At 40.5% G+C, this 57,671-nt stretch carries 55 protein-coding genes and 2 tRNA genes (1 of these 57 cut by a window edge); 36 read left to right on the top strand and 21 right to left on the bottom strand.

Annotated elements, in window-relative coordinates; translation table 11 throughout:
* Window positions 1-75, bottom strand: partial view of a DUF1868 domain-containing protein gene (locus AC559H_RS00705; RefSeq protein WP_026793409.1) — the beginning only. It extends 705 nt beyond the left edge of the window; only the first 75 of its 780 coding nucleotides appear in the window; it begins with the start codon at window positions 73-75; its stop codon lies beyond the left edge, outside the window.
* 34 nt (window positions 76-109) lie between these two features.
* Here AC559H_RS00705 and holA point away from each other — a divergent pair, with 34 nt between their 5' ends.
* From holA to AC559H_RS00675, 6 genes are all read left to right on the top strand, one after another.
* The gene (gene holA / locus AC559H_RS00700; RefSeq protein ID WP_026793408.1) at window positions 110-1,111 is read left to right on the top strand and encodes a DNA polymerase III subunit delta; all 1,002 of its coding nucleotides are present in this window, start codon (window positions 110-112) and stop codon (window positions 1,109-1,111) included.
* An 83-nt stretch (window positions 1,112-1,194) separates the two neighbouring features.
* The gene (locus AC559H_RS00695; protein WP_036834154.1) at window positions 1,195-2,163 is read left to right on the top strand and encodes a hypothetical protein; all 969 of its coding nucleotides are present in this window, start codon (window positions 1,195-1,197) and stop codon (window positions 2,161-2,163) included.
* Between the two features lie 513 nt (window positions 2,164-2,676).
* On the top strand, window positions 2,677-3,627 hold the full coding sequence (locus tag AC559H_RS00690; protein ID WP_026793406.1) for a GAF domain-containing protein: 951 nt from the start codon (window positions 2,677-2,679) through the stop codon (window positions 3,625-3,627).
* Between the two features lie 2 nt (window positions 3,628-3,629).
* Window positions 3,630-5,921, top strand: a complete 2,292-nt coding sequence (locus AC559H_RS00685; RefSeq protein WP_051319867.1) for a diguanylate cyclase domain-containing protein — start codon at window positions 3,630-3,632, stop codon at window positions 5,919-5,921.
* A 30-nt stretch (window positions 5,922-5,951) separates the two neighbouring features.
* Complete coding sequence (locus AC559H_RS00680; RefSeq protein WP_026787533.1) at window positions 5,952-6,107, top strand: PCP reductase family protein; 156 nt, start codon at window positions 5,952-5,954, stop codon at window positions 6,105-6,107.
* Window positions 6,108-6,190: 83 nt separating this feature from the next.
* Window positions 6,191-6,943, top strand: a complete 753-nt coding sequence (locus AC559H_RS00675; RefSeq protein ID WP_026793405.1) for an HAD family hydrolase — start codon at window positions 6,191-6,193, stop codon at window positions 6,941-6,943.
* Between the two features lie 106 nt (window positions 6,944-7,049).
* Here AC559H_RS00675 and AC559H_RS00670 read toward each other — a convergent pair whose 3' ends face one another.
* Both AC559H_RS00670 and AC559H_RS00665 read right to left on the bottom strand, forming a co-directional pair.
* Window positions 7,050-8,075, bottom strand: coding sequence for a long-chain acyl-[acyl-carrier-protein] reductase (locus tag AC559H_RS00670; RefSeq protein WP_026793404.1), 1,026 nt, complete (start codon window positions 8,073-8,075; stop codon window positions 7,050-7,052).
* Window positions 8,076-8,179: 104 nt separating this feature from the next.
* Window positions 8,180-8,872: an aldehyde oxygenase (deformylating) gene (locus tag AC559H_RS00665; RefSeq protein ID WP_026787536.1), complete on the bottom strand. Its 693-nt coding sequence runs from the start codon at window positions 8,870-8,872 to the stop codon at window positions 8,180-8,182.
* Window positions 8,873-9,491: 619 nt separating this feature from the next.
* Between AC559H_RS00665 and AC559H_RS00660 the strand changes: the two genes are divergently transcribed.
* Together AC559H_RS00660 and AC559H_RS00655 are read left to right on the top strand one after the other, a co-directional pair.
* Window positions 9,492-9,653: a ribbon-helix-helix protein, CopG family gene (locus AC559H_RS00660; protein ID WP_141292963.1), complete on the top strand. Its 162-nt coding sequence runs from the start codon at window positions 9,492-9,494 to the stop codon at window positions 9,651-9,653.
* Window positions 9,654-9,736: 83 nt separating this feature from the next.
* Window positions 9,737-10,009: a hypothetical protein gene (locus AC559H_RS00655; RefSeq protein WP_036832970.1), complete on the top strand. Its 273-nt coding sequence runs from the start codon at window positions 9,737-9,739 to the stop codon at window positions 10,007-10,009.
* On the opposite strand, the gene AC559H_RS00650 is transcribed toward AC559H_RS00655, so the two are convergent.
* Both AC559H_RS00650 and eno read right to left on the bottom strand, forming a co-directional pair.
* Window positions 9,972-10,607, bottom strand: coding sequence for a hypothetical protein (locus tag AC559H_RS00650; RefSeq protein WP_199918695.1), 636 nt, complete (start codon window positions 10,605-10,607; stop codon window positions 9,972-9,974). The two genes, AC559H_RS00655 and AC559H_RS00650, sit on opposite strands and share 38 nt — an antisense overlap.
* Before the next feature lie 82 nt (window positions 10,608-10,689).
* Window positions 10,690-11,979: a phosphopyruvate hydratase gene (gene eno, locus AC559H_RS00645; protein ID WP_026787537.1), complete on the bottom strand. Its 1,290-nt coding sequence runs from the start codon at window positions 11,977-11,979 to the stop codon at window positions 10,690-10,692.
* A gap of 216 nt (window positions 11,980-12,195) precedes the next feature.
* Between eno and coaD the strand changes: the two genes are divergently transcribed.
* From coaD to AC559H_RS00605, 8 genes are all read left to right on the top strand, one after another.
* Window positions 12,196-12,687, top strand: a complete 492-nt coding sequence (gene coaD, locus AC559H_RS00640) for a pantetheine-phosphate adenylyltransferase (protein WP_026787538.1) — start codon at window positions 12,196-12,198, stop codon at window positions 12,685-12,687.
* A complete protein-coding gene (locus AC559H_RS00635; RefSeq protein WP_026793403.1) occupies window positions 12,657-13,301 on the top strand; it encodes an ATP synthase subunit B family protein in 645 nt (214 codons plus the stop codon). Before coaD ends, AC559H_RS00635 begins: the two co-directional genes overlap by 31 nt.
* A 123-nt stretch (window positions 13,302-13,424) precedes the next feature.
* Window positions 13,425-14,273, top strand: coding sequence for an ATP-grasp domain-containing protein (locus AC559H_RS00630; RefSeq protein WP_026793402.1), 849 nt, complete (start codon window positions 13,425-13,427; stop codon window positions 14,271-14,273).
* A gap of 147 nt (window positions 14,274-14,420) precedes the next feature.
* Window positions 14,421-15,824: a DUF2157 domain-containing protein gene (locus tag AC559H_RS00625; protein ID WP_026793401.1), complete on the top strand. Its 1,404-nt coding sequence runs from the start codon at window positions 14,421-14,423 to the stop codon at window positions 15,822-15,824.
* A 26-nt stretch (window positions 15,825-15,850) separates the two neighbouring features.
* A complete protein-coding gene (locus AC559H_RS00620) occupies window positions 15,851-16,501 on the top strand; it encodes a GDYXXLXY domain-containing protein (RefSeq protein ID WP_193372508.1) in 651 nt (216 codons plus the stop codon).
* Between the two features lie 122 nt (window positions 16,502-16,623).
* Window positions 16,624-17,769 (top strand): AAA family ATPase, encoded by a 1,146-nt coding sequence (locus AC559H_RS00615; RefSeq protein WP_026793399.1) that lies wholly within the window; start codon window positions 16,624-16,626, stop codon window positions 17,767-17,769.
* The gene (locus AC559H_RS00610) at window positions 17,766-18,194 is read left to right on the top strand and encodes a hypothetical protein (protein WP_051319663.1); all 429 of its coding nucleotides are present in this window, start codon (window positions 17,766-17,768) and stop codon (window positions 18,192-18,194) included. The genes AC559H_RS00615 and AC559H_RS00610 overlap by 4 nt, the downstream gene beginning before the upstream one ends.
* A gap of 290 nt (window positions 18,195-18,484) precedes the next feature.
* Window positions 18,485-19,249: a PHP domain-containing protein gene (locus AC559H_RS00605; RefSeq protein ID WP_026787544.1), complete on the top strand. Its 765-nt coding sequence runs from the start codon at window positions 18,485-18,487 to the stop codon at window positions 19,247-19,249.
* Window positions 19,250-19,337: 88 nt separating this feature from the next.
* Here AC559H_RS00605 and AC559H_RS00600 read toward each other — a convergent pair whose 3' ends face one another.
* Both AC559H_RS00600 and argH read right to left on the bottom strand, forming a co-directional pair.
* The gene (locus tag AC559H_RS00600) at window positions 19,338-20,075 is read right to left on the bottom strand and encodes a response regulator transcription factor (RefSeq protein WP_036832967.1); all 738 of its coding nucleotides are present in this window, start codon (window positions 20,073-20,075) and stop codon (window positions 19,338-19,340) included.
* A 254-nt stretch (window positions 20,076-20,329) separates the two neighbouring features.
* Window positions 20,330-21,718 carry an argininosuccinate lyase gene (argH, locus tag AC559H_RS00595; protein ID WP_026787546.1) on the bottom strand — a complete coding sequence of 463 codons (1,389 nt, stop codon included), beginning with the start codon at window positions 21,716-21,718 and terminating at the stop codon, window positions 20,330-20,332.
* A 353-nt stretch (window positions 21,719-22,071) separates the two neighbouring features.
* Between argH and AC559H_RS00590 the strand changes: the two genes are divergently transcribed.
* The 3 genes from AC559H_RS00590 (at window position 22,072) to AC559H_RS00580 (ending at window position 25,347) form a co-directional block, all read left to right on the top strand.
* Entirely contained in the window at window positions 22,072-23,502 is a 1,431-nt protein-coding gene (locus AC559H_RS00590; RefSeq protein ID WP_026787547.1) for a hypothetical protein, read from the top strand.
* 268 nt (window positions 23,503-23,770) lie between these two features.
* A complete protein-coding gene (locus AC559H_RS00585; RefSeq protein WP_026793398.1) occupies window positions 23,771-24,595 on the top strand; it encodes a SirB1 family protein in 825 nt (274 codons plus the stop codon).
* 110 nt (window positions 24,596-24,705) lie between these two features.
* Window positions 24,706-25,347, top strand: a complete 642-nt coding sequence (locus tag AC559H_RS00580; RefSeq protein WP_026787549.1) for an alpha/beta hydrolase — start codon at window positions 24,706-24,708, stop codon at window positions 25,345-25,347.
* Between the two features lie 223 nt (window positions 25,348-25,570).
* Here AC559H_RS00580 and AC559H_RS00575 read toward each other — a convergent pair whose 3' ends face one another.
* The gene (locus AC559H_RS00575; RefSeq protein WP_026793397.1) at window positions 25,571-26,014 is read right to left on the bottom strand and encodes an SRPBCC family protein; all 444 of its coding nucleotides are present in this window, start codon (window positions 26,012-26,014) and stop codon (window positions 25,571-25,573) included.
* Between the two features lie 199 nt (window positions 26,015-26,213).
* Here AC559H_RS00575 and AC559H_RS00570 point away from each other — a divergent pair, with 199 nt between their 5' ends.
* Together AC559H_RS00570 and AC559H_RS00565 are read left to right on the top strand one after the other, a co-directional pair.
* On the top strand, window positions 26,214-27,884 hold the full coding sequence (locus AC559H_RS00570) for a mechanosensitive ion channel (protein ID WP_026787551.1): 1,671 nt from the start codon (window positions 26,214-26,216) through the stop codon (window positions 27,882-27,884).
* 201 nt (window positions 27,885-28,085) lie between these two features.
* On the top strand, window positions 28,086-28,358 hold the full coding sequence (locus AC559H_RS00565; protein WP_026793396.1) for a hypothetical protein: 273 nt from the start codon (window positions 28,086-28,088) through the stop codon (window positions 28,356-28,358).
* On the opposite strand, the gene AC559H_RS00560 is transcribed toward AC559H_RS00565, so the two are convergent.
* Together AC559H_RS00560 and pap are read right to left on the bottom strand one after the other, a co-directional pair.
* Entirely contained in the window at window positions 28,355-29,341 is a 987-nt protein-coding gene (locus AC559H_RS00560; RefSeq protein ID WP_026793395.1) for a YdcF family protein, read from the bottom strand. The genes AC559H_RS00565 and AC559H_RS00560 overlap by 4 nt on opposite strands.
* A 25-nt stretch (window positions 29,342-29,366) precedes the next feature.
* The gene (pap, locus tag AC559H_RS00555) at window positions 29,367-30,854 is read right to left on the bottom strand and encodes a polyphosphate:AMP phosphotransferase (protein ID WP_026793394.1); all 1,488 of its coding nucleotides are present in this window, start codon (window positions 30,852-30,854) and stop codon (window positions 29,367-29,369) included.
* Between the two features lie 171 nt (window positions 30,855-31,025).
* Here pap and AC559H_RS00550 point away from each other — a divergent pair, with 171 nt between their 5' ends.
* The 3 genes from AC559H_RS00550 to AC559H_RS00540 all read left to right on the top strand — a co-directional run bounded on the left by AC559H_RS00550 (window position 31,026) and on the right by AC559H_RS00540 (window position 33,773).
* Window positions 31,026-31,697 (top strand): phosphatase PAP2 family protein, encoded by a 672-nt coding sequence (locus tag AC559H_RS00550; RefSeq protein ID WP_051319662.1) that lies wholly within the window; start codon window positions 31,026-31,028, stop codon window positions 31,695-31,697.
* On the top strand, window positions 31,694-33,517 hold the full coding sequence (locus AC559H_RS00545; RefSeq protein WP_026793392.1) for an ArnT family glycosyltransferase: 1,824 nt from the start codon (window positions 31,694-31,696) through the stop codon (window positions 33,515-33,517). The genes AC559H_RS00550 and AC559H_RS00545 overlap by 4 nt, the downstream gene beginning before the upstream one ends.
* 174 nt (window positions 33,518-33,691) lie before the next feature.
* Window positions 33,692-33,773 (top strand) — tRNA-Leu (locus tag AC559H_RS00540).
* A gap of 7 nt (window positions 33,774-33,780) precedes the next feature.
* Here the strand turns inward: AC559H_RS00540 and AC559H_RS00535 are convergent.
* Together AC559H_RS00535 and AC559H_RS00530 are read right to left on the bottom strand one after the other, a co-directional pair.
* Window positions 33,781-34,695, bottom strand: coding sequence for a DNA cytosine methyltransferase (locus AC559H_RS00535; protein ID WP_026787557.1), 915 nt, complete (start codon window positions 34,693-34,695; stop codon window positions 33,781-33,783).
* 12 nt (window positions 34,696-34,707) lie between these two features.
* Window positions 34,708-35,433, bottom strand: coding sequence for a hypothetical protein (locus tag AC559H_RS00530; RefSeq protein WP_026787558.1), 726 nt, complete (start codon window positions 35,431-35,433; stop codon window positions 34,708-34,710).
* A gap of 43 nt (window positions 35,434-35,476) precedes the next feature.
* Between AC559H_RS00530 and AC559H_RS00525 the strand changes: the two genes are divergently transcribed.
* The 8 genes from AC559H_RS00525 to AC559H_RS00490 all read left to right on the top strand — a co-directional run bounded on the left by AC559H_RS00525 (window position 35,477) and on the right by AC559H_RS00490 (window position 43,123).
* Window positions 35,477-36,058: a GNAT family N-acetyltransferase gene (locus AC559H_RS00525; RefSeq protein ID WP_422630654.1), complete on the top strand. Its 582-nt coding sequence runs from the start codon at window positions 35,477-35,479 to the stop codon at window positions 36,056-36,058.
* Window positions 36,059-36,210: 152 nt separating this feature from the next.
* Window positions 36,211-36,284, top strand: a tRNA-Pro gene (locus tag AC559H_RS00520).
* A 293-nt stretch (window positions 36,285-36,577) separates the two neighbouring features.
* Entirely contained in the window at window positions 36,578-37,384 is an 807-nt protein-coding gene (locus AC559H_RS00515) for a Tic22 family protein (protein WP_330942940.1), read from the top strand.
* Between the two features lie 24 nt (window positions 37,385-37,408).
* Complete coding sequence (prmC, locus tag AC559H_RS00510; RefSeq protein WP_071782737.1) at window positions 37,409-38,398, top strand: peptide chain release factor N(5)-glutamine methyltransferase; 990 nt, start codon at window positions 37,409-37,411, stop codon at window positions 38,396-38,398.
* A gap of 43 nt (window positions 38,399-38,441) precedes the next feature.
* Window positions 38,442-39,041, top strand: coding sequence for an L-threonylcarbamoyladenylate synthase (locus AC559H_RS00505; protein WP_026793391.1), 600 nt, complete (start codon window positions 38,442-38,444; stop codon window positions 39,039-39,041).
* 178 nt (window positions 39,042-39,219) lie between these two features.
* Window positions 39,220-40,137: a sensor histidine kinase gene (locus AC559H_RS00500; RefSeq protein ID WP_026793390.1), complete on the top strand. Its 918-nt coding sequence runs from the start codon at window positions 39,220-39,222 to the stop codon at window positions 40,135-40,137.
* Window positions 40,138-40,403: 266 nt separating this feature from the next.
* Window positions 40,404-41,555, top strand: a complete 1,152-nt coding sequence (locus tag AC559H_RS00495; protein WP_043937221.1) for a SpoIID/LytB domain-containing protein — start codon at window positions 40,404-40,406, stop codon at window positions 41,553-41,555.
* Window positions 41,556-41,842: 287 nt separating this feature from the next.
* Window positions 41,843-43,123, top strand: a complete 1,281-nt coding sequence (locus AC559H_RS00490) for an HhoA/HhoB/HtrA family serine endopeptidase (RefSeq protein ID WP_036832964.1) — start codon at window positions 41,843-41,845, stop codon at window positions 43,121-43,123.
* A gap of 34 nt (window positions 43,124-43,157) precedes the next feature.
* Here the strand turns inward: AC559H_RS00490 and ureA are convergent, their stop codons facing one another.
* From ureA to ureE, 5 genes are all read right to left on the bottom strand, one after another.
* Window positions 43,158-43,463: an urease subunit gamma gene (gene ureA, locus AC559H_RS00485; protein WP_026793389.1), complete on the bottom strand. Its 306-nt coding sequence runs from the start codon at window positions 43,461-43,463 to the stop codon at window positions 43,158-43,160.
* A 27-nt stretch (window positions 43,464-43,490) separates the two neighbouring features.
* The gene (locus tag AC559H_RS00480; RefSeq protein WP_026798406.1) at window positions 43,491-44,339 is read right to left on the bottom strand and encodes an urease accessory protein UreD; all 849 of its coding nucleotides are present in this window, start codon (window positions 44,337-44,339) and stop codon (window positions 43,491-43,493) included.
* A gap of 272 nt (window positions 44,340-44,611) precedes the next feature.
* Window positions 44,612-45,211: an urease accessory protein UreG gene (ureG, locus tag AC559H_RS00475; RefSeq protein ID WP_026787568.1), complete on the bottom strand. Its 600-nt coding sequence runs from the start codon at window positions 45,209-45,211 to the stop codon at window positions 44,612-44,614.
* Between the two features lie 54 nt (window positions 45,212-45,265).
* Entirely contained in the window at window positions 45,266-45,955 is a 690-nt protein-coding gene (locus tag AC559H_RS00470) for an urease accessory protein UreF (RefSeq protein ID WP_026793387.1), read from the bottom strand.
* A 110-nt stretch (window positions 45,956-46,065) separates the two neighbouring features.
* Window positions 46,066-46,503, bottom strand: coding sequence for an urease accessory protein UreE (gene ureE / locus AC559H_RS00465; RefSeq protein WP_026798405.1), 438 nt, complete (start codon window positions 46,501-46,503; stop codon window positions 46,066-46,068).
* A 233-nt stretch (window positions 46,504-46,736) separates the two neighbouring features.
* Here ureE and AC559H_RS00460 point away from each other — a divergent pair, with 233 nt between their 5' ends.
* The gene (locus AC559H_RS00460; RefSeq protein WP_026798404.1) at window positions 46,737-47,354 is read left to right on the top strand and encodes a hypothetical protein; all 618 of its coding nucleotides are present in this window, start codon (window positions 46,737-46,739) and stop codon (window positions 47,352-47,354) included.
* Window positions 47,355-47,443: 89 nt separating this feature from the next.
* Window positions 47,444-48,457 carry a (S)-8-amino-7-oxononanoate synthase BioU gene (gene bioU, locus AC559H_RS00455; RefSeq protein ID WP_202806316.1) on the top strand — a complete coding sequence of 338 codons (1,014 nt, stop codon included), beginning with the start codon at window positions 47,444-47,446 and terminating at the stop codon, window positions 48,455-48,457.
* A 338-nt stretch (window positions 48,458-48,795) separates the two neighbouring features.
* Here bioU and AC559H_RS00450 read toward each other — a convergent pair whose 3' ends face one another.
* The 4 genes from AC559H_RS00450 to AC559H_RS00435 all read right to left on the bottom strand — a co-directional run bounded on the left by AC559H_RS00450 (window position 48,796) and on the right by AC559H_RS00435 (window position 53,816).
* Window positions 48,796-49,569 (bottom strand): PEP-CTERM sorting domain-containing protein, encoded by a 774-nt coding sequence (locus AC559H_RS00450; RefSeq protein WP_026793383.1) that lies wholly within the window; start codon window positions 49,567-49,569, stop codon window positions 48,796-48,798.
* Between the two features lie 319 nt (window positions 49,570-49,888).
* Window positions 49,889-51,073 (bottom strand): class I SAM-dependent methyltransferase, encoded by a 1,185-nt coding sequence (locus tag AC559H_RS00445; protein ID WP_026798403.1) that lies wholly within the window; start codon window positions 51,071-51,073, stop codon window positions 49,889-49,891.
* 108 nt (window positions 51,074-51,181) lie between these two features.
* The gene (locus AC559H_RS00440) at window positions 51,182-52,369 is read right to left on the bottom strand and encodes an aspartate aminotransferase (RefSeq protein ID WP_026793382.1); all 1,188 of its coding nucleotides are present in this window, start codon (window positions 52,367-52,369) and stop codon (window positions 51,182-51,184) included.
* A gap of 259 nt (window positions 52,370-52,628) precedes the next feature.
* Window positions 52,629-53,816 carry an iron-containing alcohol dehydrogenase family protein gene (locus AC559H_RS00435; protein ID WP_051319661.1) on the bottom strand — a complete coding sequence of 396 codons (1,188 nt, stop codon included), beginning with the start codon at window positions 53,814-53,816 and terminating at the stop codon, window positions 52,629-52,631.
* Between the two features lie 130 nt (window positions 53,817-53,946).
* Between AC559H_RS00435 and AC559H_RS00430 the strand changes: the two genes are divergently transcribed.
* Together AC559H_RS00430 and AC559H_RS00425 are read left to right on the top strand one after the other, a co-directional pair.
* Window positions 53,947-54,417: a DUF29 domain-containing protein gene (locus tag AC559H_RS00430; RefSeq protein ID WP_026793381.1), complete on the top strand. Its 471-nt coding sequence runs from the start codon at window positions 53,947-53,949 to the stop codon at window positions 54,415-54,417.
* A gap of 202 nt (window positions 54,418-54,619) precedes the next feature.
* A partial coding sequence (locus AC559H_RS00425) for an nSTAND1 domain-containing NTPase (protein WP_237746344.1) occupies window positions 54,620-57,671 on the top strand: 3,052 nt, incomplete at its 3' end.

The raw sequence follows: 57,671 nt of genomic DNA, 5'->3' as shown, positions 1-57,671 counted from the left end.
CAACTGAGAATGATAGGATTCTGGTAGCGTTAACCGCGCCACCCGATTCACATAAACTTGATAAGTATCGTCCAATTTTAATCGCCTCTTTTGAAAAAATTAAGTTATTATGCCAATCTACCTGTACTGGGGAGACGATGACTTTTCCTTATTGCAAGCGGTCGAACGATTGCGATCGGCCGTCGTTGATCCCAGTTGGGATAGTTTCAATTCTGACAGAATTGTGTCCGATCAAGCAAATTCTATCGTAATGGGACTCAATCAAGCCATGACTCCCCCGTTTGGGTTAGGTGGACGCTTTGTTTGGTTAGCCGATACCCCCCTGATGCAGCAATGTTCAACGGAGGTTTATCAGGAGTTAGAACGAACCCTGCCCGCGATCCCCGATACTACCACCTTACTATTAACCAGTGCCAACAAACCTGATAAACGGCTTAAATCTACTAAATTCTTAGAAGACCAGATTCGGAAATCCAAAGGAGAATTACGGGAATTTTCTCGAATCAAACCTTGGGAAACCGATAAGTTACAACAGCAAGTTAGAACCCTGGCCAGCGAACGCGGGGTAAAACTGACCCCGAATGGTATCGACCTCCTGGCGGAGTTAGTTGGAAATGATATCCGACAACTTTATAACGAATTGGAAAAACTACAACTTTTTAGTGTAAATACTCGTCAACCCTTGAGTGTGGAGGACATTTCCCGATTAGTTCAGTCCAATACTCAAAATAGCCTAAAACTTGCCAGTTGTATTAAGGCCGGACAAACCAGCGAAGCCCTAGAGTTGATAGCAGATCTGCTCCTACATAATGAACCCGCCCTGAAAATTGTGGCAACTTTAGTTAGTCAGTTTCGGACTTGGTTATGGATTAAATTAATGATGGAAACCGGAGTTAGGGATAAAGTCGAAATTGCTAAAACCGCCGAAATTGGCAACCCCAACCGAGTATTTTTCTTGCAAAAAGAGGTACAAACTTCCACACTCAAACAATTTCAACAGAGTTTACCCCTATTGCTGCAACTAGAAGCCCATCTTAAACGCGGTGGGGAAGAACTCTCTACCCTACAAACCCATATTATTGAACTGTGTAGTCTATTTCAAAGGCGGTAAAAATGCTAATTTTTAGAAAATAGTTGCACAGCAATTAATGAGTGATAGTATCATTGTCATGGACAGGTGAAATCATTTTAGCTATGTCATCACAAGATCAAAGCTCACGAGAACTGGCTAAACAGGGCGATCCCAAGGTAATCGCAGACGCGATTAACCGTTCCCTCAAATCCAAAGGAATTAACGCAGATGTCGTGCGGGAGAACGGCTGTCTCCATGTCATGATGGAGGGGGATCAGGTTCCCCACTATCAAAAAGACTTAGTGAAATTAGTCCGCAATGGCATGGATCGCCTCGGTGTTGAAACGATCTACACCGTTAAGGTTTATGGGCGTCAGTTCGGAGATGATTTACCCGTTTGGGAAGAAGAAATTATTCTGAGAACTCCGCCAGAACCCGTCATCAGTCCAATTGATGATGCCCTTTTGGATGAATCTTCTGTCCCTTTGGTGGATGATGAAGATGAAGACTACAATATTGACGACGAAATCATTGATGATGACGACATGATTGATGATGATGAATATTTACCCTCCAACAATAGTAATGTAGCACCAGCCTACAATCCCGAGGAGGATGATGATCCCGATGATGAGATTGAGGAAACCACCCGACAGGTTGAACCTAAAAAGCCAAAAAGCCAGGTTTTGCCATTGATTTTGTTAGGGGTTTTGGCTGTTTTGGCTATCTTAGGGGGATTGCATTTTGCCGGAATTTTCCGCTTACCCTTCCTCCCCACAGGTTCCTCCTCTCCAGAGTCCCCCTCTACTCCTTCAACTTCCACTTCTCCTCAACCGCCTGTATCTCCAGCCACACCTGCTGACCCATTTTCTGAAGCAGTTAAAACCGCAATCACTACCGCAAACTTAGCGCAGAAAGCCCAAACCAAGGCGGAATGGACAAAAGTGGCAACGGAATGGAAACGGGCCAGTGAGTTGATGAAAAAGGTTCCTAATTCCCATCCTAAGTTTACGCTGGCTAAAGATAGGGCGGTTCTATATGCTAATAATCAAAAAATAGCGGAACGAAAAGCTGCTACTGCTCCCAATTAAAATACAGTTGATCGTTGCTCTTTTAATTGTATTTTAATTTAGGGATTTCATCAAAATTTTTGTTCTGGTTAAGGTTATTTATCTGAGTTGGGCGCCAAGAGGGTTGGGAGACCCAACCCCTACAGGAATTAGTATATATACCTAATTCAAGATTGATCCGGTGTGTTATAGCAGGGAACAGGGAACAGCCCCCCCAAACCCCCCGTGCACGGGGGGCTAGGGGGGGAGGGAACAGGGAAAAAAATACTTCACTGTCTGGGTTACAAGATCCGTCTGGTGTCCTAACTGCCTTGGCGGTTGCTATATTAGGCCCTGGAGCAATTGTAAATTTTTAATACAGTGCAGACCCCTTTTCATCAAGTTTTGATCAAATTTTTATGAAGTTTTAAACATAATCAATGCGGGGGAAGGAAAAGTAGTTAATAATACAAATAGAAGTTTTCTACTGTCGCCATGTCTTCAGGCCATATATTGGCATATCAACTTGTTTCGGAGCAAACCCTGAATCAAATCATGAGACTTACGCAACAAATTCACCAACAGCTTGAATTAGGTGAGGTTTTAGGCGTAACGGTCAAAGGAATTAGGGAAATCCTGGGTTGCGATCGGGCCGTCGTCTATCGTTTCTTAGCTGATGGCGATGGGGTGATCGTAGAAGAATCCGTCAGTCCTGAATGGATGCCAATTTTAGGTAAACTAATCCATGATCCCTGCTTTCAGGCGGAATGGGTAGACCTCTATCGCCGAGGAGAGATTAGCTTAATTGAGGATGTAAAGACTAAGCCGCTGCAAGCTTGTTACAAACAGCTTTTACAACGATTGCAAATCCGTGCCAATCTGGTTGTCCCAATTTTAATTACCAGATCTCCATCGTCTCAAATTTCTCCAACCTTACCCGATCTTTGGGGTTTATTGATTGTTCATCAATGTCAAAGTTCCCGTCAGTGGAAAACCCTAGATATTCAATTTCTGCAACAAATTGCGATGCAATTAGGAATTGCTATTCAATATAGAGAAGCCGATCAATATCCCCGGCAATTATGTCAACAAAAACCGCAAGAAATATTACTACCTATCCAAGAAATAAACACCGCCCAGGATTGCCAATGTTGTCATCTTGGTGATGAATATTTAACTAAAAAATCTAATAATGCTATATCAATTAATGAATTAAACGGGCTAGATATACTCCAAACCCCAATCTGGATTTTTGATATTGAGAATTTACAAATGTGGTGGGCTAACCAGGCGGCACTTCATATCTGGAATGCCCCCAATCGAGAGGAATTAATTAAACGAAATTTTAAGGATATTTCCGAAGCAACTCGGATTCGTTTAAACGCTTATTTACAACAATTTAAACATAAAAAAATATCACCGAAACCTGGACATTTTACCCTCAAGGTCAACCGATTTCAGTTCGTTGTACTTGTTCAGGAATTCCAATTGAAACAGGTCGGATAGCGATGTTAGTAGAAGGGATTACAGAAGTTGCTAATCAAAGCTCTCCTGAAACCCTGCGGGCGATTGAAATCCTGAATCATACAACCGTGATGATTTCCCTGTACACCCTCGATGGTGTCCCCTTAATGCAAAATCCTTCCGCTCTTGAGTGTTATGGCGATACCCTCTATCCTAGTCTAAATAGCGATAATGCCTTTGTCCGCCATTTTGTTGATCCTCAGATTGGAGAAACCGCCATCGTAACCGCCCAATCTGGGGCAGTTTTTAGTATTGAGACTCAGGTTTATACTTTAAATGGGATTCGTTGGCATGGTTTAGATGTGCGTTGTACCCGTGATCCAGTAACGGGAAATGCCATACTTCTTGTTAATGAAAAAGATATTACAGAACAGCAAACTGCCCTGATTGAACATCTGCATACTGAACAGGAATTGCGATGGAAAGAAGCCTTATTACGTTCGATGACGGATACGTCTAACTTGGCATTTTTTGTTGTTGATAATCGCACGGATAATATTATCTATTTTAATCATCGTTTTTGTAAAATTTGGGGAGTTGAACACTTAGAAATTCAGATGTTAGCAGGAGTTTTAAAAAATAATGATATTATTCCCGATTGTATTACTTTAATTGCTGATGTTCCTGCCTTTGCCGAGTCCTGTAAACCCTTGCAATCAGAGGAAAATCGGGCGGTAATTGAGGATAAAATTGCCTTTTCTGATGGGCGCACTATTCGCCGTTTTTCTAGTCAAATTCGAGATCAAAGCGATCACTATTTTGGACGCTTATATATTTTTGAGGATATTAGCGATCGCCAACAGGTAGAAATCAATCTTAGGGAAAGTGAAGAACGTTATCGCTCTGTAATTGCAGCCATGGCTGAAGGCATTGTCCTCCAGCAAGCCGATGGTCAGATCACCGCCTGTAATCAAAGTGCAGAAGATATTTTAGGGTTAACGGCCGACCAGATGATGGGCTTAACTTCCATTGACCCCCGATGGCGAGCCATTCAAGAGGATGGTTCGAATTTTCCAGGGGAAAACCATCCGACAATGGTAACTTTAAAGACGGGAAAACCTCAATTTAATGTAATTATGGGAGTATATAAACCCGATGGAAATTTAACCTGGATTTCGATTAATTCCCAACCTTTATTTCATCCCAACCCACCCGAACCCTATGCAGTGGTAGCTTCTTTTACCAATATTACAGCCCGTAAACAAGTAGAAGAAACCTTAAAACAACAGGTTGAAGGGGAACGGATAATTTATACCATCACCCAACGCATTCGTCAGTCTTTGGATTTAGATGAAATTCTGCAAACCACAGTCGCGGAGGTGCGTCAGTTCCTACAGACAGATCGGGTGATGATTTACCGTTTCAATTCCGATTGGAGTGGTCTGGTGGTTAAGGAATCTGTGAGTCCTGGGACAAAAGCTATTCTGAAGATGGAAATTACCGATAGCTATTTTGTGGAAAATCATGGACAATACTATCAGCAAAACACGATTAAAGCGACCCCTGATATTTATACCGCCGGGCTTACTCCCTGTCATTTTGAATTATTAGAAAAGTTACAAGTACGAGCAAAATTAGTGGTTCCGATTATTTTACAAACCCAGGGTTTATGGGGGATATTAATCGCCCATGATTGCACTAAGCCGAGGGAATGGCAAAACCTAGAAATTGAACTGATGCAGCAATTAGCAATTCAATTAGCGATCGCCATTCACCAATCAGAACTCCATCAACAATTACAACTAGCTAATCAACAATTACAAAATTTAGCCATGGTTGATAAACTCACCCAAATTGCTAATCGTCGTTGTTTTGATGAGATCTTACATCAAGAATGGCATCGTTTAGTCCGAGAAAAACGCCCCCTTTCATTATTGCTTTGTGATATTGATTATTTTAAACAATATAATGATACCTACGGACATTCTCAAGGAGATATCTGTTTACAACAGGTGGCTCAAGCACTCCAGCAAGGTGTTCAACGTTCTATTGATTTAGTTGCTCGTTATGGGGGGGAGGAATTTGTTGTTATTTTACCCCATACGGATCAAGAAGGCGCTTTGCAAGTGGCTAAGAAAATTCAAGATGTCCTTGAACAGTTTAACCTACCCCATCGTCGTTCTGCCGTTGCTGACCGGGTAACAATGAGTATTGGGATTTGTACCCTAATTCCCACGGTTAAGCGGTTTCCTTTGGATTTAATTAATGCGGCGGATCATTCTCTCTATCAAGCGAAAACCCAAGGACGAAATCGAGCCGTTGGCAGTATATTATAAACTAAGATAATTTTTGTATTTTTTAATTCTATGGAATGGACAGCAGAAGCTGAAACTCGTTTGAAGGAAATTCCCTTTTTCGTGCGTCCGGCGGCGCGGAAAAAAATTGAAAAGTTTGCTCAGGAATTAGGTGTTACTCAAATTACCGTTGAGGTTTATGAGCAGGCTAAACAAAAGTTTAATTAATAGGGAATAGGTAATAGGTAATAGCCCCCCCAAACCCCCGTGCACGGGGGGCTAGGGGGGGAGAGAATAGGGAATTTAAAAGTATGGGAAATTTAAAAGCTTTGATTTTTGATGTGGATGGTACTTTAGCGGATACGGAACGGGATGGCCATAGAATTGCGTTTAATCAAGCCTTTTTTCAGGTGGGTTTATCTTGGAATTGGTCTGTAGATTTGTATGGTGAATTATTGGCAATTGGTGGAGGAAAAGAGCGGATTCGTTATTATATTGAAAAATATGAACCGGATTTTTTATTAACAGAAAAATTAGATGATTTAATTAGGGATCTACATCAGTTAAAAAATGAATATTATCGAAAATTATTAGATCAGGGTTCAATTCCTTTGCGTCCTGGGATACAACGATTAATTCAAGAAGCAAAGGAGCACCGAATTAGGTTAGCGATCGCAACTACTAGCGCCTTACCAAATGTTTTAGCTTTACTAGAAAATACAGCAATTCATCCAGACTGGTTTGAAATTATTGCCGCCGGGGATATTGTTTCAGCCAAAAAACCTGCCCCGGATATTTATTTTTATGTCTTAGAAAAATTGGGATTAAATGCAGCAGATTGTTTAGTATTTGAAGACTCCTATCATGGATTTTCAGCCTCTAAACAAGCTGGATTAAAAACAATTATTACTGTCAACGATTATACAAAAAATCAAGATTTTACCGATGCTTTATTAGTAGTAAATCATCTGGGCGAACCGAATAAACCGTTTACGGTATTAGAGGGGAATATTCCCGAAAAATGCTATTTAGATTTAGCCTTAATATCCTCTTACTTCTGTTGAAAGAAAAATTGGACTAACAGGAATCATAACTGACGACTCCTAAACTGATAACTCTTAAACTGATAACTCTTAAACTGATAACTGATAACTGATGACTGATAACTGATTACAAGGGTAAAGCTAAAGGTTTAAAGCCATGTTTCACAGAAACCCTTCCAATTTGTTCCATTTTTTCAACAGTAATTTGATTGCGACCCCAGGAAAAATTAGTATAAATTTTCTCAAATTCCAGTAACATTGATTCCGCAAAACAGGCAAATAGTTGACGTCCGGGTAACTTCATATTGACAATTTTCATAATTTTCCAGTCAATATCAAGGGCGTGTTCCACAATTCCGCCGTCTAGGACATAAATTTCAGGATGTTGAATTTTTGTGGCTAAATTCTTAGGATAACCACCATCAATTAGCAGACAGGGTTTTTTCAAGGTATAGGGATTAATTTCGACTCCTCGGGGCATACTCGCCACCCAAACGATAATATCTGCTTGGGGTACGGCTTCTTCTAATCCCATAATTTTTCCCCGTCCCAACTCCTCCTGTAAAGCATTGAGACGTTCCTTATCCCGGGCAATTAATAACAATTCTCCGGCCTCTGTGTGGCTGTTGAGCCAACGACAAACCGCACTACCAATATCCCCTGTGGCTCCACAAATGGCAATGGTAGCCTTAGTTAAATCAATGCCTAACCGAGCCGCTGCATTTTCTACCTGACGACAGATAATATAAGCGGTGTGAGTATTTCCGGTGGTAAACCGTTCAAACTCTAACTTAATATTACGAACCTGTTGAATTTGTTCTAAGTTAAAATTTTCAAAAATAATCGAGGAAAATCCCCCTAAAGCTGTGATATTAATGCCATTTTTTTGAGCATGAGCCATCGCATTGATAATTTTGCGAGTGGCCGCTTTGATGCGACGACTGGCTAACATTTCTGGCAAAAAACAAGACTCTACATATTTGCCTTCAATAGTTTGACCTGTAATACTCGTGACTTTAATATCATCAACGATTTGAGGCGGGGCGCTGCACCAAAAATCTAACCCTTGGTCAGCATATTCAGGATATCCTAAATCTCTGGCAACGGCTTGGGCGTGTTCTAAACTGGTAAGATGACCGATTAAACCAAACATGATTCAACTATAGATTTTAAGATGGATTTTAGAGTTTAACGTCTAAAGTAGAGACGTTCCATGGAACGTCTCTACTCGATTTGATCTAAAATCCAAAGGGTATTTTAGGCGGCGATGAGACCGTAGGCGGACATTCGCATAATATCGCGGGTCGAAAACCCGATATTGCTTAGAGCTTCCCCATAAGCAATCATAAAATCCTCGACTAATGCTTCCTTTTCCATTCCTAGAATATGAGCATCATCGGCGACTTGGTTAAGCATTCTCCAAATAATCGGCAGGTTTTGGCGGTTAGCCGTTTCGAGTTCGGTTTTGGAGGCTTCAAAGTTCGCTTTTAGCCATTCTTCCCCAAAATTGAGGTGCATATACTCGTCTTTGACCACCCTTTCGGTAATTTTGCGAGCAAAATCATCGGCTACGGGAATGTAAATGTTGTAAGCGGCGATCGCAAAACATTCGATAATTAAAGATTGAATCAACAAGCAGGTGACAACTTTGCCTTCAGTCGCGGCATCCTTAAAATTTTGGTGTAAGGAAGAAAAGAATTCCTGGGCAAATTCCATATCCGGTGTGACGGTTAAATTCCGACCACAGGACTGAAACCCCCTTTTATGGCTCATTTCCATTTTGGCTAAACCTGCCAAATTCTCTTGCTGCTCAGGTAACATTGCACCCAGCTTGATGTAATTGTCGTAGGCTTCCTGTTCTCCTTCAATCACAATGGCGTTAATTCGGCTGTAGGCATCTTTATAGGTTTCAGATTGGAAGTCAATCGTAATAGCTTCAACCTGTGGCATAGATTTACAATCTCCTCATCACAAATAAGTTATTATTGCTGATTTACACCCCCCTTCCCCCTTTGGGGTATCCTTAAAGATCGGGTCGGAGAGTTGATGTTTTCACCAAACTACTTAATTAATTAAGCTTATAGCGATTCTCGCACAAAACCCACGTCTTTTCCGCGTGGGATGAACTTGGACATTGAATTGAATCCACCTTGAGGGAAGACCGGATGCAATATCATAACTTTTTGTTAACCCAAACAAGATAGCAAGCATTTGTTACTTATGTTGACACTCCCACGGGTGAACCGCGTGGGATTCTCCTGTCTAGCCCCGATTGCTCGGTATTCATGGAGTTGCCCCCTACTGTTTCCAGAATTGCTTCACAGCAATATTAGAGGAGAGTACGAGACTCTGAGGAATGCCAAGTACCTCGTCCCAATTGACGGCACACGACTATTACAGTCTTTGGCTCTGCCAAGATTTTTCGGAGCTTTCTGTAGTCAACAGGGATAATCACAGTGGTTGCCTTTTTCTCGCCATTGACAACTTGTTTTTAAGGAGGTCAGAACATCTGACCAGATAAGCGAGGAACATCCTTGCTATACTCTGATAATAGAGTCTTAAATAGAGTATGTCAAGGGAAAAGAAAATTCAGTTTAATGTTAACGAGAAAGAATATGAACGTCTCAAAAGTCATGCTGAATCAGAAGGATTATCAATGGCTGAAGTTCTTAGGGATTACATTAAAACCCTCACACCCCCTAAAGGGGGTCGCACTACATCCCACGACTGAAGTGCGTGGGCTTTGTGCGAGGTTGTTGTAATGGATAATGGGTTTTTAGGTTCATTTTTTATAGTAAATGCGCCCTTAATTGTTTGCAATTAAATGCGTATTTAGAAGAACAAGAAACTCTACCCATTACCGATTACCCATTACCCATTACCGATTACCGATTACCCATTACCGATTACCCATTACCGATTACCCATTACCCATTACCAATTACCCATTACCAATTACCAATTACCCATTACCAATTACCAATTACCCATTACCAATTACCAATTACCCATTACCCATTACCCATTACCTATTTCTTTGCCAATTGTATTAACGAACCATCACCACATCAGACACCCTATTATTGACAAAAATCACATCAATAACTCCATTGGGGTTATTACGACTCCATCGCTCAATGATACGGCGATTAGTATGTTCCATCGTTTGATTAAAGACGAAATTGTTTCTTGTCAGCCAACGTCTGGCTTGATTTTCATTAGAACCAATTAAATTTTTCCGGGCGTTAGTAAACCAGTCAGAGGAGTTTCCCATCGAGTTACCCGAGGAGAGACCACAATTTCCGGTGCTGGTGCCCCATTCTTCCGCCGTAACCGATATTTGTGAACCCGGTCGCACATTACCACGAGAAAGATCAACTAAAGTTACCATTGTGGCTGCCATAATTGACCCTGTATAAACAGGTTGTCTGGCGTTATTGGTGGATTGAAAACTTAGGTTAGAAACGATGGGGGGCTGTCCTGAACGTTCCCAACGAATTTCTGTGAAACGACCGTTAAGAAACTGGGCTGAATAAGTCCAACCATTATTCATTCGTCCATTACAAAATAACTGTTGAGCAGCGCTGGCTGAAGAAAATACCGCTTCTCCTAAAACTAAACCGACCGTTGCTAATCCCGTTAAGAAAAGCATTGCACCCTTCTGAATATTTTTGTTTCTGTTCATGTCTAGTTTGATTTTTTGTGATTTTTCCAAATAATATTAATAAAACAGCCCAAGGCTGGACTGTTTTATTGGTGTTTCCGAGTTATTTCGAGAAACGGGGGCCTAGACCAACGGCTCCAGCATAAACCGCTTGGGCACCGAGTTCGTCTTCAATCCGTAATAAACGGTTATATTTGGCGACCCGTTCACTCCGACACAGAGAACCCGTTTTAATTTGTCCGGCTCGGGTAGCAACGGCCAGGTCTGCAATCGTGGTATCTTCAGTTTCCCCGGAACGGTGACTAATTATGGAAGTATAACCATTGCGGGTTGCTAGGTCAACGGTTTCTAAGGTTTCCGACAGAGAACCAATTTGGTTGAGTTTCACCAAAATAGAATTCGCTATTTTCTCCTCAAGACCTCTTTTTAAACGGGTTGGGTTAGTCACAAATAGGTCATCGCCCACCAGTTGCACTTTACTACCGAGTTTTTCCGTTAGGGATTTCCAGTGAACCCAGTCATCCTCGTGGAGACCGTCTTCGATGGAAATAATCGGGTACTGACTGGTTAATTTACTCAGGTATTCAGTCAGTTGCTCCCCACTATTCGGTTGACCGTCGTAGGTATAGATACCATCTTTATAGAATTCACTCGCGGCCACATCCAGAGCCAGTGCGACCTGTTCACCGGGTTTATAACCCGCGATTTCAATAGCTTGGATGAGAATATCTAGGGCTTCTTGATTAGAACCCAAATTAGGAGCAAAACCGCCTTCATCTCCCACGCCACCCAGGAGGCCTTTACCTTTCAAGACGTCACTCAGGGATGCAAACACCTCCGCACCCCAACGCAGGGCTTCTTTGAAGGTGGGAGCCCCAATGGGAACGATCATAAATTCCTGAATATCCACGTTATTCGCGGCGTGGGAACCTCCGTTAATCACGTTCATCAAGGGGACGGGGAGGAGGTTGGCAATGGGGCCGCCTAAGTAACGATAGAGGGGTAAACCCAGGGTTTCGGCGGCCGCTTTAGCGACGGCTAGGGAGACGCCTAGGATGGCATTAGCTCCCAGGTTGCTTTTATTGGGAGTGCCATCGAGGTCGAGCATGATTTGGTCGATGACGGTTTGTTCTAGGGCGCTAACTCCGTTCAGGGCTGGGGCGATGACTTCGTTGACGTTTTTAACCGCCGTTAGAACTCCTTTACCCCCATAACGGCTTTTATCTCCATCTCGGAGTTCATGGGCTTCAAAGCTTCCGGTGGAGGCTCCACTGGGAACTTGAGCGTGTCCATAAGCTCCGTTATCGAGGTAGACTTCGGCTTCGAGGGTTGGGCGTCCGCGAGAGTCGAGGATTTCACGGGCAATAATAGTAAGAATTCCACTGTCTGACATATCTATATCTATCCTTTATTAGTCCGTTAAGAGGTGTCCCAGGCTTCAAAGAGTTGAGACAAGAGATCACGTTAACAGGTTATGGGTTGATCTAGTCGCAGTCCTTGAAACATTTTAAGGTTTTGTTTGGGTTAGATTTACGACATAACTGTGTTTTAAGGCTCCGTTCCCCCTTCGCTCTATAATCTGGTAATAATATTCATCTTGCCATGACGAGTGATTGCCCTTTATCCTGGTAGCTTTGATCCGGTTACGTTAGGACATTTAGATGTCATTGAGCGAGGTTGTAAACTATTTGAACAGGTGATTGTGGCGGTATTGGGAAATCCTAATAAAAAGCCTTTATTTAGCGTAGGGGAAAGGATGGAACAAATCAGCTACAGTACCCAACATCTGAACAATCTGGAAGTAGCCAGTTTTGACGGTCTAACGGTAGACTATGCAAAACTACGGAATGCTCAAGTGTTAATTCGAGGGCTGCGAGTTCTTTCTGATTTTGAGTTAGAACTGCAAATGGCTCATATCAATAAAACTCTATCAACAGAAATTGAAACGGTATTTTTGGCAACCTCAAAGGAATATAGTTTCCTCTCTAGTAGTGTTGTTAAAGAAATTGCCCGATTTGGAGGTTCTGTTGATCATCTTGTTCCTAATCACGTTGCTAAAGAATTATATAAATGTTACGCCAGGAATCAACCCCAAGACTAGAACCGGAACAAAATGGACTCCGTGTAGAACCGGAAACTACTGTCAGTAATTCCCCTGGAATTGATATTCAACGGGAACTTAACCGACTGGAGGAGATGATTCTCGATAGTCCTAGAATTCCATTAACTCGACGAACTTTAGTCGATGAAGAACAATTACTGGATCAATTAGATTTGATTCGATTGAATTTACCTAGTGCATTTCAAGAGTCAGATATTATTGTCCGTCATAAGGATGAAATTCTCCAAGAAGCGGAAGAATATGCTCAGGAAATTGTCACTATGGCTGAACAAAGAGCCGCTCGAATATTAAATGAAATGGGTTTGATTCAACAAGCAAAATCTGAAGCTGATCAATTGCGTCAACAGGTTCAAAATGAATGTGACACACTTCAGCAACAAACCTTGTCTGAAATTGAACAAATTCGTTATCGTCTTCAACAGGAATTAGAGGAAATGCGATCGCGGACTATGGCTGAATGCGAAGAAATTCAAAACGGCGCCGATGACTATGCAGATCACGTCCTAGGAAGCATCGAACAACAGTTAAATGAAATGATGCGAGTGATTCGTAATGGTCGCCAACAAGTACAGGGAAATAATCTCACTCGGTAACTCTATGATAATGGAATTAGGAGATAGCCTAGGTGTTATTTAAAGCGTCCTTTCAGCCGTCTCCGATTTCCCTGTTCCCTGTTCTCGTTCGACAAGCTCACGACGCAGCCTGTTCCCTGCTATATGTTAAATAATATTCGACTATTACTACAAGCTTGCCAGAATCTCAATATTGATTATGAAATTATTCATTCTGATCAAAATTTAGTTAAAATCAAGCTAGGAAAAAATTATTACTTCTGTAATTATAGCACGCCTTTCGTGGATCAATCAATTTTTAACATCCTTAAAGATAAAGACTATACCTACTCAATTTTACACAAAAAAATTAGAACCCCAAAAACCCAGGGTTTTCTTTCTCCATATTGTGATCAAAAATATCAACATTACTTAAAGTTTAAAACTATTCCCGATATTGCTACTGAAATTGAGAGAGTTTTGGGATTTCCCGTCATTGTTAAACGTAATTCTGGTTCCAGTGGACACAATGTTTTTTTATGCCATAATCTTGAGGATATTCAAACGGCTTTAACTAAGATTTTTAATATTGATTATAAGGATTATGACTATGTAGCGATCGCTCAACAATATATTTTAATTCAACGGGAATATCGAGCCGTTTTTTTAAATCAAGAATTAATTTTACTCTATGAAAAAGATATTACTCAAGCAACCTTTACCGGAAATTTAAGCCCTTTACATTGGCAAGGAGCGCGAGCCAAATATATTAATAATCCCCAAATTATATCAGAAATAGAAACATTTTGTCAACCTATTTTTCAAGAAATAAATTTAGACTATACAGGGTTAGATATTGTGATAGATCAAGATAATCAATATTGGTTTATTGAGGCTAATTCCCATCCCAATTATGATATCTTTACTAGAGATAATGATCCAGAACTAGCCGTCCAAGTATTTGAAAAAATGCTAAGTTTTTTAGCCTCTAAATCAAGAAAAAAGCCGTTGTAGGATTTTGAGCATTTTTTCCTTGTGCAAGTTAAATATCTGTCACAGGTCTTAATCATTAAAACCAGAATTGTAGTTTGCTAATATTTAGGTTAGAACTAAAATATAGTCAGTTTAAATGGACTGTACAATTGTTTCATATTACTGCAAATGATCAACGAAAAATTCCGGCGCCAACTTCGTCACGAAGCCAAACTCTGGCAGGAAGAACAAATAATTGATGATTCTGTCTATCAACAGTTAGCTACTCGCTATCAATTTAATCATCTCGAAACCGCCGCCAGTAGTCGGTTTGTGATGATTTTAATAGGTTTAGGAAGCATTCTATTAGGTTTAGGTGTCATTACCTTTGTGGCAGCTAATTGGCAGGACTGGTCAAAAGAATTAAAAGTTATTCTACTTCTGAGTTTATTTATAGGAGTCAATACAACTGGCTTTTATTTATGGAAACAACCATCAGACACCTTAGAAGTGGGAAGAAAACAACGCTTAGGTCAAGGATTATTAATTTTTGGAGCATTAATTTTAGGGGCAAATATTGCCTTGATGGGACAAATTTTTCATCAAAGTGGTTCCGCTTACGAACTATTTTTAGTATGGGGAATTGGAGTATTAGTAATGTCCTATAGTCTGCAATTGACTTCTTTAGGATTTTTAGGACTACTATTATATGGCATTGGATATTGGACAGGAACATTTAATTTATTCTCCCTTCAACCCTTTTCTATCTTACATTTAATCCTAGAACATACTCCTTTAATTGCTGGATTTATATTCATTCCCCTTGCCTATCGGTGTCAGTCCCGTGTCCTATTTATTATGACTTTACTGATTCTGATTCCGGCTTTACAAATCAGTATCTTTCCCCTGTTTAATTCCGATTTACCACTAGGGTTACTTTTTGCTATTTCATCAATCTTTACTCCCGCTTTACTCTGGAGTTATGATGATACCTTGTGGCCGACAATTGATAGTAGACTCTTTCAACGTTCAGCCCAAACCCTATCTATTATTTTATTAGCAGGTTTGTTTTTTAGTTTATCTTTTAACGGAGTTTGGAATGATATTTTTGGGGACAATTCAGACAATTCAATGTTGATTAGCAACTTCATTTTGATTGATTTTGTAATATTTTTGGGAATCCTATTTTTACAATGGTTTCAATTAATTAAACCCGGTGCTATTCATCCGAATAGATGGGGATTTGATTCGGTTACTAGCGTAATTGCCGGATTCTTGGGTTTAACAGGATTTATCTTTTTCTGGCATTTACAAATCAATTCAATTCCTGAAATAGCCACATTTTTATTCAATGTGCAGATGTTTATATTAGCAACGGGATTAATTAGAATTGGACTCGCCCAAACTCAACGATTTGCCTTTTGGGGAGGGATGATTTTATTAGTTACCCAAATCATGAGTCGCACCTTTGAATATAACACCGAACTGATTCTAAAAGCCTTTGTATTTACCTTATGTGGTGTCGGAGTAATTCTGGCTGGGCTATGGTTTGAACGCCATTTATTAGCTGCTGCTAGAACTCAAAATCGTTAATTCATCAATTTTTAGGAGTCAAAATCATGAATTCTTCTAACTCGAATGATACTCAATCTTCTGTTATTTTAACTCCGTCTCCTGTTGTTAAAAAACAGATTCCAGCTTGGAAATTTTTGTTTCCGTTATTATTTCAATTAATCCTAATTTTAGCGGTTCCTTCCCAAGCGTTTTATACTCAGGTAACGGGAAAAACTGTGGTATTACAAACCGCCCCCGTTGATCCCTATGATTTTTTCCGAGGATATTATCAAACCCTGAGTTATAATATTTCCAGTGCTGATACTCTCAGAGCACTTCCCGGTTGGAAAGAAGTTGCTCAAGGCGCGGAATATTTACCCCAGGGAACCCTAATTTATGTGATCTTAGAAAAACCCAAAGATGCGTCTAAATCTCCACATCCCTCAGCTTGGAAACCGATAAAAGTCAGTGCAGAATACCCTAATAATTTATCTAATAATCAAATAGCTTTACAGGGAAAATCAACGGGATGGAATATTGAATACGGTTTAGAACGGTATTATATGCCAGAAAACCAACGTGATCAAATTAATAATACCATTACAGAAGCACAAAGTAATAATCAACAATCTTTTGTTGTGGAAGTGAAAATTAATGCTCAAGGAAAAGCAATTCCAGTTAGTTTGTGGGTGCGCGATCGCAATTACAAATTTTAATTCTCCAAAACCCAGTTTCTGGTTGTGATACAATTTCCCAAATATGCTACAATTAAGAAACTGGGTTTTAATATTAATTTAAAATCAATCTCATTTATTCTTTACAATCAATAGATAAAAGCATGAAGCAACTTAACCTTACTAATTTAGGACAAATTAAAAAAGCAGACATAGAATTTGGCGATTTAACTTTATTCATTGGCGCTCAAGCTACTGGAAAAAGTATTTTATTGCAATTAATAAAACTCTTACTTGATAGTGGAGATATTGTGAATACGATCAAAAAAAATGGCTATGACTGGGAAGGAGATATCAATAATTTAATCGAGCTTTATTTCGGAGAGGGAATGCGGAATATCTGGAGTAAAAACACAGAAATATATAGGAATGACAAAAGTATAGATTTAGACCGATTATTGAATGAAAATAGCCGAAAAAAAGAGCAGCTTTTCTTTATGCCAGCCCAGCGTGTACTAACCATCGAGAATGGATGGCCTCGATTGTTTCGGAGCTTTAATGGAGCTCCCTATGTCGTTCGCAATTTTAGCGAGCAATTATTGCTACTAATGCAACAAGGTTTGGGTAATAAAGGCAGTCCAATCTTTCCCCAGAAAGGTCGCCTTAAACAAGAACTTCGTGATTCACTAGATCATAGTATTTTTCACGGTGCTCAGGTAGAACTTAACACCACTGGAATGAGTAAAAGCATCCAAATTAATATGAATGGAAATCGCTTATCCTTCATGTCTTGGTCTGCTGGACAACGAGAATTTATGCCTTTACTTCTAGGTCTTTATTGGCTAATGCCGATATCAAAAGCATCTAAAAAGTCTGATATAGATTGGGTCGTAATTGAAGAACCAGAAATGGGATTGCATCCTCAAGCAATTTTATCAGTAATTTTGATGTGTTTGGAACTTTTGCATCGAGGATATCGCTTACTGATTTCAACTCACTCTCCTGTGCTTTTAGAAGCGGTTTGGGCTATTCGTTTCTTACGAGAACAGAATACTGATATCAAATATCTTTATAAACTTTTTGCTCTGAAGTCGTCTGCCCCAACTACAAAATTATTTGAGAATATTCTCAATCATAAGACTTTTTCGACCTACTATTTCGACCAAAAAGAAGACGGTGTTTATGTGCGTGATATTTCATCTTTAGATCCATTTGATCCTGACCCTGCGATCGCTAACTGGGGGGGATTAACTAGCTTTAGTAGTCAGGCATCGGATGTTGTTTCCCAAGCGATTCAGGAGAAGGAATGAGTTTTAAGAAAGCGATCGAGAATACCCCTTTATTAGAGAATGCTTTTGAAAAGGGATTAAAAGCTCTAGGTTCAAATCGTAGCAAAGTAAAACCTCTTGATCCCAGTAAATGTGAAGGGAGTGTTGATATTGATACAGCAGTTAAATCAATATATCCTAATGCTTCACGTTGGGACTATGCAGTTGGATATGATGGTAAAACTTATTTTATCGAAGTACATACTGCTAAAACAGATGAAGTAAAGTCTGTTCTGAATAAGCTTCAGTGGTTAAAAGATTTTCTTATCAATGATGCCCCTGAATTGAATAAAGAGCCAAAGTCTTTTCATTGGATTGCCTCTAATGGAATTCACTTAAAAGGTGATAATAAATTCCGTAAGTTAGCTCAAAGAGGAATCACGGTAAATAGAGAACTAAGGTTGTAATTTACAACTTATTTGTGATTGCAATTACAAAATTTATCGACCCAAATAATAGTAGGGGGTGAGGACAAGTCTTACCCCAGGGTTTCGAGTTTTAGGTGTTCAGCAATTATAGTATCTTTAATCACTTACCGTGAATACCGTTAACCCATAACACCCTATTACCTATTGCCCATTTCCTTATATAAGAATTTTAAATCTAAAATTGGTCAATTTTAACCCTATCTGGTAGCAACTGCCCAATAAATTCGATACAGTAGATTATAGTAACAGTTTATTAAGATGAAGACGGTATGAGTGTTAATCTAACCTCAGATTTTGAATCGTTATCAAGGTGGTTTCACATCCAGACAGGATTTGTGAAATCATCATTATTGACACCCCCAGCCCAAGATCGGTCTTCACTGCAACAGGTCTTTCAAACCTTGAATGCGAGAAGCTGCCCCAAGTCCTATAACTTTCACCTCCATACTCGACGTTCAGATGGGCAGTTAGAACCCTATGAAGTCATGGAACAGGCGATTGAAATTGGTTTAAAAGGACTGACCATTACCGATCATCATAGTACCCAAGGCTACAAAGAAGCTCAAAAGTGGTTAGATAACTGGAAACATAAGTATCCTAAACGGGTGAATCAGGCTCCTCGGTTATGGACGGGAGTAGAAATTAATGCCCGGTTATTGGCTGTGGATGTCCATATTCTCGGTTATGCTTTTGATCCCGACGCTTCTAGTTTGCAACCCTATCTACAAGGCTGCACCACCGAGGGAACAGATGCCTATTCTGCTAAAAACGTGATTATTGCGATTCAACAGGCGGGAGGATTGGCTGTTTTAGCTCATCCAGCCCGTTATCGTTATCCGGTGCCGGAATTAATTACGGAAGCGGCTCATTTAGGGATTGATGGGATTGAAGTCTATTATGCCTATCGTCATACAAACCCTTGGCTACCGACCGCTAAAATTACCAACCAAGTTAAACAGTTAACAGATGGCTATGGTTTGCTCAACACCTGTGGTACAGATACTCATGGTCGTAACTTGTTACTGCGGCTTTAAAGTCCAGAAGCTAATCAAAGCCTTAATGATATCCGTTCCCCTAAGATTAAAACATGGAAGGATTTCTCCTTCCCATCTTCACTATTCTTTACTGAGTTAATCCATGTTCGAGGGCATAACGGACTAATTCTGTCCGACTATTGGTTCCGGTTTTTGTAAACAGACGACTGACATATTTTTCCACATTCCGCACACTGGTTTCTAAATCCCGCGCTATTTCTTTGTTCATTAATCCTTTAGCGACTAAATCTAAAACACTCTGTTCTCGAGGGGTTAAATCAATTTTAATTGGGGGTGGGGTTTGATGAATTCCACTTTTGCCTTTTAACATATTTTCAATCCGGGCAATTTGACCTGCTAAGGTGGCAATATCGGGGTTGCCATCACCACTACTATTACGAAGGGCGGCTTGTCTGGCTAATAAATTTTTAACAATTACTACCAATTCTTCAGGATCAAAAGGTTTAGATAAATAAGCATCACATCCGGCTTGATACCCTTGGATACGATCGCTTTTCATCCCTTTAGCAGTTAGGAAAACAACGGGTAAGGCTTTAAAACGGGGGTCTTCCCGCATCTGTTGTAAAAATTGATAACCGTCAACTTCCGGCATCATTACATCAGTAATCACTAAATCGGGTAAACTTTGCTGTAATATTTCCCACCCTTGTTTGGCATTACTGGCCGTATCAACACTAAAATTACTATCTTCTAAATAAGCTTGTACAGCTTCTCGCAGTCCGGGTTCATCATCTACTAATAATAATCTAGCAGGAACTTGAGAAACAACCACTTCAGATTCAGGAGGATTAATCGGACTAGACATTATATTGACCTAAATTTAATCTTTTTTCCCACTTTAGCGAAATTTAATATTGAATTATATTGATTTAATGGACGGTTTTTACTACATAAGCCGAACTTGACAAAAATATTGCTTTATGTATTTTAGGAAGCGATCGCTCCTTCGTGGTCTGATCAAGAATATAGCAATCTGGGACGGATTTAAGAGGATTACGCAGATTAAAATCCGTGAAATCCGTGAAATCCTCTTAAATCCGTGATCCTTATTCCTAACAATTATTCAACCCGTTGACGGGCATTTTGTAAGGCTTGTTTGACCTGATCAAATCCGGTTCCCCCATAGCTATTTCGAGCCGAAACCACTTGACGAGGAGTGATCGCTTCGTATATATCGGCTTCAAATTGAGGATGTAATTGTTTCCATTCTTCTAGGGTTAAATCTTTAAGTAATTTCCCCGCTTCTAAACAAGTTCTAACCACTTTTCCCACTAAACCATAGGCTTCACGAAAGGGAATTCCTCGCGCGGCTAAATAATCAGCCACATCTGTTGCATTAGAGAAATCTTCCGCCACCGCTTCAGCTAAACGACTAGAGCGAAATTCTATGCCTTCTGCGATTAAAATGGTCATACATTCTAAACTGCCTTTAACGGTTTTGACCGCATCAAATAATGCCTCTTTATCCTCTTGTAAGTCTTTATTATAGGCTAAAGGTAATCCCTTCATCACCACTAATAATCCTTGTAAATGCCCAAATACTCGCCCGGTTTTTCCCCGCACTAATTCAGGAATATCGGGGTTTTTCTTTTGAGGCATAATACTCGAACCCGTGGAACAGCTATCGGTCAAAGTCACAAAACTAAATTCTTGAGAAGCCCAGAGAGTAATTTCTTCAGCAAGGCGGCTTAAATGTACCATAATTAAACTCGCCGCGCTCAAAAATTCAATCGCCCAATCTCGATCACTGACTCCATCTAAACTATTAGCATAAACTCGACCAAATCCTAATAATTCAGCACTATAATGGCGATCAATCGGAAAAGTTGTTCCAGCTAATGCTCCACTCCCTAAAGGACAAATATCAACCCGTTTATAGACATCTCCTAAACGTTCCCAATCTCGGTTTAACATTTCCGTATAGGCTAATAAATGATGGGCTAAACTAATCGGTTGCGCCCGTTGTAAATGGGTATAACCTGGAATTAAAGTTTCCACATTGGTTTCAGCTAGATCTAATAATACCTTTTGAAAATCAACTAATTGTTGTCGAATTTGTTGAATTTGATCTCGTAAATATAAACGGGTATCAGTTCCGACTTGATCATTGCGAGATCTAGCGGTATGGAGTTTTTTACCCACATCTCCCACTAATTCAGTTAAGCGACGTTCAACGGCAAAATGAATATCCTCGGCATCAACACCAGGATTAAAATTTCCCTCTCGATATTCTTGACGAATTTGTTCTAAACCCAAAACCAATTTTTCGGCTTCTTCGTGACTAATAATACCAGTTTTTGCTAACATTTTAGCATGGGCAACTGATCCGGTCAAATCATATTCAATCAGTTGGATATCAAAACTAATACTGGCGTTAAACTCTGCAATCGCAGGATGCAGAGATTTCTCAAACCGTTGGCTCCAAGTTTTTGAGTTCGTTGTTGTCATAATTTGGCTTTTTTTTATTCTGGTGTCAACAGTACACAGTCAAGCGTCTTATGGGAACCCTAAAAAGTTCATGGTGGACACAAAAGACGGTCGGGAGGGTCGCCAGGGTGGTTTGATCTGGGGGAACAATCCTGCTCAAGTTGAATATTCCGCTTTCATAATAAACCCACTGCATAAACATTAACCGGGACAATACAATATTAATAGAAACATTAATGATTAGTTAATAACAATACATTGCTAATTAAAATAATCCTGGCAACTTGACTTAATTCTCAATTTCCCTTATTATCAGTAACAATACATTTCACCATGTATCAAGAATTAAAATAACAAACCCAATAAATAAAGCTATGTCTGAAGCCGATCTCCCCATTCCTGAATCGTTTGATCAGCCTACTGAAGCACCTTTATCCCCACCCTTTCCCCCATCGGAGGAGTCCGTTAGTCCGGTTGTGACTCCGGATCAGGATTGGGAGACGGTGAACTTTCCCAATGCTATCCCCCTGGAGGAATTATTGACCCAGTTCGTTGCCGAGTTAGAACAAGCAGAAACGGAGTCTAATAGTGGAGATTTGGTAGTTCCAGAGGAGATATTTGTTGAGGGTTCTCAGGGGAATGAAATGGCGATTGCTTCGCTGATGTCAGTGGAAGCAGAAACCCAAGAAAATCCGGTAAAAGTGGTGCAAATTCTCCATGAATGTAACCGAGATTTAATTAATCGGGTGACTGAATTAGAAGCAGAATTAGATGAAAGTCGGCAAAATCAACAGGATCAAAAAACACAATTATTGCAACATACCCAGGAATTAGGGGCGACACAGGATCAAGTTAAACGACTATTTAAAAAGTTGGAAATTGCCAATCAAGTGATTCGACAGCAACAGGTTTTAGTCGAAACCTTAACCCAACAATGGGAAGTTACCCAAAACCGACTCGCGCAGATGGAAAGGGATACGGCCTTAACTCAACAACGCTATAATGAACAGTTCCATGAGTTAGTTCAATCTCAAAATAGTAACCGAGAATTGCGATCGCGTCTCCATCGTCAACAGCGCCAAACCCTCCAATTTAAAGTCGCTTTAGAACGGTGTTTGAACAATCAAATCCAGTTTGAAACCGGAAAACAAAACCTAGAAACCCTATCGGTAATTACGGAAGAACAATCCCTATCCTCATCTTCCACTTTATTAGTCCCAAAAGCACCCCCTGTTAAACCTTGGTCAGACGCTTTAAACCCGAATCATAACCCGATGAATTTGATGGAGGATGCAGTTAATTCATCCAAGGATTTAGATCCAATATCTTCAGAATTAGAACAGGAGATTCCTCTTAATCATGGGTTAGAATCCTTAACATCGGAACTGAATTCTCAACCAGGTTTTAAACCTCCCGTAGAGTTGACAACTTCAATTAACAATATTCCTGTGGAAGAATTACCTAAACCTCGATTTTTAGAAGGAGAATTAGAGCGAATTCGCCTAGAATATGCCTCTTTCATTTCAGAAGATACTGATCTATTTTCATTAAAAGTAACATCAGAAGATACAGCTATTCAACCACAATCGACTAAATCGATGGGGGGTCAGTCTTTTAATTTAGGAGAAACAAAATTCAAAACTGCGGGCTCTATAGCCGTGCAGGAACCCAATCAAAAAGAAAATAGTGCTAATTGGCCAGCCCCTTTAGTTTATCCGCAACGACGAAAAAAATTAGAGTCTTTAGCATCAATTAATTTGCCCAGTTTTCCCACAGAAAATCCTTTTTTATCGGAGGAATTTTAAGTTAATCAATGCCCTTTTTAGTGGGTAATTTAAGCCAAATAAATTAATTTATCCATGGATTATGATCTACCTAAATTTCCCAGGAAGCAGGGAAAATTAGGTTGTCTGACCCGCAGATTTTTGTGTCTAAAAGGGATTCGGTGTCTAAGCGCAAAGCGCAGGCTGCGCCAACGCGGTTGCTATATCTAAAGATAGAGATTTGTTTTGGATTAATAACCTTAACAGATGAAATTAAACACTAATTAATTTTAAAAAAAATTAATAAAAAATGAATTTTTTACCAGCTAGACAACGGTTTATTCAAGAAATTCAGCAACCGGAAACACAGATTAATTTAGCAAAAACTGCTCTTTATATTGCCCAGGAACAATATCCTGAGATAGAACCCGAAGAATATCTTAATGCCTTAGATACCATGGCTTCGGAAGTTTTAGAACGATTACCCCAGCAACGGTATCCCTTGCGAGTTATTCAAACCATTAATCATTATTTATATGAAGATTTAGGGTTCAGGGGAAATCAAAATCACTATTATGATCCTAAAAATAGCTACTTTAATGAAGTGATTGATCGGCGGACAGGTATCCCTATAACCCTTTCTCTGGTTTATTTGGAGTTATCTAAACGGATTGATTTTCCGATGGTGGGGATTGGAATGCCAGGACATTTTTTAATCCGTCCTGAATTTGAAGAGGCGGGAATTTATGTCGATGCTTTTAATCAAGGAGAGATTTTATTTGTTGAAGATTGTGTTACTCGATTAACGGAAATTTATCAAAAACCAATGCAAATGCAACCGGAATTTTTAGTAACTGTTACCCCCTATCAATTCCTGGGTCGAATGTTAATGAATTTAAAAGTTATTTATTTTAATCAAGGCAAAATAGAACTCGCATTGGGGGTAATAGAACGGATTTTACTACTGTTTCCAGATTCACCCCATGAAAGACGAGATCGCGGGATTATGTACTACCATCTTCAGCGATGGAGAGAAGCACAGCAAGATTTAGAGAATTATTTAGAAATTCTACCGACGGCTCAGGATACTGCTATAATTCGGCAAATACTGGATCAGATGAGCCAGAATATCTAACAGTTTGAGAAGTCTCTATCTAAAGGAACCTAAATAGGGTTAAAACAGACCTATAGTATGGGACAACAACAGAACTGTGTTACTCAATTTAACTTGTGAGGAAGGAACAAATGAACTTAAATTCAGGACGTTGGTTTCGGGGTATTCGTAACCCCTATCAATTTTTTACGCAGGGTCTATCTAAATATATATCCCTGGGGTTAGCTATAGTATTGGGATTAACAATTAGTTTGGGAATATTTGCTCAACCGTCCCCGGCTATTGATGAATTAAGATTGATCTATGGCCCAGCAAATATATCCTTAGCCACTGCTGATTTACAAACCTTTGCTCAAACGGGAGAACAGTCTAATCAACTTCGTTCTATGATTACTTTAGCAAAACTGACTCCCGATCAGGTTGAGCAATTCCAGAAAGCACTGAATTTCTCTGTCAAAATTCCTAATAATGTTGTTAATGATCTACTAGATTCTACCTATGGCAGATTATTGGTAGGAGCTTTTAATCAATTTGTTTCTTCGGGAAGCACCGTTGATATCGCGGTTGATAAAGTGATTACTGCTTTACGTGAATCCGCCGGGGATGGTCAACTTTCAATTTTGGAATTACTTCTAAGTTACCGAGGAATTACCGCAATTACGGTTAACGTTCAAAATCTGATCAATCTCTACAATGATGTTTATGCTTTAGGCGATCAGGCGATCGCTTTCCTAAAAGCTCAACCGGCTGTTCAAATGCGGCTTTGCAAATAATTGAACCTTTAATTTTTTAAACAGTAAAAAGGGGTTTTGACTATGAAGTTAAAAACTCCTTTTTATTTTAAGGGAACAGGGATCGCGGATTTAAGAGGATTTCACGGATTTCACAGATTTTAATCTGTGTTAATCTGCGTAATCCTTTTAAATCCGTGATCGGTAATGGGTAATAAACTGTTAACTGATGACTGTTAACTGATGACTGATGACTGATGACTGATTAAAGATTTTCTGCTACTTGTTTTAATCGTTTTAATTGGGCTTCCATGTCTGCTTTTGTTAGAGCAGCAGCAAAGAGATTAAAACCGAATTTAATTAGAGGATTAGGGATTTCAAATTCAAATCTATTTAAAAGTTTAGTCCCTGGGATTTCCGGTACACATTCCCAGCGATCGCATCCTTTAAAATAGCCTTCAAATCCCCAAACAATTAACCCCGGTTCCCGTTCTAAAACCACTGTTTTTAAACTCGGTTGAAATAGGGGAAGTTGAATCAAAAATCGGCATTTCCCCCCCACATTTGTATCCCATACATCAATCGGTTCACAGCGTAACATCGGATTCAACCATTGGTGCATCAGTTCCAAATCTGTAAAACACCGTTCCACAACCCCAGAATTGGCCGAAATTAAAATAGATTGTTCAAAAACTTGACGATATGGCATCATAACCTTCAAGCTATAGGCAGATTAATTTCATGGAAAACATGAAAGAATCTTAGTATAAACGAGGGGCGCATCAGAAAACAAAAAAAACCTTAAATTTTAGCGGTTTTTTCTGCCATTTTAACCAGACTTAAGATGCACTCTCGTTCAAACCACAGCGCACGAGTATCAAAACATCGAATAAGTTACTGGAACAATTATGAATAGAATCGATCAATTAATACCCTTTTGGGGAACGGACTTATCCTCCCTATCCCCCCTTTATTTTGCCCAGGATAACCCCTTGGCTATCCCTACCAATATTAATGACATAAAGCTTGGTCAAGCCTCCGTGGTGGATATTGCCTTAGCTTGTGCGATTCTACTGGTTGGTTATCTGATTGCCTTATTTGCTCAATCTTTAGTTAAAAGCTTGTTTAAAAAAACAGGCTTAGACAACCAAATTGCCAGTTGGGTTTCAGGTTCAACAGCACCAGAAGACAAACTTCCGGTAGAATCTTGGGCGGGAACCGTCGCCTTCTGGATTGTTTTTATCTTTGCGGTGGTTGCGTTTCTGGATAAGCTTCAGTTGACCGCAGCATCGACACCCCTAACCAATTTACTCAACCAAGTCACCAGTTATTTACCCCGAATTTTTGGGGCAACGATTTTAATTGCGGTGGCTTGGATTTTAGCCACTATTGCCCGAACTTTATTAATTCGATTGTTCCGAACACTTCGTCTGGATGAACGTTTAAATCAACAAGTTAGTGATAATGAGGTTGTCTCTCCCGACCAATTTTCCCTGAGTGAAACCCTAGGGAATGCCCTGTATTGGTTTGTGGTGCTGTTATTTTTACCAGCAATTCTCAGTACCCTTCAGTTACAAGGATTATTAGAGCCTGTTCAAAATATGCTCTATCAGATCCTGGCAGTTCTGCCGAATATTGTGGCGGCATTAGTAATTGCAGGTGCGGGTTGGCTGGTGGCTCAAGTGGTGAGTCGAATTGTTACTAACCTTTTAGCTGCTGTCGGAATTGATCAATTCGGAACTCGTTTCGGCTTAAATCAGGTCGCGGGGAATCAAAAAGCATCTTCCATTATTGGATTGATTGTTTACGTTTTAATTTTGATCCCTACTGCGATTTCTGCCTTAGAAGCCCTGCAAGTTAAGGCAATTTCTGAGCCAGCTATTTTAATGCTGACGGAAATTTTTAACGCCTTACCCCAAGTATTTTTAGCAATTTTAGTTTTAATTGCTGCCTATTTTATTGGCCGTTTTATCGCCAATTTGGTCACGAATATTCTGACCAGTGTGGGGTTTGATAATGTGTTTCGCTGGTTGGGGATTCATACTCCCGTATCTCCAATTGTTGAGGAGTATATTCCCACGGAAACCCCCGAAACCAATGAGTATACAGTCCCTCCTGTTTCTGCCCAATTAACCCAACGTACTCCTTCTGAGTTAATCGGAATTGTGGTGTTAGTCGGTATTATGTTATTTGCGGCGGTTACGGCAACGGATATTTTGGGATTAGCTGCTTTAACTGTAATTATCAATCAAATCATTGCGATCTCGGGTCAAGTTTTGATTGGCGTGATTGTGTTTGGGATTGGGTTATATTTTGCTAATTTAGCCCATGATTTAATTGTCAGTTCTGGGACTCGTCAATCGAGTCTGTTAGCCCAGGCGGCTCGGATTGCCATTATTATCTTTGTCGGTGCCATGGCCTTACAACAAATGGGCATTGCCAGTGATATTGTCAATTTAGCCTTTGGTTTGTTATTAGGAGCCGTGGCGGTGGCGATCGCCATTGCCTTCGGTTTAGGTGGACGAGATGTGGCGGGGGAACAACTTCGCAATTTTCTCTCTAAATTCGGCAATGATTAATTAGGGTTAAATAGGAGTGCAAGTTTCCTCCCTTGCTTCTATTTAGCTTAATTTTCTCAAACAATTTGTCATCTTTGACTGTAGGGCTTTGGTCTCCAAATCTCTACAGATTTTTTTTGCTTAGGATTTGATCCAGAATCGTCTTTAACCCTGGTGTAGTTAATTAGCGAATTGATAAAAGACTTACATTGTGGGAGCATCATGTCAAATAAAGATAATATCCCGGATCAAATTACCTGTAAAAGTATTAAACTAGCTGGCCCAATCCAGGGTAAAAAGATAGAAATTCAAGTTGATGTTAAACCGATTAAACAGGAGGCAAAACCCAATTCCGATTGGCAAATACTAGGATTTTTATTTCTAATTCTGTTTTCTTTGATTGTAATTGTGGGAAGTTCTGGCGAAGTAGATTCATTTTCAAATCCCTGCTTATCAGATCCTTCTCATCGCAATTCTCAAAATCCTAGATGTTAAATAGTTGGTGCTAACCAACCTCGGATAAAATAATAGAAGGTTAAAAAGTATTCATTCAAAACTCTTGTAGTTAGTAATAATGCTTCAGCACTGGGCGCGAAATCAGCCCCGGTAATGTGACGCAGATATTTTGTCTGATGAACAAATGTATAAAAATTTGTTGGAGCCGGAATTACTTTAAACCCAATTCGAGCAAAAGCGAGACTAGCTCGACGCATTTCTAGGGCGGAAGTCACTAGAATAATAGTTCTACCTAAATTGTGATTTTGCATAATTCGATAAATTTCAACGGCATTATTATGGGTGGTTCCGCCGTGAGTTTCTAAGATAATTCTATCAGGAGGAATCCCCATATAAACTAAAAGTTGTTTAACATCATTAGCTTCAACTAAGGGATTAACTAATTGATTACGGGGGCCAGCACTAACAATAATAAACGGGCCTCGATCCTGTCTAAATAGTTGGGCGGAGTAGGGAATGCGATCGCCTGTATCGGTTAATTGAATTTGTTTCCGATAAGGTAATTTCGGTTCGGTGGTTCCCCGTCCTAATAATACAATAGCTCCCGCCCTTTCTCCACAACATAAATCCGTTTGTACGGTTTTTAAAGCCACCTTTTCCACCTGTTGGGCTAACCAGTTAGCAAATACGGGGGTACTAGCTACAATTAAAATTAATAATGCTATTAAAATTAAACCCGGCCCAGGTTTATCAATTTTACCATTTTTAATAAAAATAGAAGCAATTAATAATAGCAAAATTGAAAAGCCAAGAGGTCTAAAAAGAATTGATAAAATTCCTAATACCACTGACCCAACTTGGCTATCTGGGAAAAATAAAGCGACAAGAATTAAAACTAAAACCAGGATAAATAATAAGCGATTAATTAAGCCATTATTCTTACTACCCAAAATTTCCCAGGCTTTAAATATAATGGCAGAAACTAGCAACAGAAATAAAATTCGAGTTAGAATAACAAACATTGGATTAGATAAATCTGGCCGGGAATTAATGATGTTTTAAATGATGGCGAATTGCATCAACAACGGTTTCAACAACTTTAACCCGAGCATAATATTTATCATTAGCTTCTACCAATGTCCAGGGCGCATTAGGGGTATGAGTCCGTTGAATCATTTGATTGGCGGCGACTTCATACAACGGCCATTTTTCCCGGTTTCGCCAATCTTCCTCCGTGAGTTTATGGAGTTTATAGGGGTTTTCTTTTCGCTCCTCAAACCGTTTTAACTGTTCTTCTTGGTCAATATGTAACCAAAATTTAACTAATACATAGCCCGCACTGGTTAACTGTTCTTCAAATTCATTAATTTCTTGATAGGCCCGCCGCCATTCTAATTCTGTAGCAAAACCTTCAACTCGTTCTACCAAAACCCGACCATACCAACTGCGGTCAAATATCCCCAATTTACCCGCCGGAGGTAAGCGTCGCCAAAACCGCCATAAATAATGACGGGCTTTTTCCTCATCTGTGGGAGCGGCAAAGGTGTTCACTTCATAACTCCGAGGATCTAAAATATCGGTTAATCGTTTAATCGCCCCGCCTTTGCCCGCCGCATCCCAACCTTCAAATAAAGCTAAAACTGGAATTTGTTTTTGATAGAGAATTTGTTGCAGTTGACCTAAATTGGCCTGTTGATGACGCAGTTGGTTTTTGTAGTCTTCTGGAGATAAAGTAACTTTCAGATTTACCGCCGCTAGGGGGTGGGGTTCCGTGGGTTCTAAATGGGTTTGGGAGGGTGTAAATACGGGGGGTAACTGAATATTTAAACGGTCTAAGGCTTCTTTAATTGATGCCACTACCGTTGATAATACCTTCACCCTGGCCCAGCGTTTACAATCTCCCTCTACCAATGTCCAGGGGGCGGAACCTGTCCCGGTATGAATTACCATTTCTTCCGCTAGACTTCTATAGGTATCATAATTTTTGGCCTGTTGCCAATCTTCAGGACGCACCCGCCAAGCTTCTAACTCGTCTTCTGAGGCTTTTTTCAGGCGTTGTTTAATTTCTTTTTTGCTCAAATGTATCCAAAATTTCACCATCACCGCCCCATCGTCCGCCAGTTGACGTTCAAAGGCGTTAATTTGTCGCATCGCCATTGGGACTTCCTGTTTTTCCAGGCGTCCAAATAAACGATCCTCTAAAACATAGGTATACCAACTATGGTAAAAAATACCAATACTGCCCTGGGGGGGTAATTTCTGCCAAAACCGCCAGAGAAATGGATAGCGGGATTCTTCATTGGTTGATGGCCAAATGGGATGGACGGCAAATCCTCTCGGGTCCATATATCCGACCATTTTCTTCACCAGTCCCCCTTTTCCGGCGGAGGCCCAACCTTCTAAAACAATAATAATTGGTAATTTTTTTTCTCGACAGGTATGCTGAAGCGATCGCAACTCCTTCATTAAAGCCTCTATTTGGCTTTTGTAGCTTTCTTTGTCCATTGATAAGGTTAGATCTAGGGTATCTAGCATAGACTCTCCCATCCTCATGAAGTTCTGATTAGATATTCTAGTTCTTTTTCTCCCATACATTGAAAACCTAAACAACTTTTTTAACTTCTGTTTTTTCAGCATTAACCCAGTATCTCAACTTATTGTATAATCAAAAGTTGCTTAACTGCTGATCTGTAAACGTAAAAAATAATGCGTTTAACCTTAACTCATCAATTAATTGCGTTTAAAAAAGCAATTCCTCAACGGCAACTCTGGATTTGTTTAGCTATTTTATGTGCATTTATTTTACTGTCGATTCGAGTCTCGGTTAATGAGAATTTAGCTTTAGACCAAATTTTAATTCAAGTTCCCCATCAGATTTTTCCCCGGAGTTGGGATGATTTTTTTAGATTTCTTTATTTGTTAACTGGGGTAAAAGGAACGGCGGTAATTGTGGCTTTGACTTTGGTTTTTTTGGCTTGGAAACGGTATTGGATTGAAGCCAAAGTTTTAGCCTTTTCTACTTTGGGAATTTTAATTTTAGTCGATAGAATTCTCAAGCCAATGATTGAGCGTAGTCGCCCTTTGGATCGACTCGTAAAATCCGTCGGGAGAAGTTTTCCTAGTGGTCATGCGACGGGGAATATTTTGTTTTATTTTCTTATAGCTTATCTTCTTGCAGAACGTTATCCAAAATCGACTCCCTATATTTATGGATTTGCGACAATCTGGTTATTAATTATTGGGTTTAGTAGTGTTTATTTAAGATGTCATTGGCCGAGCGATATCCTCGCAGGTTATGGTTTGGGTTATATCTGTTTAACGATTAGTTTGGCTTGGTTAAAAGTTTCCCGTGAAAATAAAAAATTGAGAGAATCATGAATAGTAAAAAATCAGAATTTAATTCATCTTTTAAAACATTCTGGAAATCTTGGGAAAACCGCCCTAAGCTGACTTGGGGCATTTCTATTTTAGGATTATTTTTGTTAAGTGCGATCGCATTTTTAAGTCATTTAGGCGATATTGGTTTAATTGATAAAACTGAACCGATGTTTGTCGAAGCCGCCCGACAAATGCACCTAACAGGAGATTGGATTACCCCCTATTGGAATGGGGAAACTCGCTTTGATAAACCGCCCTTAATTTATTGGTTAATAGTAATAGCGTTTAAAACCGTCGGGGTAAATGAATGGGGGGCGCGATTACCTTCAGCCATAACCGCAATATTATCTACTTTTTTAGTATTTTATACCCTGCGTTATTTCGGTGGGTTGATATCTTTAGAAACGGAATCTGCTCGCACCTGCTCCCCCTTCAATTCCACCCGTCTACGGGGGGATATAGGGGGGGGAGCGTGGTGGGGAATGGCAATGATGACCTTAAATCCGGCTTGGATTGCTTGGGGACGGGCGGGGGTTTCTGATATGCTTCTGGCTAGTTCTATCACTATTTCATTATTAGCATTTTTCTTGGGTTATGCTCAACCAAAAACTCGCCAACAAAAGGGCTGGTATTTTATATTTTATAGTTTTGCAGCTTTAGCAGTTTTAGCTAAAGGGCCGATTGGAATTGTCTTACCAATTTTGATTATTGGAGGATTTCTAATTTATACGAAACAATGGCAAAAAGTTATCTGGGAAATGCAGTTAATCAAGGGAAGTTTGGTATTTTTAATTATTGCTGTCCCCTGGTTTATTCTAGTTACTATGGCTAATGGTCAAGCCTATTTAAACACATTTTTTGGACATCATAATTTTGCACGCTTTACCAGTGTTGTCAGTAATCATCCTGGCCCTTGGTTTTATTATTTTCCAGTAATTTTAGTGGCTTTATTACCTTGGTCGGTGTATTTACCTGTAGCAATTTATCAGGTTAAATTTTGGCAAATCCAAGATTGGCGATCGCAAGATCGGTCACAACATTTAGGCTTATTTGCTCTATTTTGGTTGGTGATTATCTTTGTATTTTTTAGTCTTTCCGCGACGAAATTACCCAGTTATATCTTACCTTCGATTCCGGCGGGCGTTATTTTAATTAGTTTATGGGGAAATCAACAAAATAATATTGAGTCTGATCAAAATAAAATTTCTCTACCATTTTTAATCACAGGTTTAGTTAATATTTTGGTGTTATTGATATTAGCGATCGCTAGTTTTATTAGTCCTCAATTAGTCGGAGATGATACCCCCAATTTTTCCCAATTATTAGAAAGCAGTCATTTAACAACGGTATCAGGAATTATCTGGTTGATTGCTAGTGGAATTACTCTCTATTGTCTGATTAAACCTCAATGGCGACGGGCAGTTTGGGCGGGAAATGCCCTAGGATTCTTTGCTTTTATGGGTTTAGTAGCTTTACCTGTGGGTCAATTATTAGATACTCAACGAAACTTACCCCTCAGACAATTATCAACCACAGTACGCCAAGTTCATCAACCGAATGAACCCCTATTAGTGATTGGGGTCTTTAGACCTAGTTTGGTCTATTATACCCAACAAAATATAGAGTTTATGACCTATGATATTCAGCAAAGATTATTAAAATTATTTCCTGTAAATACTCCCGTTGACACGGTTTTAATTATCACCAGACCCAAAGATATAGCTAAACTAGGATTACAATATTCTGATTATCAATTATTGCAGGATCAGGGAGATTATCAATTAATTAGAATTAAAGTCAAGGTATTATTAAAACGGTAAGATTGCTGAAAAAATCTTCCTTTCAAGCCTATCTTGCTATGGGAATAGACTTTCAGTACCACTACCACCCCCAAATTTGCCGGATCTCAAAAAATTTTTAGAAAAGGGGTGACAGGTTGAGGAAGCTGTGCTATATTAGTAAATTAGCTGCAAGATTAAACGCAGTGTTCATAAGCGGATGTGGCGGAATTGGTATACGCGCACGTTTGAGGGGCGTGTGGCTTTGTCCTTGCGAGTTCGAGTCTCGCCATCCGCATTAGTATTCAACTCTGACCAATATCTTGATATAGATATTTCAAAAGAGTGGAGGCGACAAAAAAAGCCAAATTCACAGGAACAGAATTTCCAATCATTTGTTCTAAATTGGTTTTAGTTCCCCAAAATTTAAAAGAATCGGGGAAGGTTTGAATATAACTCCGTTCTATTGTAGATAAAGGTCTAATTGTGGTTAGATCAATATCTTGCGGATCACCACTATGGAGTTTATAGTTGGGTGGGATCGGACGATTGACACCTCTGATAGTTGGACTAGGTTCATCAATAGAAAATATCCCTCGTCGAGCATAGCTTCTGGGATGTCTATAATAATATTGGAGATTTAATCTATCCCCAAGATAATCTCTAATTGTCATTGGTTTTTTTGATAAACCCAACTTTAATAAATCTACCAAAGCATTATTTTTACCTGCAAGTTCACCTATTAAAAAAAAACGCGATCGCGATTGGGGTGTATTACAAAAAGACGCATTTAAAACAATTGCAGATAAACCATAACCATTTTTCAAAAACTGCTCAGATATTTGTGTCAGAATCGGACTTTTAGTTATTCTTGACACATTTTCCATGACAAACCATTGGGGTTTAATGGCACAAACAATATTAGCAAAGTTATAAGTTAAATTAGCTCTACTACCATTTATATTAAGTTTGCCAGCACTAGAAAAATCTTGACATGGGGGGCCACCAATGATCATTTCAGGAGCAAGTTGTTGGATAATTTTGATAGCTGCAACTTCATCTGTGAGGTCTTGTAAAATCGCTAAATGATCAAAATTTGCTTGATAGACCTCTAGGAATGCAACATTATTGTCAATAGCTGCTAATATCTCAATTCCCGCTTCTTTAAATCCAAGAGATAAACCACCACAACCACAAAATAAATCGACAGCAGTAATCATGAAAATAACTGTTTAAAATCGTTCTCCCATTAACCGTTGTCGCATTCCCTCGGCAATTTTTTGACCAAGATATTCAGGAATCAAACTTTCATTTGGCCCCAATAAATATAAAATTAACCGAGTGCGTCCCCGCCAAACTAATAAATTAGCATTCACCACCAATAAATCCTCCTGCCAGATAGCATACATAACCTTATAAAACAATCCAGGTTGGTTATCCGCTTCAATTAATAACGCCGGGAGGTGAAACACCGGGTCAACATAAAATTCCGTGGCCACATCCTCTAACCCAGCATCCAGGTTAAATTCCACCGCCAACATTTCTTCCACCTCAAAATGTCCCGCCAAGGCTTCTCGCACCGCCCGACAAACATTTTCTGAGGTTTTATCCGTGAGAGCTTTTCCTCCACGAGAAACCACTAACTTAATAAACACCAACATCGGCGGATAAATTTGGCCATACAAACTCAGACTATGAATCGTCAAGCCATAGGCCGCCAAAACCCCAAAAATATCGCTGAGTAAAAATGATTGATTCCGATAGGAAAAATGGAGGGCACTTTTGTTACTGTCCGGCTGAATTTCAATAACAGCCTGCTTGGTTTGGTAAACTTGATAGGCCAGTTTAAGATTTTGCAATTGAATTTCACTACTGACAAATTGCTCATAAAACTGTGGAAACGCCCGATTGAAGCGTTTTAGGAGTTCTAAAGTTGAGGATTTTAAGCCCGGAGCCATAATTGAGGTGAAGGTACGGGAGATATACTATCTAATAAGGTCATTGAAAATCTATTACCTTAACTACGCCTGCATGGGTTTTTGGAAAAACTTGTTTAGCAGTTCAGATTCCTCCGCCTCGTCCTCCTCCCAAGTGGAGTATGAGGGGTATGAGGGTGGAAGCGAGGAGTCAGTATCCCTAAACTCTCGCTCGTCATCGAGTAATAATGGTCGGATTTTTTTTAGCACGGATCGGGACATTGATTTATATGAATTGGAAGAACTTTGCAATGCAGTGGGCTGGTCTCGGCGACCCCTGCGTAAAGTTAAAAAAGCCATTCAGTATAGTTTCCTTGTAGTTTCTATGTGGCAAATTCGAGGGAATCAGCGACGGCTGATTGGTTTTGCTAGAGCCACATCCGATCATGCTTTTAATGCTACGCTCTGGGATGTGGTTGTTCACCCAGATTTCCAGAATAAGGGTATGGGTAAAGCCCTGATGAAATTTATCATCAAAAAACTCCGTAGCGATGATATCAGCAACATTACTCTATTTGCTGACCCTCATGTTGTGGATTTTTACCGAAATTTGGGTTTTATATCCGATCCAGAGGGGATCAAAGGAATGTTCTGGTATCCAGATTAAGCCTGGGTTGGCGGTTGAGGTGTTGAGGTATGGAGGTGTGAACAAATAACTGATAACCGACAACAGACAACCGACCCTAGCTTCTTCTGAATCAATTTTGCAATTTTTAATCCAATTTGTGTAAATCTAGGTTATACTCAGAAAAGATTAAACGGGATGTAGCGCAGCTTGGTAGCGCGCCTGCTTTGGGAGCAGGATGCCGCAGGTTCGAATCCTGTCATCCCGATTCTAAATTTTAACTTGGTTTTGATTAGTCTTGATTCTTTTTGTCCATCCCGTGATCGGTGTGTTAGGATGGGTCATGTTTAAGGGGCAGGCTGACTTGGATTAAAATTTTCTCCGGTTGATATTTCTTGAGATTTTGGGGAGAAAAACAACTCCTTTATCGTCAGTGCAACTTATCGGTGGTCAACATGACCCGGGTTCTCTGTTTAGCGTTACTCCTACTGCATCCCCCTGGGTTCAGTGGTACACACTGCATCTGCAATCTAAAAAATATTTAATTCAAAATTTGGAAACATGATCAGATCAATTGTTCGTTTGGGCGCGGTATTGGGAGTTGTGGGCGGTACGTTTTTACTAAGTCCTGATTCGGGATTACGTTTATTTAGCTTGATTCCGGTGGGAACTGAGCCAGCTTATGCAATTCCAGAAAACCAAATTCTAGAAAAACTTCGTTCGATTCCAGTTTTTACGATTACTGATACCCAGGGAGCCCCTTTAGTTGCGACTGTACCCCAGGGAGATAAAAAAGCTGCGGTCGCGGGTGTGTTTATTAGTCGCACGGATGCTGTGGCCTTTATCGATCGCTTAAAAAGTCGTGACCCCAAATTGGCTTCGACTATTCAAGTCACCACGGTTTCCCTGGGGGAAGTATACCGGATGAGCCAACAAGGTCAAGGTTCGGCGGATGAAGTTCAGTTTGCCTACGTCCCGGTACAAAAACAAGTGGATTTAGCCAAGACTGTTTTACAAGAAAATGGACAAGGTGTAAGCGAGTTTAACGGTGTTCCGTTGTTTATTGCTAAGGGTGGGCCGGATAATGGCTATCTGACGATTCAAAATGGTAATGAACAGGTGATCCCAATGTTCTTCTACAAAGAGGATCTGCAAAATATGTTGACTCAATTTAAAACTCAACAGCCTGATTTAATCTCTAACGTTAAAATTGATGTGGTTAATCTCGAAGGCCTGTTGGATGCGTTGAAAAAGGATAATGATCAATTCTTAAATCGGGTTGTCTTGATTCCGCCTCGTGAAACTTTGGAGTATTTACAAAAAAATCAACCCGCCCGCCCCGCCGCCCCCGCCCCCGCCCCTCGTTAATTGAATCAATCCAAGGAAAATATCATGGGGGAAACGATATCAGGTTGGCAACTGCAAGGGTGGATTGAACAGGCTCATGCTGAATGTGCCGCCTTTGGGGTTTCCCCTAATGAAATTCACTGGTTTCTCCAAGAGTTAGGGGGTTTGGATCGGTTAACTCTACGTTTACAAGCCTTCAAACAACAACCTGCGATTCCCCTTCTAGTTCCTTGGTCGGAATTAACTCAACTGTGGCAACGACGCTTGACTGAGCGTATCCCTTTGCAATATCTTGCGGGGAGAACTTACTGGCGTCATTTTACGTTAAAGGTGTCTCCGCAGGTTCTGATTCCCCGTCCTGAAACGGAGTTAATTATTGATTTAGCTGTATCTGCTATTGAAAATATTGATAATAATGGGATTTGGGTGGATTTGGGGACGGGAAGTGGTGCGATCGCTCTGGGTTTGGCTGATAGTTTTCCAATGGCTGAAATTCATGGGGTAGATACCAGTTTAGAGGCTTTGGCGATCGCTGAATCTAACGCTGAAACCACAGGTTTAAGTAGCCGTATCCAATTCCATCACGGGTCTTGGTGGGAACCGCTACAATTCTTAAAAGGACAACTAACGGGAATGGTATCTAACCCGCCCTATATTCCCTCTGATATTATTCCGACTTTGCAACCGGAAGTTGCCCAACATGAGCCAACTTTAGCCTTAGATGGTGGTGACGATGGTTTTGATTGTATTCGCTATTTAGTAGAAACTGCACCCCATTATTTGCGCCCTGGAGGGGTTTGGATTGTGGAAATGATGGCCGGACAAGGAGAAGGGGTTGCCAGGTTGTTAGAGGCTCAAGGAAGTTACTCTGGGATTAAAATTATTCCTGACTTAGCGGGATTTGATCGTTTTGTTATAGCTTATAAGAAAAACAGTGATCCATCGGTTGAAACCGTGGCTACACAAACAAAACCCGCCTGCGCGGGTTTTAAACCCTTGATCAATAGTCCGCGTAGGCGGACTTCGCTTGTGTAGCCACGATTTCAATCGCTGGATCTCTTCGTTATGATTCAAATCTATGGTTCAAGTCTCTGTTGATGCTCTAATTGATATGGCAATTGCTGGTGAGGGTGTGGTTAGTTTCCCAACGGACACTGTACCCGCTTTAGCCACCCGTCCCGATCGGGCGGAATTGATTTTTCAGACGAAACAAAGGAGTCAAGATAAACCATTAATATTAATGGCCGCCACACCGGAAACATTATGGCCTTATGTGAATGGGACAGTTGAAGAATTATTAGTTTGGAAAAGTATCGCCCGGGAGTATTGGCCCGGAGCCTTAACTTTGGTATTACCTGCTTCTGAAAAAGTTTCTCCGGCAATGAATCCGGCTGATCCGTCTACAATTGGGGTAAGGGTTCCCGATTGTGCGATCGCTCAATCTATTTTAGCCCGCACTGGCCCGATGGCAACCACTAGCGCTAATTTATCAGGACAACCGCCCCTGTTAACAATGGCTGAAATTAATACTCAATTTCCCGATGTTTTCACGTTATTTTCCTCGGAATTTGATCCAACTATCATCCCATCAACTATTCCTTCAACGGTGGTAAAATGGGAAAGCAATGGTCAATGGAAAATTCTAAGACAGGGTAATTTAGTAATCAGTAATCAGTAAAGAATAAATACTAATCTGTTGATTAACTCCGAGCTTTTAAACTGTTGATCAACTCTTAACTCTTACCCCCCTAGCCCCCCATTGGAAAAGGGGGGAAACTAATTACTGATTACTGAAGTTGACCAATAACTGATCAACTCCTACACTGATAACTGATAACTGATTACTGATAACTGAAATGGGTTGGAGCGAATTTTTATATTTAGGTTTTGGGTCGGGGTTAGGGGTCGCCCTAAATCAGCTATGGCTGGGAAAAGGAAAAAAATCGCCCGACCCAGTTGGGACAGAAGACACCTCCAAAGATGTCGATTATCAACAGCAGGTGCAAACCCTATCTTATCAATTGAAACAAACTCAACTTGCCTATCATTCGGCGACGGAATTGAGTTTATTTAAAGCGGGGTTTTTGGCGCGGACGTCCCATGAGTTGCGATCGCCCCTTAGTAGCATGATTGGTACGTTACAAATAATTATTTCCGATCTCTGCGAGAACCCAGAGGAGGAACGAGAATTTATCAATCTCGCCCACACATCAGCGTTGAAAATGGTGAGATTATTAGATGAAGTGATTTCTGTGGCTAAAACAGAATATGGCACAGATACTATGGATATTCATGCCATTGGGTTAGCAAAACTGATGGATGAGGTAGAAGATTTAACCTGTATGCAGGCGGAAAATCGTAGTATTAGATTAAAAATTGATCCTCCTGATAGTGATATTTATGTGATGGCAGATTTACCTCGACTGCGACAAGTTTTAGTCAGTTTAGTAGATACTGCGATCGCTCAAATGACCGAGGGAAGTGTGAATGTTTCTGCACATCCTTCTCCCGAAACGGGATTTGTGCATATTTGGGTTGATGATCAACGTCCGGTTAGTGCTTGGAGTGAGTCTTGGGATTTATTAAAATCCACATTAGATATTGATCAACCTCCGTTTGAGCAAGGAACTTTATCCCCAGGAATGCGGCTGTTGATGAATCAAACTTTATTGAGTTTAATGAAGGGTCGTTTAGAAATTTTAGCGATTCCTTCTGAGGGAGAAGATTCTAATTTTAATCGGACTCAATGTTCGATTCCCTTAGCAAAACCCTAACTCAATTAGAGAGACGGCTTAATTCTTGTCAGCTATTAATATATTTTTGTTACCCCAATTGCTTAATTTTTAAGCCTTTTCCAGAACCCATATACCTTTTAGCCCCCTTGTAACCCGTCAGCAATATTACTTTAAACTATCCTATCTCTAAAAAAGTTGTCAGTATTTTTTGAATTAGCCCTCCCCTAAAGTTAAAATTTCTAGGGGAGGGTGTTTTGGTTTGGGAAGTTGTGATAGATTAGTCGGTGCTGGATCTGATCGAGATTATGGTTTGTTCCCTGACCCAACCTCAGAATACTTTTACTAACTCCGTGCAACGTTTCAAACGCTATGGGTGGGCGACGTTGCTGATTTGGTTCTGTCTGGTTGCCCCGGCCCAAGCCCAATTATTATTGCGGGTCGCTATTAAAGACGGTGCGAATCAGGTTAAAGTCGGTAGCACCACCCAGGCTGTTGTCCGAGATGGCAATGGTAAAGTCCTAGGGGAGTTGGCAGCGATGGGAGGTGGTGTCGCTCAAGCTAAATTGGGCAATGTGGCCCTGGGCAACTGGCAAGGTTCCCAACTCTGGATTGACCCCAGCAATGGGGGGAATGTGTGGATAGGTAATGGTTGGTATCGAGGACGGGTATTATTAGTGCCTCGGAATGGCGGTTTAACGGCGATTAATTATGTTGATTTAGAGGAATATCTCTATAGTGTTCTGGGGGCGGAAATGGATGGCGGATGGCCCCAGGAAGCCCTGAAAGCTCAGGCGGTGGCGGCGCGAACCTACGCTCTCTACAGACGTCAACGCAGTAATGGGGTTTTTGATGTTGGAGATGATCAAAATTCCCAGGTCTATAAAGGTTTAATTACTGAATCCACGGGAACTCTGGCGGCGGTGAATGCGACCCGGGGACAGGTTTTGACCTATAACGGTCAAGCTATTTTGGCGGCCTTTCATTCGGCTTCTGGAGGACATACCGAAAATGTTGAGGATGTCTGGAATGAACCCTTACCCTATTTACGGGGAGTCCCAGACTTTGACCAAGGAACTCCGGTATTTGAATGGACAAAAACCTTCTCACAAACAGATTTAAGTAAACGGATTTCTGGCGTCGGGAATATTACGACGATGACTCCGCAACGGACTTCGGCCTATGGTAGTATTCTGGCGATGAAAGTAGTTGGGGACAAAGGGGCGCGAGTGATGAGTGGGGATGATATTGCCTCAGCCCTGGGACTTCGTAGCACCCGGTTTCAAGTGAATCGAAAAAGTGGGACGACCAGTTTTCAAGTCACGGGTCGTGGCTTTGGTCATGGAGTGGGTTTGAGTCAATGGGGTGCTTATAATTTGGCTCGGGGTGGATACAATTATCAACAGATTCTAGCCCACTATTATCAGAATACGACTTTAGCAAAAATTGATGTTCGCTAACCGTAGTGAGTCCTTTAGGACTCTCTGATGATATTTAAAGATGGGGAAGAAGCCCTGAAGGGCTTACTACGGGATGAGGGTTTCTGTGTAGTGAGTCCTTTAGGACTCTCTGATGATATTTAAAGATGGGGAAGAAGCCCTGAAGGGCTTACTACGGGATACGGATTAAATCTTCATCTCCGTGTCATATCTTTGCCACAGTAGCGTCATATTCACCCTGTAACTTAAAGAATATCGGGGCAAAAACATTTCTACCCCCTTAATTCTTTATAGATAGAGGTATTACAATGAAATCTGATTTTGATGCTTTAAATTCTCCCCTAGAGTCTTCTCGGTTGGAATGGACGGAAACACCCCGTCCTACTCAACGCCCGAAAACCTCATCTTTAACATCTTTATCTTTAGTTTTATTAGGGGTAGGGGCAGGAATCGCTGGAATGTCTATTCTGCCTCAACTCCAACGCCCTCAACCCAGCCCCCCGACGGTGACATCCCCCGTACCCCCGACCGCCCTCCCCGCCCCGGTCAGTGCCAAGCAGGGGACAATTACCACTCCTGACCTGGTGGCGACGGTGGTACAGCATTTCGGGCCAGCTGTTGTCCGAATTAATGCGACCAAAACCGTTGAAAATCAGATGCCACAACAGTTTAATGATCCCTCGTTTGAACGTTTCTTTGGTTCTCAAATGCCCAATGCGCCTAAACAGGAAATTGTTCGGGGTTCCGGGTCGGGATTTATTGTTAATTCCAATGGTCGAATTATTACTAATGCTCACGTTGTTGATGGGGCTACAAAGGTATCGGTTGTATTAAAAGATGGTCGTCAATTTGAAGGAAAAGTAGTGGGTACTGACCCGGTAACGGATGTTGCTGTGATTCAAATTCAAGCGGATAATTTACCGACTTTAACTATTGGTAATTCTGAAACTTTACAACCGGGGGAATTAGCGATCGCTATTGGCAACCCATTAGGATTAGATAATACTGTAACTGTGGGTATTATTAGTGCTACAGGTCGATCGGGAAGTGAAGTTGGTATTCCCGATAAACGAGTTAGTTTTATTCAAACCGATGCCGCTATTAATCCGGGTAATTCTGGTGGGCCGTTACTGAATCAAAAGGGTGAGGTAATTGGGATGAATACCGCCATTATTCAAGGTGCTCAGGGCTTAGGATTTGCGATTCCGATTAATCAAGTTCAACACATTGCCGATCAAATTTCTACCACTGGAAAAGTTGAACATCCATATTTAGGGATTCAAATGGTAACGCTTTCTCCTGAAGTCAAAGAAAGTTTAAATCAAGATCCCAATAGTCCGATTAGTGTGAATGAAGATCGAGGAGTTTTGATTGCCAGAGTTATGCCCAATTCTCCCGCCCATCAGTCAGGATTACGCGCTGGAGACGTGATTATTCAAGTGGATAATATCGCAGTTACTAAAGCCGATGAAATCCAACAAATTGTTGAAAATGTAACGGTAGGAAGTTCGTTAAAAATGGAAATTAAACGTCAAGGTCAACCTCTCAATTTAGACGTGAAAACCGCAGCTATCCCCGTTAATCAGTAATCAGGCTGTAGAGATGCGCCATGGCGCGTCTCTACTAATTGCTGATAGGATCATGAACCGTAACTAATTTTGTTCCATCGGGAAAAGTGGCTTCAACCTGTACGTCATGAATCATTTCAGGAATCCCCTCCATAACATCTTCTCGCCTTAAAATTGTTTTTCCATAACTCATTAATTCCGAAACCGTTTGTCCTTCTCTCGCTCCTTCCAAAATAGCAGCAGTAATATAAGCAACGGCTTCAGGATAGTTTAATTTTAGTCCTTTTGCTTTCCGTCTTTCTGCTAATAAAGCAGCCGTAAAAATCAATAGTTTATCTTTTTCTTGCGGGGATAATTGCATAGATTTATGTTAATAATTTTTCAAGGATTAAAGTTGCCAGACGCGAGGTTTGACAATTGATTTTCCCGTATAATTTTGACGGAGCAATTGCCAAACATCCGTAAACCAGTTTATCACCTCTTGGGTAGAATTTCCCCGATAGCGACAGAGTAATCCTGATATTAATTGCGTCACTCCAGCTTGACTAGAAGTTTCTCGCTGCGACCACAATTGTCTGATATTTTTCACAATATCTTCAGAAACGGGTTTTCCCACCCAAATTAAGCTGGCAATTACAGGTTTTCCCCCCAAACCATGAGGATTATTCAATATTTCTTCATTGGCTATAAAGCCCTGTCGATCAATCCAAACTGGACAGCCATTTTGCCAAATTTCTGTACAGGATTTCCACTGTCCATGATTGAATATTTCTCCCCTAGCTGTACGTCCAAACCGGGTAATTTCCCATCCCAAATAACAAGCATTAGGAGCTAAATTTACTCGGAGATTTTGACTAAAAATAGCCCCATTAAAGATAATTATTTCCCTGGGAATAAATTCTAAATAGGCTTTTTCTTGTACTTCAATCTTAATATGATTTTGGGCAGTTTCTCCCGAACTTCGATAAATTTTACTGGCTGCGGGAGTAGTTAATAAAACCTGGGTTTCCGGCTGTAAATTAATGGTTTGGGATAGGCGATCGCCGCCTACCATTCCTCCGGCAGTATGTAATATAATACTATGGCAGATATCCTTACCTTCAGGATAAAAAGAACGCTGAATCTTTAACGGGGCTTGAGTATAGGCTTTAACTAATTGAGTAGAATTACCAATTTTCTGATAGTCTAACTCTAATATTCCTTGCCATTGTGAGGGCTTGATTTCCAAATTTTTCATAAAAGTAGTAAGCCCTTTAGGGCTTCTTCAAGTTTTTATCGTTACCAAACCAATAATTATACATCGTTATTAATGGTAGTAAGCCCTTTAGGGCTTCTTCAAGTTTTTATCGTTACCAAACCAATAATTATACATCGTTATTAATATTAGTTTTTACTATTAAATCTAGGGAATAAAGAAAGCCCTGAAGGGCTTACTACTAATTATACATCGTTATTAATGTTGGTTTTTACTATTAAATCTAGGGAATAAAGAAAGCCCTGAAGGGTTTACTACGGGATTAAGTGGGATTTAATAAATTTGATGATAGCATCTAATCCTTGTTGGGTTTTTAAATTTGTAAAGACAAAGGGTTTATTTCCTCGCATTTTTTTCGCGTCTCTTTCCATAATTCCTAAATCTGCACCGACTAAGGGCGCGAGGTCAATTTTATTAATCACTAATAAATCGGATTTGGTAATTCCTGGCCCGCCTTTACGGGGAATTTTATCTCCGGCGGCTACATCAATTACATAAATGGTAATATCCACTAATTCCGGGCTAAAAGTGGCGGCTAAATTATCCCCACCACTTTCTACAAATAACAAATCTAAATGATTGAATTTGGTTTCTAATTGTTCAATAGCGGCTAAATTTAATGAAGCATCTTCTCTAATAGCAGTATGGGGACAACCTCCGGTTTCTACTCCTAAAATGCGATCGCTTTCTAAGGCTTGGGAATTAACCAAAAATTGAGCATCTTCTTGAGTATAAATATCGTTTGTAACTACCGCTAATTGATAGGAGGTTCGCATTTGCTTACACAAAACATCAACTAAGGCTGTTTTTCCCGAACCTACTGGCCCAGCAATTCCAACTCGCAAACCAGACATAAAATTAAGATGAAAACTACCCAGATTTATTATACCATAAATTAATAAATAAAATTAACTTCTAAATAATCGACTATATTGGGTTTCATGGGCCATACTTGCTAATGCTAACCCCCAATTACAACTAACTAAATCTTCATCTTCTAATTGTAAAATAGCCGTAGCTGTTGATTCTATTTCGGGGTGTAATTGTAAGAGTAAAGTTTGACCCATGGTTTGACCTAATGGAATCAATTTTACCCCAGCATTAATTAAATTAGTCGCCCAACTATAAAGATATCCGAGTAAGGCATTTTTGAGATCAAGATCCCAATATACTGCACCTAATCCAAAAGCGATCGCATAATTACAAGGTTTCCCCACTTTTTCCGTCCAATCTTTCAGAGCAGGTAATTCTAAATCTGTTGTTTTAACCGCTTCTAAATTAACTAAAAGCTGGATTAAAGTATTGCCCATCTGCCAACTTTGTTGTCGTAATTCCGATGTTTCTTTAGCCGCTGTTGACCATTGATTCCAATAAACAAATTGGTTATAATTTTGATTGATAACACAGCGATAAGCCCGAACCATTAAGGCAGCTTCCAGTCGAATTGCGCCATAATTCAGGTCTTGAATTAACCACTGTAATAAACTAGAATGATCAGTAATAACTTGAGTTTCAACTAAGGTTTCTAAACCCTCTGAATAACTATAAGCACCCAAGGGTAAAGCCGGACTGGAAAGTTGTAATAAATTTAAAATCATTGATAATATAGCAGTTCTTGTGGATATCTTTACAAAGGTCAAGCCTAATTTAACCACAAAGACACAAAGACACAAAGAAGTTGTCAACACTAACCTGCTTATTGCTATAATTAATGATGATGTCCATAGGCTCCCCCTTCAGGATAAAAAGGCGCAATTTCTTCTTGAATTGTTAATCCTTGATGCACTAACATTGAAGATAGTACAGGATCGGGGGAAAATCGTAAATAGTCGGCGGTAATTTCTAACCGAACATGACGATTTCCTAAATGATAAGCCGCTTTTAATAAATCGAGGGAATGGTTAGCCCTGACCGTAATAATAGGTTCCGGTTTAGCAATCACTTTTGCCCAAATATCTTGAGCATCAGAGGTTAATAAATCCCCCGCTTTTAAAACCATTCCCCTAGGAAGGCGAATATAATAGGTTTCACCCTCCAAGGCTTCAATATATTGACGGGTTTTTGTGCGTTCTTCTGCGGTTAGAGCGAAATTAACTGTAACCTGTTGATGCTCTTTCTCTGGAACTAATTGCGTAAAAATAATCATAATTGCAGTTAATTAGAACTAATAGAATAAAGTTTAAATCAATCTATTAATAAATTCCTTGTTGTTGTGCTTGAGCACCGATTTCAAGAAGGGCTAAAGCACAACAACTTTTATATCACAATAGGTTATGCCTTCAGATAGATGAATTTAGGCCAGAATTTTAGGTACATTTAATTTAATCATCTCATCTAAATCAATTCGTTTTTAATTGGGATAAACTTTGGTAAAAATTTATGAATAATCGACCTGTAAATCAGCCCCATTCTAATCGGGAGACTCCTGACCCGGTAAGGGATGAATCTATTCGTCAAAATGAAAGAACTAAAGTTAATAATGACATGGCTTGGAGTACCATAATTGGCATAGGAATTGCTGTATTATTGTCACTAGGAATTGGTTTTCTAGTTTGGCCTAGTTTATTTAAACCCGATGACTCCAAAGCTCCAACCGTAGGGCCGGGACAATCGGAACTTAATACTCCCAAAACTCAAACCCCAGGACGAGATACGGTGATTATTGAGAAAAATCGAACTCAAGAAGTCGTTCCTGTTCCCGTGCAAGTCCCCCAACCTAAGCCCAATGTTAACGTAACAGTACCTCCGGCGGCTCCCCAACCTAAGCCCAATGTTAACGTAACAGTTCCTCCTACGGCTCCTCAAGCTGCTCCCAATGTTAATGTAACAGTTCCTCCGGCGGCTCCTCAAGCTGCTCCCAATGTTAACGTAACAGTTCCTCCGGCGGCTCCTCAAGCTGAACCCAAGAAGGACGAAGTATTACCAGAAACCAATTCTAGTCCCACTTCTGAGCCTTCTCCCCCAGCGTCTGGAGACACCAATGGGTCTGGAAATTAAGTAATGGGTAATGGGTAATGGGTAATGGGTAATGGGTAATAGTAAAGAAAGGATTATAATGGAGAATTGTCTAAATTCAATCAGATTCAATGAGTCCAGTAATGGTTAATGCAGGTTTGTCTCCGATTCGGGTAGGAATTTTGGGGTTTGGCGGGCTAGGACAGGCAGCAACAAGGGTTTTAGCCCCAAAACAGCAAATGCAGTGGGTGGCTGTGGCTGATCAGAAGGGTTATGCTTATGATGGGGATGGGCTGAACCCGAATCGCTGTATTGAGATTTATCAAGCTCAAGGGTCGGTGGGATATTTAGAACCCCATGGAATTTTGAGTAATAACAGTATTGAAAATTTAGTTAAAACCGCCCCAGGGGTTGAAGGGTATTTTCTGGCTTTGCCGAATTTACCTAATGATTTTATGGCTAGTGTGGCTAAAACCTTTATTCAGTTGGGATGGCGAGGGGTTTTAGTCGATGCGATTAAACGGACGAGCGCCGTAGAATTATTATTAGAACTCAAAGATGAGTTACAAGCCGCCGGAATTACCTATATGACCGGATGTGGAGCGACACCTGGGTTATTAACAGCAGCAGCCGCCCTCGCCGCCCAAAGTTATACAGAAATTCACAACATTAAAATTACTTTTGGAGTCGGGATTGCTAACTGGGAAGCCTATCGCGCTACCATTCGAGAAGATATTGGTCATTTACCCGGATATACCGTTGAACAAGCTAGAGCGATGAGCGATGCCCAAGTAGAAGCCTTATTAGCAGAAACGGGCGGGTTACTGACCTTGGAAAATATGGAACACGCCGATGATATTATGTTAGAGTTGGCGGGTATTTGTTCACGCGATCGCGTTACCGTGGGTGGAATTGTGGATACTCGCAATTCTAAAAAACCCCTGAGTACAAATGTTCAAATTACGGGCCGAACCTTTGAAGGGAAAGTTTCAACCCATACCTTTACTTTAGGGGATGAAACCAGTATGGCAGCTAATGTTTGTGGGCCAGCTTTCGGCTATTTAAAAGCTGGAATTCAACTGCATCGTCGAGGGATTCACGGTTTATTTACGGCGGCGGAAATTATGCCTCAATTTGTTAGTTAATATTCGATAAAAAGCGATCACTAACTTTAAAAAAACTCAGGGAGATTAAAATTCTACCTGAGTTAAAACTGTATTTTTTTATATTTATTATATGTTTGTTGATAGATAAATGCACCCTGTACTCTGATTTTGATAGTAGTTTTATTGTTGGGATATACAATTGATTAAATCTTGTAAATACAGCATGAATTGGAGTTATCTATTTCTTAAATAAAGTAGCGGCATGATGAGTACCGCTACTATTTGGATAAGATGAAGGCTGAGGGTCTCAACAGTGTGAGACAGATATTAATGCAATTCTTGAGTTGTTTGGAATGACTAATTTAATCATCGTTTTCTTAGTTAGATTGACGACGACGGGAAGCCAACATTCCACCGAAAGCTAAAGCTAAACCAACTAATGTGGTGGGTTCAGGAACTTCAACTGGTGCGGGGGGTTTGGGAGGTGCAACATAGCTGGCAAAAGTGTCACTTTTGCCATAAATTCCTTGAACGTGCATTCCAACTTTTAACTGATTAGAATTCAACTTACTGATCACTTTGTCAAAGCTACCGTCAAACAGCAAACCCAACTTTTCTGTCTGATCAATTCCGTCTTTATTAGAACCTTGCCGGATTGAATTAAAACCAATACTATCACTGCTTTGCCAACCTGTAATCAGGTTAGATTGAGCCAAATTTGTATTATTTAGATCTTTTTCAAAACCAACAGTTCCTTTATTGTAAAAAGATCCGATAGCAGAGATTCCAAATAAATTATTAATTGAATCACTACTGGTATCAGAGAATTTAATCTGGCTAATAAATGCAGTTGATACTGCACCTGTATTTTCAAACTGGAACAAAACTTGATTGGTATTGGTTTTGCTAACATTAAACTTGAATTTGCCAACAAGATCATCTCCAACTGTGTCGCCACCGAAGACGTTGCTAAATCCAAAGGTTTTTGTATCGTATATCCCCAAATTTGAAGTATTAACAGGAATAGTCGGACTGGGTGCTGGGGGTGCTGGGGGTTTTGAGCCAGCGTATGCAGATGTCGTAACCAGGGAAACCGCAACTCCAGTAGTTAATATAGTAGAACCGATAATTTTAGATAGTGTGTTTTTCATCTCAGCCTCATCCTTTATATTTTATAGCCTGGGGTAGAAACAAGGTGTTAAAACTTGGAAGTTTTTGATTTCCTTTTTCTACCCTAAACCAATAGTACGCAATTGGTTTAGGGTTGTCTATAGATTTTTGCCAATATCAGTTATTTTTACAGAAGGTTTACAGTGGGTCGATACAAATATAAAGGGATGATGAAATTAGCTAAAAAAACCTTTATATAGGATGCGTATATAGGTAGTAAATCATACTTGATCTTCTGCAATATCCGCAAAAAAACGCAGATCAGCATCAAGTTTTTGACTGTCGGGGCTTTTTTGAGACTTAAATGGGGAAACTGAAACCCTTGAGGGGAATTTGTTGTTGAGATAAACTTAAGCCTTTAGATTGTAGAAGGACGCCAAAATTGCCTAAACCCATAGGATCAATTAAAGAGTGTAAGCATTCTCGTCTTTGTAATATTTCTGAAATAGAATAGTTTGAGGGTTGGGATAGGGCAGAAATGCGATCGCCTAACCCTAACGCCATTAAAAATAAAGCCTGTTGTGTAAACCCAACGGCATCAATTCCCCAGTCTTTCCCATAAATTTGTAAGGCGGTAAAATTAACATGGGCGGTAATATCTTGGCGACCAATATTGAGATAGGGATCGTTATGATGACGATGTTGATAATAACATTGTAAGGTTCCTTCTGTTCGACTGGGAAGGTAATATCGTTGGGCGGTGTAACCATAATCAATTGTTAGAATAAAGCCTTGATTCAGTTTGGTCACTAGGGTTTTGATCCAGTCTAGGGCGGCTAAATTAACTTCTGTTCGATATCTTTCTGGGTAAGAATTAGAACATAAATCAATATCAATTAATTTAAAATAATCTGTGATTTTTTCGGTAGAAAGTTCAGCAATAATTTCCTTTAATCTTACTTCTGAATCTAAGGTAATATAAATTTCTTGAAGCTGTTGATCCTGAACTATAATTTGATGGACGGGAAAAGCATCAACTAATTCATTAGAGAAAAAACAACCGATAATATTATTATTTGGAATATCCTCAAGGTCACACCATTGAATTGATATTGAATCGGAGAGAGTTTTTTTGAGTTGGTGTTGTTGTTGAGCTTTGAGAAAATTAGATTTCTCGATAATAATATAATTTAAACATTTAAAAAATTCAGGATATTTTTTTTGTAAATATAATAAAATATCACTAGCTAATATTCCTTGTCCCGCACCCATTTCTATTAAAGTAAAGGAGTTAGGACAATCCATAATTTCCCAGATTTGGAAAAATTGTTCTGCTAACATTTCCCCAAAGTCTGACCCTAAATATGGAGAGGTAACAAAATCTCCTTCCGCGCCTAATTTGGGTTTATTAATGCTATAATATCCATATTCTGGGTGATATAAAACCCAGTTCATATAATCAGCAAAAGTAATTCTATTTTGGGGATTTTCCTTGATTTTTTGAGTAATAAAATTACATAAATTCAGATTGTTTTCATATTCCATAACAAACAATTATTCATAATATTAATAATTTTCCTCGTTGTTGTACCGTTGTTGGGCTTTAGCCCTTCTTCAATGAGTGCTGAAGCACAACAACAGCTTAACAACGGATTAGGGTTGATACCGAATATTGGCATCTTTTAAGCGTTTTAAGGCTTCTCCCAAGCGATCGCAATCTGCCACTAAACTAATTCTAAAATAGCCTTCTCCACCTATACCAAAGGCATTTCCTGGGGTAAAAACTACACCCGTTTGTTGTAACACCGTGAGAGCAAAATCCGTGGAATTCATCCCCTCTGGACAGGGAACCCATAAATACATTGTAGCTAAGGTTTTAGGAACATTCCAACCCAATTCTGCTAAACCCTTAATCAGAAAATCTCGCCGGGTACAATAGCGTTCTTGAACTTCTTTTAAATAGGAATCTGGCAAATTCAAAGCGGTTTCCGCCGCCGTTTGTAGTGCCGAAAATACCCCGTAATCTAAATTAGTTTTTAAGGTTCTTAACCCTTGTAAAACCTTGGAATTTCCCACCGCAAAACCCACTCGCCAACCCGCCATATTATAGGTTTTAGACATAGTATGGAATTCCACGCCAATTTCTTTTCCCCCAGGAATTTCTAATAAACTGGTGGGTTGATAACCGTCAAAAGCTAATTCGGCATAACATAAATCATGAACTAGCAGAATTTGATATTTATGGGCAAAGGCAACAATTTCCTCAAAAAATTCCCTGGGGGCGGTTGCACCCGTGGGGTTACTGGGATAATTAAAATAGAGAATTTTAGCTTGTTCGGCAATAGAATCAGGAATAGATCCTAAATCAATTAACCAGTTATTTTCCGGCTTCAAAATAATAGAATGAACCTTTCCCCCGGCAATTATTGGCCCGCGAAAATGTACGGGATAGGAAGGACTAGGAACTAAGACTAAATCCCCCGGATTAATATAAGCTAAAGCCAAATGACCTAATCCTTCTTTTGACCCTAATAGGGGTAAAGCTTCGCCATTGGGGTCGAGGGAAACACCATAACGACGGTGATACCAATTAGTAATTGCTAGTCTAAAATTAGCAGTTCCTTCAAAGGGTGGATAGCCATGATTTGCCGGATTTTTTAATGCTTCAATTGCCGCTTCAACAATCGGTTCAGGTGTGGCCCCGTCAGGATTTCCCATACCTAAATCAATTAAATCTAAGCCCTGTTGACGGGCGTTGGCTTTCAATTCATCTAAACGGGCAAAAACATAAGGAGGTAAGGCTTGTATCCGGTCAGCAGGGCTAATCCAATCTAATGTCATTGGTCGATTATGTGAGGTTAAAACTAATGTGTTCAGTAGAATAAAAAAGTGATTCTTTATTTTCCCCCGATCGGGTCTGCTTTTTTCCTTCCCTTCTCAATTCTTAATTCTGATATCGCAACCGCCAAGGCAGTTAGGACACCAGACGGATCTTGTAACCCAGACAGTGAAGTATTTTCCCCCGGTGTTCCCTCCCCTAGCCCCCCGTGCACGGGGGTTTGGGGGCTGTTCCGGTGTTCCCTGCTATATCGCAATTTGTCTAGGATTCTGGGTAAGGGTCTTTGGTGTTCCCCACTCGTAATTCGTAATTCGTAATTCGTAATTCCCCTGGGGCTGTAGTTGATACCATTGCCGCCATTAACTGTTCTGGAACTACTTTAAACGGTAAACGGTGAATATCAGAACGTTCATTACAAGCAACGTCGGCGGCTTGTCGCAGTTCGGCTAAGGTGATTTTACCCATTCCCAAATCATTCAGGGTTTGGGGTAAACCTAAATCGGTGTAAAACTTTAATAATTGTTGTCTAGCAGTGGCCGCGAGTTGATTACCCTGTACCATTTCTTCTAAACGCAGTTGTACCAAAATCCCAAAGGCGACTTTTTCCCCGTGTAAAGTCCCATGACTAGCCGCAACATGGGTTAAACCATTATGAACTGCATGGGCCGCAACGGTGCGACATTGGGCGCCCCCAATACCACCAATAACTCCGGCGAGTAATACCGTCGCATCGACAACTTCCCGCCAGGTTTCGCCACCGTTGTCTTGTAACGCGGTTAAGGATTTTTGTAATAATATATCTCGTAGGACTCGCGCCTGTTGTACCGCAGCGATCATGAAGGTTTGATCGGAATGTCCACTACTGACGCTGGCTTCATACCATTTAGCGATCGCATCCCCAATACCCGCCACTAACATCCTTTGGGGGGCGGTTTGAATTAAGTTATAGTCCAAAATCAATAAATCAGGACACCGGGCTAAACTAACATCATATAAAAAAGCCCCATCCTCGGAATAAACGTTAGAGAGGGCTGTCCAAGCGGCGCAGGTCGCCCCAGAAGTGGGAATGGTAACGATCGGGAGATGACATTGATGGGCGATCAGTTTGGCCGCATCCAGGGCTTTTCCGCCCCCCGTCCCGATGATAAAATCGGCCTTATGGTTGCTAACGGCTTGACGTAGGGCGGTTAAGCTGGTTTCGCTACAGTCAGCCCCATAGTAGATTTGAGAATATTGGAGTTGATGACGTTCTAAAATGGGTTGTAGGGCTTGAACAGTCAGGGGTAAGGAGCGATCGCCACCAATGATTAAGGGACGTTGACCAAAGCCTGCGATCGCCTCTCCTGCTTGTGTTAAGGCGTTATTGCCGCGTAAAACTTGGGCTGGGGCAATATTTAAACTTACAACCGAAGTGGAAATTAGATTCTGGGTTGAGGAAGTTTGAGGCATAGCAAGTTTAGTCAGTGGTGCTGAATCTTTTACTTTACCCCATTGTTCTGTAATTGGGGTAGTGAATAGGCAACAGGCCTGTCCCACAAATTTTAAGCTATTGTGGAATCAGTGACTCGGAAAGAACAAAATGGCAATCTTTCAACCCCGATCAGAAACTCCTCCGTTCTCTAGTTTGTATGATCAAGATTTTTATTTATGGCTTGAAAAAACGGTTAATTTATTAAGGACAGAAAATTTTTTAGAACTGGATCGAGATAATTTAATTGAAGAATTAGAGAGTATGGGGAGGAGTGATAAACGAGCGATCGAGAGTAATTTACGAGTTTTGTTAATGCACTTACTCAAATATCAATATCAACCTGAACGCCGTTCTAATAGTTGGCTGTCTACGATAATAGAACATCGAATTAGAATTAGTAAAGAGTTGAAAGCCAGTCCTAGTTTAAAGGGATATTTTGAACAAATTTTTGATGAAACCTATCAAGATGCTAGAATATTAGCATCTGTGGAAACGGGTTTATCATTAGATGTTTTTTCGTTAACTTGTCCCTTGACTTCTGAACAGGTACTTGATCGTGATTTTTTGCCTGAAAGTTAAGCGATCGCACCCTCTTAATTTTAGAATTATAAAAAATTATCTATAGCATCTCTTGTTTTATTTTGCACCTAGCCAAAAGTTTAGTTTATTCCCTATCCTGATTGTGATCTGAATTAAAAAATACATTGACAATCATTAATTGATGTGTTAAACCGTTACTAGCCAGATATAAAAAATGGACATAAATAATTTTTATTAATTGATGAATAACAATGATGCTGTTAAGACAATTCTGATTCTAGCTGCTAACCCAACTAATACGTCTCGGTTGCGATTAGAAGAAGAAATTCGGGAAATTGATGAAGGATTACGACGGGCAAATCAACGACATCAGTATAAATTAGAACAGAAATTAGCAGTCCGTTCTCGTGATTTTTATCGGGCAATATTAGATTATCAACCGCAAATTGTTCATTTCTGCGGACATGGGGCAGGACAGGATGGAATTGTCCTCGAAGATGATACGGGAAAAATGGTCTTACTGGAGACAAAAACCCTCGCCAGTATGTTTAAATTATTTGCCAAAAAAAGTGTTGAATGTGTGATTTTAAATGCTTGTTATTCAGAAGTACAAGCCGAGGCAATTAGTCAATATGTTGATTATGTATTAGGAATGAAGAAAGCGGTGGGGGATAAAGCCGCCGTTGCTTTTTCCGTTGCTTTTTATGATGCTTTAGCCGCCGGATATGAAGTCGAAGAAGCCTACGAGTTAGGCTGTTCGCAGATGATGAGTTTTTTAGAACAGGAAACTCCGGTTTTTAAGAAAAAACCCTTAATTCCGACTCTGATTAATATAGATATTCATGTTTTTGACGACGTTATTCCTCCGAACCCGTATCAAGGATTAGCGGCTTTTGGAGAAGAAGATGCCGACTTCTTTTTTGGGCAAGAAAACTTTATTAATAAATTAGTAGAAGTTACGCAAAACCAACCGTTAGTAGGAATTATTGGGCCGAGTGGGAGCGGAAAATCCTCGGTGGTATTTGCCGGTTTAATTCCTAATTTGAGAAAACAGGGGAACTGGTTAATTGAGGTTTTCCGTCCAGGGAAAGAACCGTTTTTACCCTTAGCTTCTGCCTTAGTGAGACAACTGGAACCGGAAGCGGGAGAAACTCAATTCTTGCGGGAATCTGTGGGACTCGCTAGTGATTTTCAACAAGGGAGAATCACAGTACAACAGGTGATTTCTCGCATTTTAGAACGCAACCCTGGGAAACGGTTATTATTAGTCGCTGACCAATTAGAAGAACTGTATACCCTGTGTCTGGTGAAGGAAGAACAGGAACGCTTTGCTGATGAATTACTGGCAGCTATTGCCCAAGAAAATATTAGATTAGTGTTTACCTTACGGGCGGATTTTTATGGTTATGTCTTGTCCTATCGTCCGTTTCGAGATGCCTTACAGGAATATACCCCCCAGTTACTTAGTTCGATGAAACGGGAGGAATTACAAGCCGCCATTGAATTACCTGCCCAAAAATTAGAAGTACAATTAGAAGAACAATTAACCCAAAGAATCCTCGATGATGTGGGGCAAGAACCGGGGAATTTACCGTTATTAGAATTTGCCTTAACTCGGTTATGGGAAAAACAGAAAAACCGAGAGTTAACTCATGCAGCATATCAAGAAATTGGGGGGGTTAAAAAAGCGATCGCTAATCATGCAGAACAAGTTTATCAAAAATTGAGTGAAACGGAGAAACAACAAGCCCAGAGAATATTTTTACAATTAGTCCGTCCAGGGGAAGGAACAGAAGACACCCGACGAGTGGCGACCCGTGCGGAAGTGGGGGAGGAGAATTGGAATTTGGTGAGTTATTTAGCAAGTCATCAAGCGCGGTTGGTGGTGACGGGACGCCATGAACGAGACCTAACCCCCCAGCCCCCTTCCCTGCAAGGGAATGGGGAGAATGAGATTGTTTCTGCTGCTGTAGCAGAGAAGGAACAAAATCAAAGCCCCTCGCCTCGCAGGAGAGGGGTTTGGGGAGAGGTCACTTTTGCAGAAGATACGGTAGAAGTCGTCCATGAAGCGTTAATTCGAGAATGGTTAACGCTGCGGGAATGGATGAATGCCAACCGTCAGTTTAGAACTTGGCAAGAACGGTTAAAGGCAGGGTTACGGGACTGGAAAAATCATAACTATGAACCGGGAGGGTTATTGCGGGGAACCTCCTTATCGCTGGCGGAAGATTGGTTACAAAAACGCGCCGATGAAATAACCTCCGAGGAACGGGATTTTATTCAGGTTAGCGCAAAAGAACGCGATCGCCAAAAACGAGAAATTGAACACAGACGACGACTAATCATGATGGGGTTAAGTGGCTTTTCCGTTATCGCCTTGGGTTTAGCGGGAATGGCAGGTGTTAATTGGAGGGAAGCTCGTATCAGCCAAATTAATGCTCTGGCTCAATCTTCTGATGCGCTATTGAGTTTAGACTGGTCGGAAGCGGTCAAAACCAGTTTAAAAGCCGTTCTGCAAATGCGGCGTACACCTTGGGTTAATGCCGATACCCATACCCAGGTAGAACTTGCATTACTCAATACTGTCCCCAGAGTGGCAGCACAAAATACTTTGGGGGGACACGCACAGGGGGTTAATGGGGTGAGTTTCAGCCCCGATGGCAAGTTCCTGGCGACAGGGAGTGCTGACAGGACAGTGAAACTGTGGGATATCAGCACTGGCAAAGAAATCAAAACTCTCAGTGGGCATATCAACTCGGTTAATGGGGTGAGTTTCAGCCCCGATGGCAAGCTGCTGGCGACCGGGAGTGGTGACAGGACAGTGAAACTGTGGAATACCACTACTTGGGAAGAAATCAAAACCCTGACTGGGCGGAGCTCGGTTCATGCGGTGAGTTTCAGCCCCGATAGCAAGCGCCTGGCGACCGGGAGTGGTGACAACACGGTGAAACTGTGGGATGCCACCACCGGCAAGGAAATCAAAACCCTGAGAGGGCATACCGACGGGGTTTATGCGGTGAGTTTCAGCCCCAATGGCAAGTTCCTGGCGACCGGGAGTTTAGACACCACGGTGAAACTGTGGAATACCACTACTTGGGAAGAAATCAAAACCCTAACTGGGCATACCAACTCAGTTTGGGGGGTGAGTTTCAGCCCCGATAGCAAGCTGCTGGCGACCGGGAGTGCTGACAACACGGTGAAACTGTGGGATGCCAACACCGGCAAAAAAATCAAAACCCTCAGTGGGCATACCAACGGGGTTACATCGGGTGAGTTTTCAGCCCCCGATAGCA

Source organism: Planktothrix prolifica NIVA-CYA 540 (genome assembly GCF_963864145.1).
In the GTDB taxonomy this organism is placed as follows: domain Bacteria; phylum Cyanobacteriota; class Cyanobacteriia; order Cyanobacteriales; family Microcoleaceae; genus Planktothrix; species Planktothrix agardhii.
Note: the sequence above shows the minus strand (reverse complement) of the source record. Positions and strands in the feature narration are given on the sequence as shown.

What these genes read in the sequence shown, in the direction of transcription:
- AC559H_RS00450 (WP_026793383.1), bottom strand. Translation starts at nt 49,569, where the DNA reads ATGAAAAACACACTATCTAAAATTATCGGTTCTACTATATTAACTACT.
- AC559H_RS00680 (WP_026787533.1), top strand. Translation starts at nt 5,952, where the DNA reads ATGGAATGGACAGCAGAAGCTGAAACTCGTTTGAAGGAAATTCCCTTT.
- AC559H_RS00625 (WP_026793401.1), top strand. Translation starts at nt 14,421, where the DNA reads ATGATCAACGAAAAATTCCGGCGCCAACTTCGTCACGAAGCCAAACTC.
- AC559H_RS00460 (WP_026798404.1), top strand. Translation starts at nt 46,737, where the DNA reads ATGAATAATCGACCTGTAAATCAGCCCCATTCTAATCGGGAGACTCCT.
- AC559H_RS00650 (WP_199918695.1), bottom strand. Translation starts at nt 10,607, where the DNA reads ATGAACAGAAACAAAAATATTCAGAAGGGTGCAATGCTTTTCTTAACG.
- AC559H_RS00635 (WP_026793403.1), top strand. Translation starts at nt 12,657, where the DNA reads ATGTTACGCCAGGAATCAACCCCAAGACTAGAACCGGAACAAAATGGA.
- AC559H_RS00585 (WP_026793398.1), top strand. Translation starts at nt 23,771, where the DNA reads ATGAATTTTTTACCAGCTAGACAACGGTTTATTCAAGAAATTCAGCAA.
- bioU (WP_202806316.1), top strand. Translation starts at nt 47,444, where the DNA reads ATGAGTCCAGTAATGGTTAATGCAGGTTTGTCTCCGATTCGGGTAGGA.
- AC559H_RS00570 (WP_026787551.1), top strand. Translation starts at nt 26,214, where the DNA reads ATGAATAGAATCGATCAATTAATACCCTTTTGGGGAACGGACTTATCC.
- AC559H_RS00565 (WP_026793396.1), top strand. Translation starts at nt 28,086, where the DNA reads ATGTCAAATAAAGATAATATCCCGGATCAAATTACCTGTAAAAGTATT.
- AC559H_RS00675 (WP_026793405.1), top strand. Translation starts at nt 6,191, where the DNA reads ATGGGAAATTTAAAAGCTTTGATTTTTGATGTGGATGGTACTTTAGCG.
- AC559H_RS00695 (WP_036834154.1), top strand. Translation starts at nt 1,195, where the DNA reads ATGTCATCACAAGATCAAAGCTCACGAGAACTGGCTAAACAGGGCGAT.
- AC559H_RS00445 (WP_026798403.1), bottom strand. Translation starts at nt 51,073, where the DNA reads ATGGAATATGAAAACAATCTGAATTTATGTAATTTTATTACTCAAAAA.
- AC559H_RS00530 (WP_026787558.1), bottom strand. Translation starts at nt 35,433, where the DNA reads ATGGCTCCGGGCTTAAAATCCTCAACTTTAGAACTCCTAAAACGCTTC.
- AC559H_RS00435 (WP_051319661.1), bottom strand. Translation starts at nt 53,816, where the DNA reads ATGCCTCAAACTTCCTCAACCCAGAATCTAATTTCCACTTCGGTTGTA.
- AC559H_RS00495 (WP_043937221.1), top strand. Translation starts at nt 40,404, where the DNA reads ATGGTTTGTTCCCTGACCCAACCTCAGAATACTTTTACTAACTCCGTG.
- AC559H_RS00690 (WP_026793406.1), top strand. Translation starts at nt 2,677, where the DNA reads ATGAGACTTACGCAACAAATTCACCAACAGCTTGAATTAGGTGAGGTT.
- AC559H_RS00550 (WP_051319662.1), top strand. Translation starts at nt 31,026, where the DNA reads ATGCGTTTAACCTTAACTCATCAATTAATTGCGTTTAAAAAAGCAATT.
- AC559H_RS00500 (WP_026793390.1), top strand. Translation starts at nt 39,220, where the DNA reads ATGGGTTGGAGCGAATTTTTATATTTAGGTTTTGGGTCGGGGTTAGGG.
- argH (WP_026787546.1), bottom strand. Translation starts at nt 21,718, where the DNA reads ATGACAACAACGAACTCAAAAACTTGGAGCCAACGGTTTGAGAAATCT.
- AC559H_RS00515 (WP_330942940.1), top strand. Translation starts at nt 36,578, where the DNA reads ATGATCAGATCAATTGTTCGTTTGGGCGCGGTATTGGGAGTTGTGGGC.
- AC559H_RS00670 (WP_026793404.1), bottom strand. Translation starts at nt 8,075, where the DNA reads ATGTTTGGTTTAATCGGTCATCTTACCAGTTTAGAACACGCCCAAGCC.
- AC559H_RS00575 (WP_026793397.1), bottom strand. Translation starts at nt 26,014, where the DNA reads ATGCCATATCGTCAAGTTTTTGAACAATCTATTTTAATTTCGGCCAAT.
- AC559H_RS00430 (WP_026793381.1), top strand. Translation starts at nt 53,947, where the DNA reads ATGGCAATCTTTCAACCCCGATCAGAAACTCCTCCGTTCTCTAGTTTG.
- eno (WP_026787537.1), bottom strand. Translation starts at nt 11,979, where the DNA reads ATGTCAGACAGTGGAATTCTTACTATTATTGCCCGTGAAATCCTCGAC.
- AC559H_RS00470 (WP_026793387.1), bottom strand. Translation starts at nt 45,955, where the DNA reads ATGATTTTAAATTTATTACAACTTTCCAGTCCGGCTTTACCCTTGGGT.
- AC559H_RS00660 (WP_141292963.1), top strand. Translation starts at nt 9,492, where the DNA reads ATGTCAAGGGAAAAGAAAATTCAGTTTAATGTTAACGAGAAAGAATAT.
- AC559H_RS00580 (WP_026787549.1), top strand. Translation starts at nt 24,706, where the DNA reads ATGAACTTAAATTCAGGACGTTGGTTTCGGGGTATTCGTAACCCCTAT.
- pap (WP_026793394.1), bottom strand. Translation starts at nt 30,854, where the DNA reads ATGCTAGATACCCTAGATCTAACCTTATCAATGGACAAAGAAAGCTAC.
- ureE (WP_026798405.1), bottom strand. Translation starts at nt 46,503, where the DNA reads ATGATTATTTTTACGCAATTAGTTCCAGAGAAAGAGCATCAACAGGTT.
- ureG (WP_026787568.1), bottom strand. Translation starts at nt 45,211, where the DNA reads ATGTCTGGTTTGCGAGTTGGAATTGCTGGGCCAGTAGGTTCGGGAAAA.
- AC559H_RS00685 (WP_051319867.1), top strand. Translation starts at nt 3,630, where the DNA reads ATGTTAGTAGAAGGGATTACAGAAGTTGCTAATCAAAGCTCTCCTGAA.
- AC559H_RS00610 (WP_051319663.1), top strand. Translation starts at nt 17,766, where the DNA reads ATGAGTTTTAAGAAAGCGATCGAGAATACCCCTTTATTAGAGAATGCT.
- AC559H_RS00600 (WP_036832967.1), bottom strand. Translation starts at nt 20,075, where the DNA reads ATGTCTAGTCCGATTAATCCTCCTGAATCTGAAGTGGTTGTTTCTCAA.
- AC559H_RS00630 (WP_026793402.1), top strand. Translation starts at nt 13,425, where the DNA reads ATGTTAAATAATATTCGACTATTACTACAAGCTTGCCAGAATCTCAAT.
- AC559H_RS00590 (WP_026787547.1), top strand. Translation starts at nt 22,072, where the DNA reads ATGTCTGAAGCCGATCTCCCCATTCCTGAATCGTTTGATCAGCCTACT.
- AC559H_RS00535 (WP_026787557.1), bottom strand. Translation starts at nt 34,695, where the DNA reads ATGATTACTGCTGTCGATTTATTTTGTGGTTGTGGTGGTTTATCTCTT.
- AC559H_RS00545 (WP_026793392.1), top strand. Translation starts at nt 31,694, where the DNA reads ATGAATAGTAAAAAATCAGAATTTAATTCATCTTTTAAAACATTCTGG.
- AC559H_RS00560 (WP_026793395.1), bottom strand. Translation starts at nt 29,341, where the DNA reads ATGTTTGTTATTCTAACTCGAATTTTATTTCTGTTGCTAGTTTCTGCC.
- holA (WP_026793408.1), top strand. Translation starts at nt 110, where the DNA reads ATGCCAATCTACCTGTACTGGGGAGACGATGACTTTTCCTTATTGCAA.
- prmC (WP_071782737.1), top strand. Translation starts at nt 37,409, where the DNA reads ATGGGGGAAACGATATCAGGTTGGCAACTGCAAGGGTGGATTGAACAG.
- AC559H_RS00605 (WP_026787544.1), top strand. Translation starts at nt 18,485, where the DNA reads ATGAGTGTTAATCTAACCTCAGATTTTGAATCGTTATCAAGGTGGTTT.
- AC559H_RS00480 (WP_026798406.1), bottom strand. Translation starts at nt 44,339, where the DNA reads ATGAAAAATTTGGAAATCAAGCCCTCACAATGGCAAGGAATATTAGAG.
- ureA (WP_026793389.1), bottom strand. Translation starts at nt 43,463, where the DNA reads ATGCAATTATCCCCGCAAGAAAAAGATAAACTATTGATTTTTACGGCT.
- AC559H_RS00490 (WP_036832964.1), top strand. Translation starts at nt 41,843, where the DNA reads ATGAAATCTGATTTTGATGCTTTAAATTCTCCCCTAGAGTCTTCTCGG.
- AC559H_RS00620 (WP_193372508.1), top strand. Translation starts at nt 15,851, where the DNA reads ATGAATTCTTCTAACTCGAATGATACTCAATCTTCTGTTATTTTAACT.
- AC559H_RS00440 (WP_026793382.1), bottom strand. Translation starts at nt 52,369, where the DNA reads ATGACATTAGATTGGATTAGCCCTGCTGACCGGATACAAGCCTTACCT.
- AC559H_RS00665 (WP_026787536.1), bottom strand. Translation starts at nt 8,872, where the DNA reads ATGCCACAGGTTGAAGCTATTACGATTGACTTCCAATCTGAAACCTAT.
- AC559H_RS00505 (WP_026793391.1), top strand. Translation starts at nt 38,442, where the DNA reads ATGGTTCAAGTCTCTGTTGATGCTCTAATTGATATGGCAATTGCTGGT.
- AC559H_RS00615 (WP_026793399.1), top strand. Translation starts at nt 16,624, where the DNA reads ATGAAGCAACTTAACCTTACTAATTTAGGACAAATTAAAAAAGCAGAC.